Source organism: Myxococcus qinghaiensis, from assembly GCF_024198215.1.
In the GTDB taxonomy this organism is placed as follows: domain Bacteria; phylum Myxococcota; class Myxococcia; order Myxococcales; family Myxococcaceae; genus Myxococcus; species Myxococcus qinghaiensis.
Genome location: NZ_JAKCFA010000010.1, coordinates 285,074 through 341,650, shown reverse-complemented (window position 1 = coordinate 341,650; position 56,577 = coordinate 285,074). Strand labels below are relative to the sequence as shown.

Here is a 56,577-nt window from a genome sequence, read left to right as displayed (position 1 = left end):
GTCAGCCCGACGGCGTTCCGCCACTACACGCCGGCGATGGTGGACCCGGGGCACGGGGTGATGGAGGTGGTCTTCTATCTGCACGGCCAGGGGCCCGGCAGCGAGTGGGCCTCCGGGCTGAAGCCGGGAGACACCGCGGACATCCTCGGGCCCGGAGGGCGGCTGAGCGTGGACGAGGAGGCGGCCGCGCACCTGTTCCTGGGGGACGAGACGTGTCTGGGATTGTTCCAGGCGATGATTCGCTCGCTGCCTTCACCGCTGCGCATGCTGGGCGCCATCGAGGTGGAGTCGGGCGCGGAGGACTGGCTTACGCGCGTGGGCGTGCCCCTGACGGCCGTCCCGCGCGAGCCTGGAAAGCCGCGGGGCGAGGCGCTGCGCGCGTGGCTTTCGCGCAACGTGCTCGCGGGCGCGACATGCTACCTGGCCGGGCACGCGGGCTCCATCGTGATGCTCCGACAGGAGTTGCTGGAGCGGCACGGGTTCACGAAGCGCGCCCTGCGCAGCAAGGCCTACTGGGCGGACGGCAAGCGCGGGCTGTGAGGCCTCACTCGAAGCGGTAGCCCTTGGGCACCACGACGATGCCGCCTTCGGTGACGGTGAAGCCGCGCGCCTTGTCCGCCTCCAGGTCGAAGCCCACCTTCGTGTTGGGGGGCACGCGCACGCCCTTGTCGATGATGGCGTTCTTCACCTGCGCGTGGCGGCCGATGTCCACCTCGTCGAAGATGACCGAGCGCTGCACGCTGGCGTAGCTGTTCACGCGCGCGCGGCGGAAGAGGATGCTCTCGCGCACCACGCCGCCGGAGATGATGCAGCCGCCGGCCACCATGGAGTTGAGCGCGCGCCCCACCCTGTCACCAGACTCGTGGACGAACTTGGCGGGCGGGCTGTACTCGCTGGCGGTGCGCAGCGGCCACTCCGCGTTGAAGATGTCGAACTCCGGGTTGATGGACACCAGGTCCATGGACGCCTCGTGGTAGGCGTCCAGCGTCCCCACGTCGCGCCAATAGGTGTTGGGCCGCGTCTGCCCGGGGATGGGGTTCTTGGCGAAGTCGTACGTCTGGATGTGGTAGCCGTCGCGCAGCGCGCGCGGCAGCACGTCCTTGCCGAAGTCGTGCTGGGAGCCCTCCGTCTTGGCGTCCACCTCCAGCAGCTCCGCGAGCACCTTGCTGCGGAAGATGTAGTTGCCCATGCTGGCCAGCACGGTGTCGGGTCGGCCGGGGATGGGCTTGGGGTTCTTGGGCTTCTCCTGGAACTCCGTCACCCGGCCGCGCTCGTCCACCTGCATGACGCCGAAGCGGTGCGCGTCAGCGAGGGGCGTGGGGTACGCGGCGATGGTGATGTCCGCGCGCTGGTCCTCGTGCAGCTCCAGCATGTGCGCCACGTTCATCTTGTAGATGTGGTCGCCGGAGAAGATGGCCATGTGCTCGGGGCGGTGGTTCTCCACCAGATGCATGTTCTGGTAGATGGCGTCCGCGGTGCCCCGGTACCAGACGGGCCCCAGCTCCTCGTACAGGTACATCTGCGCGGGCACGAGGGTGATGAAGTAGTCCGACAGCAGCACCGAGCCGAAGCGCCAGCCGCGCTGGATGTGCTCCGTCAGCGACTGCGCCTTGAACTGCGTCAGGACGTAGATGGAGTAGATGCCGGAGTTGATGAAGTTGTTGAGCGCGAAGTCGATGATGCGGAACTTCGAGCCGAAGGGCACCGCTGGCTTCGAGCGCCGCTGCGTGAGCGGAGACAACCGAGTTCCCTGGCCTCCGGCCAGCACCATGCCGAGGATGCGCGTACCCATGCTGAGTTGTACCCCTCCGTGGCCCTCAGTATAGGGCGCAACGGAGGGATGTCCGTTTTCACGGCGCGCCCGACGCGAAGTCCTCGTGCGTCAACGCGTCGGGAATGAGGGCAGGTCCGACTCAGGTGGCTTCCCGCGAGCCAGGCGGGAGCGGCCGTTGAGCAGCGAGCCGCCCACCATGAGCGCGATGCCCCGGAGCAACAGCCAGCGCTCCGGGACGGGCTGCTCCCTCGCGCCCAGGATGACGGCGAAGCCCGCGAGGCTCAGTACGAAGGGGACAGGCCCCCTCTTCGGCACGCTCCGCAGCAGGAGCAGCAGGTGGAGCGCGGAGAGGGCCAGCAGCACCGGGAAGAGCCAGTCCAGGGCGGGCCCGCTCGCGAGCCCGACACCTCCGAGCAGGCTCGCCCAGGCGGCCCAGCACATGGCGCACTTGGGGAGGAAGGCCAGCAGGACACCCAGGAGCACGGCGAGGACCGGGTGGGGCTTCGCCTGGACACGCGGACTGGACATGGGCTCCCGGTTCGACAGGGATTGAACTCCCTGCCTAGCCTGCTCCTCTCACGGCGTGTGCCGAAGCCTGACGACGGACACGCTCCCACTCACGCGGAGCAAGATGATGCCGGGACGGTGGCTCAGACAGTGGTGCGGAGGGATGACCGTGATTGTCGGACTGGCGACGCAATCCCTCGCGAGTGCTCCTTCCCAGACACCCGCGCGGGTCGGCCCGGTGCTGGTCAACGTGGAGGCCCGCGCCGGGCAGGACTTGTCGGGTGCATGGCATTGGTCCGTGGACCCGTACCGGGATGGGCTCGCGGGCTTCCATGGCGCGGAGGCCGGGCCCGGGCACCGGCGCTACGACGACGTGGAGGTCGATGCCCTCACGCGCGCGAATCCCACGGCGCTCTACGAGTACGACATGCAGCGCTCGCCCGTGGTCCACCTGCCCGGCTCGTGGATGACCCACGACGAGACGATGCGCTACTACGACGGCCTTGTCTGGTATCAGCGGACGTTCACCGCGCCGAAGCTCGCCGGGCAGCGAGCGTTCCTGCGCTTCGGCGCCGCGGACTACGTGGCGCGCGTGTATTTGAATGGCAAGGCGGTGGGGACGCACGAGGGAGGCTTCACGCCCTTCGCGTTCGAGGTGACGTCGCTTTTGCGCGCGGGAGAGAACCAGGTGACGGTCGGCGTGGACTCCGTCCGCTCCGCCGACACCGTGCCGCCCACTGTCACGGACTGGGAGACCTATGGCGGCATCACCCGGCCCGTGCGGCTGGTGCTGACGCCCGCCACGTACATCGACGATGCGTGGGTGCGGCTGGGCGACGACGGCCGCCTGCGCGCGACGGTGCGACTCCAGGGCGCCAAGGCCAGTGGCTCCGAGGTGCGGGTGCACATTCCCGCGCTCGCGGTGACGCTGAAGGGACGCACGGGCGCGGAGGGGAGCTGGACGGGCGACGCGGTGGAGCCCTCGGTGCTGAAGCGCTGGAGTCCCGAGCAGCCCACGCGCTACGAGGTGGTGGTGGAGGCGGGCGAGGACCGGCTGGTGGACCGCATCGGCTTCCGGACGCTGGCCGTGAAGGGCCACGACATCCTGCTCAACGGCAAGCCCGTGTTCCTGCGCGGTATCAGTTTGCACGAGGAAGAGCTGGGCAAGCACCCCACGCGGGCCATGACTCCTGGCGCGGCGCGTGCGCTGCTTGGCGAGGTGAAGCACGGGCTCCACGGCAACTTCGTGCGGCTGGCCCACTATCCCCACGCGGAGGTGATGACGCGGATGGCGGATGAGATGGGGCTGCTTGTCTGGAGCGAGATTCCCGTCTACTGGCGCGTCAACTTCGCCCGGAGCGAGACGCTGGAGACGGCGCGGCGGATGCTCGCGGAGAACATCCTGAGGGACCGCAACCGCGCCTCCATCGCCTTCTGGAGCGTGGCCAACGAGACGCCCGTGAGCGACGCGCGCAATGCCTTCCTGGCACAGCTGGCGGCGGATGCCCGGGCGCTCGACGACACGCGGCTGGTGACGGCGGCGCTGCTCATCGACCGCGTCCAGGAGAAGGGGAAGTCGGTGATGGTGGTGAAGGACCCCCTGGTGAGCCACTTGGACGTCGCGGCGGTGAACACCTACAACGGCTGGTACTCCGATGACGCGCTGGCGGACCTGCCGGGCATCGGCTGGCGCAACGACACGGGCAAGCCGCTCATCTTCTCCGAGTTCGGCGCCGACGCGCAGGCGGGCTTCCACGAGCCCGGGCTGAAGCGGAAGTTCTCCGAGGAGTTCCAGGCCGAGTACCACCGGCAGACGCTCGCGATGAGCGAGAAGGTGCCCTCGCTGCGCGGCCTGTCGCCCTGGGTACTGAAGGATTTCCGCTCACCCCGGAGACAACATCCCGTCTACCAGCAGGGGTGGAATCGAAAGGGACTGCTCTCGGAGACGGGCCAGCGCAAGCAGGCCTTCGACGTCCTCGCGGAGCACTACCGCAAACTGGAGGCACGACAGGCACAGGCCGAACAGGCGCTCACCGCGCCCTGACGCTGAACCGGGATGTCTTGACCGAGGCCAGTGCCAATGAAATCAGGAAAAACAATGAAGACCATGCGTGGAGTCGTCGCGTTGCTCATCGTCGGCATCTCGACGCACATGCTATTGCTTGATGGGATGGATGGCTTGCTTTGGTCGCTGGTCTTTAGACCAAGCACACAGTTTGCACCTGGCTACTCAGCATTGGCCTTCAGGCGCGTCCACACGGGCATGGATCGAGATGAAGTCACAAAGCTTCTCGGAGAGCCCCTGGATAAGCAGGACTCGCCCACAAAAGGCTCCAAGTGGCGCTACTCAAAAAGCGCCACCGACTCTCACTACAACCTTCGAACAGTGGTGTTTTCGGCGAACGGCATCGTAACCAAGGTGCTTCACGAATATTATGTGGATTGATTCCCCACAAGAAAGGCGTCCAGTGGCTCCTAAGTATCCGCGCCTGTCTAATATGATTTGGGCACATCCGTGAGAACTGCTCAGGCGGACCTCTGGGGTTGATGGCCCTGCTGCAAAGCGAGCATGTGCCAATCTGATGGAGCAGCAGGGCTGGACCCTCTCACGCGACATCTACCTTGGCACTCACCGGGCCCCTGACCGCGCCTACGATGTCGCGGTCCGTGTGCAACACGCTGCACGCCTTGCACACGGGGCCGCATCGTCGCTCCTCGTGGCTTGATGGGGCACGAGGCTTGCTCTCCGCCCCACTCGTGGCCGGCCGGCGCCACGCGTGGGTACGGACTTCATGAACAGGCGTCTGGGTGGCTTCGTGGTGCTCGCTGCATTGTTCCTCACACCGGGTGTCGTCAGCGCGAAACCTCGTGCCTTCGACTTCTCCGGGGGCCAGCGCTCCGCGCGGCTGCGGGACACCCCGACCTCACAGCGCTTCTCCCTGCTGAAATCCCAGGGCGTCCGAGGACTCGACACCAGCACCAGCGACACCGTTAACTCGGACAACACCACCATCTCTCCCGTGGCCCTGGGCCTGGCCCTGGTCGTCACCGGAGGCGGACTCATCGGCGCCGCCTACCTATGCCTCGATGGCCATGACAACTGTGGGTACATGCTGCTCGTAGGCCCCTTGGCCGGGCTCGTGGTCCTTGCGACCTTTGGTTCCAGCGACACGCAGCCGACCTGCGACGAGTGGGACGAGGACTGCGCCGTCGAATCGGAATCGACCCGTCGGCCGCGCGCAGCCGCGAGGATGCCCAGGGGCCTCACGCTTCCCCTGGGCCTCGCGCCCACGCTGAACGTCGGCCAGGACAGGGCCTCCTTCGGACTCGGCGGTCACTTCTGACGCGAGGAGCCGCCGCGCGCTACTGGGGCCTCAGTCTCTGGATGGACTGCTTCGCGCTGAACGGCGTCGACGACGTATCGACGTCCACGTTGCCCGTGAGGGAGACCTCGCCCGTGGGGTGGTACGTCAGCTCCCACGCGGCGCCGTGGAAGGGCCCGAGCCCCGCGCCCCAGAGTCGACTTCCCGTCGGCGAGTAGAGCCCGAGGACGCCATCCGTGCCGCCGAACTGGACCTCGGGCGGCGGACACGTGGCGTCACACGCACCCAGCACCGCGACGCCCAGTGGCCCCGTGGAGACGTCCTTCAGCCAGCTCCCCACCAACGACATCCAGCGCTCCTCGCCAGTGAGCGAGTACACGGCGATGTTGCCGCGTCCCCAGATGCCGCCTTGGTAGTCCTGTCCCTTGAAGCGCATCGTCCCCGAGAAGCTGCCCACCGCGACGATGTCGTCACCGAGCGCGGCGACGGCGTAGAAGCCACCCGTGGCGCTGGGGTACTCGCGGAACCAGCGGTGCGGACCGTTCCGGGCGAACTTGGACACGAAGGCCACCCGGTCCTGCCCGCGGTTGAAGACATAGCGCCACCCCACGACGACGATGCCATCGTCCGAGGAGGTCTTCAGGTCCATGACCTCCACGCGGTCGCCCTTGCCACCAATCGCGCGGTCGAAGACGTAGTCACCATTCGCGTCGAACTTCGCGATGTAGCCCTGCCACCCTGGATTCTCCAGCAGCCACCGGACGCCACCGCCCACGTTGCAGTTCAGGCCCACCTGCCCTCCGAGCCACACCGCGCCCTGCGAGTCGACCGCGACAGCACGGATGCCCAGCTCGTCACACAGCGCGTGCCGCCAGAGCAGCGTCCCCGACGGAGAGAACTTCGCCACGAACGAGCGCTTGCCCAGCGCGCCATCGCCCAGGTCCATCGTCTCCGGCGCATGGCCCGCCATCAGGATGTTGTCGGCGGCATCCACCACCAGGTCCGGGAACGAATAGAAGTCCGACTCCGCCGGCTGGAGCTGCGCCACGGGCCACGCGAAGACCTTGCGCCAGAGTTCCTGCCCGGAGGGGCTCAGCTTGAGCAACTCCAGCGTGCGCTGGGAGTCGTTTCGCCAGTAGCTCGCCAGGGTGAGCACGTTGCCCGCACTGTCCCGTGCGATGCGCGAGGAGCGCGAGTTTCCGCGATAGATGAGGCCCGGGTCCAGCACCTGCCATGCGCGCACGCTCGGCGGTCCCACGGCCTCCTGGGAGGCCATGGGGCGACCCACGTCGTCTCCCCGCGTGTCGGGCATCACGCCGTCCTCGGGTTGCCCGCAGCCCGAGAGCACCACCCAGCCCAGCAGGACCGCGCCGAGCGCGACTGTCTTCGTTTGAAAACTCCGCATCAACTGACTCCTCTTCCATCCACGGGGGCACACGCCGGCGCTTGCTCAGCGAAGGCACACCACGGAGTTGTGAGGCACAAGCCGGGAAACAACCCCCGGGCCCGGGATTTACACGACGGGCTGTTCAATCCCAGGCGTCACCCGGCTCCACCCCGCCACCAGGCGAGCGGCCGTGCTGCCTATCAAGCGGACACCACGGGGCAGCTCGGGGTGGTATCCAGTGGGTTCGACCCGAGGAGGAGAGATGTCGGTGGACCCACACGAAGCCGAGCTCTTCGACCCGTGCACGATGGAGACCCCGAGATGACGCAGGTCTTGCTGGGCGCCCGCGTGTTCACCGGGGAGCGCATTCTCGACGGGCACGCGGTGGTGCTCGAAGGCGAGCGCATCGTCGCGGTGGTCCCTCGTCAGGATGCTCCCGTGGGCCTCACTCCGCGCACGCTGCCCTCGGACACCCTGCTCGTCCCGGGCTTCATCGACCTCCAGGTCAACGGCGCGGGCGGCGTCCTGTTCAACGAGTCTCCCACCGTCGACGCCGCGCTCTCCATCGCCGCGACGATGCGGCGCACGGGCACCACGGGCCTGCTCCCCACCTTCATCACCGATGCACCCGACCTCACCACCCGCGCCTGCGAGGCCGCATCCGAGGCCATGGCCCGTCCCGGTGGCGGGGTGCTCGGCATCCACCTGGAGGGCCCCTTCATCAGCCCCGAGCGCCCCGGCGTCCACGCGTCGCGCTACATCCGCCAGCCGGAGCCGAGCGACCTCGAGTCCCTCACCGCGCTCGCGGCACACCTGTCCCGCGCGGGCGGACGACTGTTGGTAACGCTGGCACCGGAGCGCGTGGAGGACTCTTTCCTGCGACGTCTCTGTGACGCCGGAGCCGTGCTGTTCGCGGGCCACACCACGGCGAGCTACGAGCGCGCCATGGAGTCCGTCGCGGCAGGCGTGCGCGGCTTCACGCACCTGTTCAACGCGATGCCCCCGGTGCTGGGCCGCCAACCCGGCCCCGTGCAGGCGGGCTTCAGCGCGGACGAAGCGTGGTGCAGCGTCATCGTCGACGGCCACCACGTCCACCCCGCGAACCTTCGCCAGCTCCTGAAGGCCAAGCCCCCCGGCAAAGTGCTTCTCGTCACGGACGCGATGCCACCCGTGGGAACCCACGAGTCCACCTTCACATTGTATGGCCTCACCATCCTGCGCCGGGACGGCCGGCTCGTGACGGAGGACGGAACGCTGGCGGGCGCGGACATCGACATGTCAGCGGCGGTGCGCAACTGCATCCACCTGCTGGGCCTTCCTCTGGAGGAAGCGCTGCGCATGGCGTCCCTCCATCCCGCCCAGGCGCTCGGATTGGAAGGGCGACTGGGCAGGCTCGCCACCGGCTGCCGAGCGGACCTCACCCTGCTGCGCGAGGACCTCACCGTGCAGGCCACGTGGGTCTGTGGAAACGAACAGTGGCACTGAGGCCATGACAGGCATCGCTTCCGGTGAGCGCGTGTTCTTCCATCCCCACCGTCCACCGCAAAGCCTCACACCGGGTGCTCCTTTAAATGCTGCGAGGCATTAACCCGGAAAATTGGGTCCAAGCCTCCTTCCTCGAAACGGGTTCCCGAGCCGACCACGCATGGACGACGCGCGGTGCGCCCTGGGCTCGAACCGAGGAGAGCAAGCATGCGTCGCAGCAAGTGGTTCATTGGACTGATGGTGACAGCTCTGTCCGCTGGCGGTTGCGGACAGGACGTTTCCTCCTCGCAGGGTGAGGGCCCTGGCAGCGTGATGAAGGCCCCGCTCGCCACGGAGTGGGCGGTGGGCGTCGCCTATTCGGTGGGCACGCAGGTCACCTACGGCGGTCGGCTCTACCAGTGCCGTCAGGCCCACACGTCGCAAGCGGACTGGACGCCTCCGGCCGTCGCGTCCCTGTGGCTGGACCTGGGGCCCGCGGGTGGCGGAGACACCACCGCCCCCGCCGTCACGCTCAATGCCAGCACCACGCGCATCACCGCGCCGGGCTCGCTCACGCTGACGGCCACGGCCACGGACAACGTGGGCGTATCCCGCGTGGAGCTCCTGGAGAACGGCGTCGTCGTCTCCACGGGCAACAGCTTCACGCGCAGCTTCTCCGGCTCCGCGCAGAACGGCACGTACAACTACATCTTCCGGGCCTTCGACGCGGCCGGCAATGTGGGGACCCGCGAGGTCCCCGTCACGGTGGCCATCACCATCCCCGGTGACACCACCGCGCCCACCGTCACGCTCACCGCCAGCGCCACGAACATCACCGCCGCGGGCTCCGTCACGCTGACGGCCACCGCCTCGGACAACGTGGGTGTGACGCGGGTGGAGCTCCTGGAGAACGGCACCGTCGTCTCCACGGGCAACAGCTTCACGCGCAGCTTCTCCAGCGCCGCGCAGAACGGCTCCTACAACTACATCTTCCGGGCCTTCGACGCGGCCGGCAACGTGGGGACTCGCGAGGTCCCCGTCACGGTGGCCATTCCCGGTGGCAACACGAGCAAGCGCATCGTGGGGTACTTCACCCAGTGGGGCATCTACGGCCGCAACTACCAGGTCTCCAATATCCCCGCCGCCAAGCTGACGCACATCAACTACGCGTTCTCCAACATCTCCGCGGATGGCAAGTGCGTCCTCGGTGACGTGTTCGCGGACATCGACAAGGGCGGCGGCTGGTCGGGCGAGTGGGACCCGGGACAGCTGCGCGGCAACTTCCGCGCCTTCAAGGAGCTGAAGCGGACGCAGACGCACCTCAAGGTCCTCATCTCCGTCGGTGGCTGGACGTGGTCGAAGTACTTCTCGCAGGTGGCGTCCACGGCCGCGTCCCGCACGGCGTTCGTGAAGTCCTGCGTCGACATGTTCATCAAGGGCCAGTACCCCGGCGTGGACGCGGCGAATGGCGTCGGCGTCTTCGACGGCATCGACATCGACTGGGAGTACCCGGTGGGCGGCGGCCTGCCCGGCAACACCAACAACCCGGCGGACAAGCAGAACTACACGGCGCTGATGGCGGAGTTCCGCAGCCAGCTCAACGCGGTGACGGCGCAGACGGGCAAGCCGTACCTGCTCACCATCGCCACGGGCGCGTCGCCCGCCCTGCTCGCGAACCAGCAGGAGACGAAGAACCTGTCCAACATCCTCGATTGGATCAACGTGATGAGCTACGACTATCACGGCTCCTTCGAGAGCACGGTCAACTTCCACTCGGCGCTCAACCGCGTGACGAATGACCCGGGCGCGAGCGCGGGCTTCTACACGGATGGCTCGGTGGCGAAGATGCTCGAGCTGGGCGTCGCGCCGAACAAGATTGTCGTCGGCGTTCCGTTCTACGGCCGTGGCTGGGGCGGCGTGCCGAACGTGAACAACGGCCTGTTCCAGAATGGCGTACCCACGCGCGGCACCTGGGATGATGGCCAGTCCGGACTGACGGGCGTGTTCGACTACAAGGACGTGAAGGCCAACTACGAGCGCGCGGGCTCCGGGTACTCCAAGTTCACCCACCCCGAGGCGAAGCAGGCCTACGTCTACAGCCCGTCCACCCAGGTGTGGATTGCGTATGACGACCCGCAGACGCTGCACGCGAAGTCGGACTACATCCTGAGCAAGAACCTGGGCGGCGCGATGTTCTGGGAGCTGAGCGGCGACGATGGCTCACTCCTCGACGTCCTCTACCAGCGTCTGCACTGAGCACGCCGGACTGAGGTGACTGCCCACTTCCAGGAAGCGAGATACCCCGTCGGTGTCTCGTCTCCCGGGGGTGGGCAGGTCGTGGATGGCGGGCCCGAGCCATGCGAGCACCTCGGCGGGCCTGCCGCGAACAGCCGAGCACTCACCGCTCACCGCAACCGACGACACGCGGCGGTCTTCACCGCCAGGTGCACGCGGACTCCTGGGGCCACCTTCAGCTCACGCACCGAGGCCTCGGTGAGTCGCACCACCCAGCGCACGCCTTCGACCTCTACCGTGGCCGCGGCCTCCCCTGCCCCCGCGCCCTCCACGCCCACCACGTTGCCCGCCAGCACGTTGCGTGCGGACACGCCCGACAGCGGTCCCATGGACAACAGGATGTCCTCGGCCGGCACCGCGTAGGCCGCGCGTGTGCCTGATGGCAGCTCCGGTGCGTCGGGGACCCAGAGCGACAGGCCCTCCGTCACGCGCAGCCGGGTGGCACCCTCGGACGGCCGCTCCAGCACGCCTTCGAGGATGTTCTCCTCACCTTCGGCTTCCGAGGCCAGCAGCCCGCGCGCGGAGGCACCCAGCACCTCGGACGCGGGCCCCGCCGCGCGCACGCGCCCGTCCTCCAGCAGCAGGGCTTCCTTCGCCAGCACCCGCGCCTCACCGAGTTGGTGCGTCACGTACAGCATCGGCACGCGCGCTTCGTCCCGCACGCGCAAGAGGTACGGCAGCACGCGCTCCTTCAGCGTCACGTCCAGCGCGGCCAGCGGCTCGTCGAGCAACAGCAGCGCCGGGTCCGTGGCCAGCGCTCGCGCCAATGCCACGCGCTGCTTCTCTCCTCCCGACAGCGTGGCCGGGTAGCGGTGCAGCATGGGCCCCAGTTCGAGCAGCGCCACCGCTTCGTCGACGCGCGACGCCCTGCCCAAGCGCGCGCCATAGCGCACGTTCTGTTCCGCCGTGAGGTGGGGAAAGAGCAGCGCGTCCTGCGGCACGTACCCCATGCGCCGAGCCTCCGGCGCCAGGTCCACGCGCGCCGAGCTGTCCAACAACACGCGGCCTCCCACCACGACTCGCCCGCGCGCGCCGCGTCGAAGCCCCGCGAGCACCTCCAGCAGCGACGTCTTCCCGGAGCCCGAACGGCCCATCACCGCCACCGACGCGCCCTCCAGCCGCACGTCCACCTCCAGCGCGAAGCGCGCCAGCGGCAAGCGCACGGACAACTCCAGGCTCAAGCGCGCACCCGCCATCCCCGCCAACGCGTCAGCCCCAAGCTCACGGACAGCTCCAGGCTCAAGCGCGCACCCGCCGTCCCCGCCAGCGCGTCAGTCCTTCCGTGGCGTACACCGCCACGAAGGCCAGCAGCGCCGCGATGCCCGCCAGTTGGAGCGCTCGCGCGTCCTGTCCCAGCTGCGTGTGCTGGAAGATGGCGAGCGACAGCGTTTGCGTGCGCCCCGGGATGTTCCCCGCCACGAGCACCGTCGCGCCGAACTCGCCCAGGGCGCGGGAGAACGCGAGCAGCGCGCCCACCGCCACTCCGCGCCACGCCAGGGGCAGCGTCACCCGGAAGAACGCTCGCGCTCGCGAGTCCCCCAGCGTGCGCGCCACCGCCACCAGCCTCGGGTCCACCTCCTCGAAGCCCGAGCGCGCGGAGCGCACCAACAAGGGAAAGGCCATCACCGCGCTGGCCAGCACCACCGCTCCGGGCGTGAAGACCACCTCCACGCCCACCGCATCCAGCATCCGCCCCAGCGGACCATTGCGGCCGAGCAGCTCCAGCAGCACCAGGCCCACCGCCGTCGGCGGCAGCACCAGCGGCAGCGCGAGCACCGTGTCCACGAAGCCCCGTCCCGGGCCCCGCCAGCGCGCCAGCGCGTACGCCGCCGCGACACCGGGCGGAAGGATGAGGAGCGTGGCCACCACCGCCACCTTCACCGTGAACAGCACCAGCCCCGTCGTGTCGTCGGTCACTTCGCGGACTTTCCACCATCCGGCGCGAGCACGACGAAGCCATGTCGCCGGAAGGCCGCGCGCGCGGGCTCCGTCTGCAGGAAGCGCACGAAGGCCTTCCCCACCTCGGGTGCCTTGCCCTTCGTCAGCGCCGCCACCGGGTAGACGATGTGGGGCGCGTCCGCCTGGGGCACCTCGAAGGCCACCTTCACCTTCTTCGACTGCGCCGCGTCTGTCGCATACACCACACCCGCGTCCACGCGGCCCGCCTCCACCGCCGACAGCGCGGCCCGCACATCCAGTGCTGGCACGACGTGGGACTCCACGTCCTTCCACAGCCCCACCTTCTCCAACCACGCCTTCGCGTACACCCCCGCGGGGACGATGGCCGGGTCCGCCAACACCAACCGCTTCAGTCCCTTCAGCGACTCGGGCCCGGCGAGCTTCCGCTTCGAGTCCACCGGCACCACCACCACCAACCGGTTGGACAGCAGGTCGGCGCGAGTCCCGGGTTGCACCAGACCCGCTTGCTGGACGGCCTCCATCCGCGCCACGTCCGCCGAGAGGAAGGCATCCGCGGGAGCCCCCGCAATCGCCTGACGCGCCAGGTCTCCGGACGACCCCAGCGCCACCACCACCGAATGGCCGGTGGCCGCCGTGAAGGCCGGACGCAATTCCTGCAGCACGTCCGTGGTGCTGGCGGCGGCGAAGACGAGCCCTTCTTCCGCGCTCGCGAGCCCCGCCACGAGCATCAGGGACAGCACGCACAGCCTGGACATGGTACGCACTCCTGGACGCTCCTCTTGCTCCCCCCAACGGGGAGCGCATTGTCCGCACGGCTGCCCACGCCGTGACAACGGGTTGACCCGTGGGGCCCTGCCCGCTAAGCCATACTCCGTGTCACGGAATATCCACCCTAAAGAGGATGAGGACATCTCGGCGGACGTGCTGAAGCTCCAGCAGCTTCTGCTCGCGCTGGGCCGGCGCCGTTCGCTCCGTGACCCCATCGCCAGCACCTGCGAGCAGCTCCAGTTCACGGCCCCGCAGGTGCATGCGCTGCTCTGGCTTGGCCAGGATGGCTCGCTCACGATGGGCGAGCTTGCTCGCCGACTGGGCGTCACCGAGAAGACCGTCACCGGGCTCGTCGACCGGCTGGAGCGCGAGGGCCACCTGCAGCGCGAGCGCAGCGCGGCCGACCGTCGCGTGGTCCGCTGTCGCCTCACGCCCGAGGGAATGCAGACCTACCAGCGGCTCGAGCGCTTCATGACCCAGGGCATGGGCCAGCTGCTCTCCATCCTCGACGGCGTGGACCGCAAGGCGCTCTTCCGCATCCTGGAGAAGCTGCTGCGCCGCATCGACACGCTGGGGCCTCCGAGCGCCGCGACGACGGCCCGCGAGCGCTCGGCCTGAAGCCCGTGGAGCGGGCGAGCAAGGCCCGCTTCCTCGTGCCTTCTCTCCCGAGGCGCCCCACCTCAAGTGACACGCGGCGTCCTTCCGTGCCCGGCGAGGCCCGGCGCATCCGATGGACGACTTTCCGCACCATGGCAACGCGGCGTTGATGCGAGGGGAGGAACGCGATGAAGGCAAGCAGACGCGCGGTGGCCGTGGGCCTGGTCCTGACGCTCTCGGGCTGCCGCCGCGGGCAGGATGAAGCACAGCCCGCCCCCTCCGCCCAGCAGGAGCCCGCCGCCGCGCCTTCGCCCGAGGTGGCCCCGGACAGCGCGGCCCCCGCGAAGCAGCCGATGCCGCCGGACATGCGCGGGGCGCTCGCGTCCATCGCGCCGCTGGTGGAGTCGGTGAAGTCCGCCGTCGTCAACGTGGAGGTGCGCGAGGCCGCCCCCGCGCGTCGCTCGCGTTCGGGCTCTCCGTGGAATGGAGATGGGCGGCGCTCTCCGTTCGGCGGAGGCATGCCAGGCATGCCCTTTGGTTCTCCCTTCGAGGATCCGCGTGAGGAGGGCCCGCGCCAGGGCCTGGGCTCCGGCTTCGTCATCGACGCCCGGGGGTTGGTGCTCACCAACAACCACGTGGTGGCGGATGCCACGGAGATACGCGTTCAGTTCCCCGACGGGCGAGAGCTGGACGCGAAGGTGCTGGGGACGGACCCGCTCACGGACGTGGCGGTGCTCCAGTTGCAGGGCAACTTGAAGGGGCTTCCGGTGGTGAAGCTGGGAGACTCGGACGCGCTGCGCGTGGGCGACTGGGTGGTGGCCATCGGCAATCCCTTCGGGCTCGCCTCCAGCGTCAGCCTGGGCATCCTCTCCGCCAAGGCTCGCGACATCCAGGTGGGGCCGTTCGACGACTTCCTCCAGACGGACGCCGCCATCAACCCGGGCAACTCCGGCGGGCCGCTGTTCAACCTCCACGGTGAGGTGGTGGGCATCAACACCGCCATCATCGGCCAGGGCTCCGGCATCGGCTTCGCCGTGCCCAGCTCGCTCGTGAAGGAGCTCTTGCCGCAGTTGGAGAAGGCGGGCGCCGTCACGCGGGGCTGGCTGGGCGTCGCCGTGCAGGACTTGACGCCGGACCTGGGCGGCGCGCTGGGCGTGGCCAATGGCGAGGGCGCCATCGTCACCGAGGTGAACGAGGGCACGCCGGCCGCCGAGGCGGGCCTGAAGCCGGATGACATCATCGTCGCGGCGGGAGGGCGCCCCATCGCCTCGGGTCGCGCGCTCACGCGCACGGTGGCGCTCAAGGCGCCGGGCTCCGAGCTGCCGCTCACCGTCTATCGCGAGGGGAAGAAGACGGAGCTGAAGGCGAAGCTGGGCACGCGGCCGGACCTGGAGGGCGTGGCCGCTCGCAAGCCGCCGGAGGAGCACGCGGAGCCGCCGCATCAGCGCGTGGGCCTGAGCCTGTCGGACATGGACCCGAGGCTCTCACGGGCGCAGGAGCTGCCCCGCGCGGGCGCGCTGGTGACGGACGTGGTGCCGGGCTCCAGCGCCGAGCGCTCCGGGCTGGTGCCGGGCATGGTGGTGGTGGAGGCGGGCGGGCAGCCGGTGCGCCGCGCGACGGACCTGGCGCGCGTGCTGAAGGAGTCCCCGCCGGGCGAACCCGTGCTGCTGCGCGTGGCCGTGCCCGGAGGTCGGCGCGAGCTGCGCGCGCTCACTGCTCCAGAGTCGTGACGACGTCCACGTGGCGCGACCAAGGGACGCGGCCCGCGCTCAGGGGGACGGAGCCGCTCCGTCAGGCCCCGCGTCCCCAGGCGCGCGGGCCCACAACACACGCGGATTCAGCAACAGCGCGATGGCCTCGCGCACCGTCCAGTAGCAACGGTCCACCCAGTGCAGGTTGCGCTCGGTCTCCAGCGCGGGGCTGGTGCTCACCTCGAAGCCATTGAGCCGGAAGTACTGTCGCGCGCGCAGCAGGTGATACGGGTCGGAGACCACCACCACGCGCCTCGCGCCCAAGTCACGCAGCAGCTTCGCCGTCAGTCGCGCGTTGTCCTCCGTCGAGTGGCTCTCCTCCTCCAGCACGCACGCCTCCTCGGGGACGCCCAACCGCATCGCGAGCGCGAGCATCGCCCGCGCCTCCGAGGGTGGATGCACGCCCACGCCTCCCGAGAAGACGAGCCTGGGCGCCACGCCCCGTCGGTACAGCTCCACCGCCTTCTCCGTGCGCGCCCGCAACGCGCCGGATGGGACACCTCCCGCCAGCACGCGCGCGCCCAGCACCACCACGGCGTCGGAGGGCTCCACGCGCTCGCGCTGCCCGAAGCGGTCCACCGCCCACGCCAGGCCGAACACGCCGCACGTCACCACGCCCACGGACACCACGAGGAGTCGACGCGCGCGTCCGGGCCGCGCCCTCAGCGAAGTTGGAGGCACGTGCCCCACGTTACCCGCGAGCCGCCCCCTTCGCCGATTTTCCTCAAGGCTCGAAGCCTCCGAGGAACAGCTCCTGCCCACCACCCTCGGGCTCGCTCAGCCGCCCCGTCCCGAAATCCATCGCGGAGAGCCGCGCGCCCAGGAGCGCACTCGCGCCCTTCCTCGACGACGAGACGAAGAGGCGCTCCACGGAGGACCCTCCGTCCCCCGACTGCGCCATCGGAAAGCCCCGAGCCCAGCGCAACGCGCCTTCCACACGGTCCAGCTTCACCAGGAAGAGGTTGAGCGCGCCGCCCGGCGCGCCGACCACGGGCCCCGTGCCCAAATCGTCACCGTGCGCATAGCGGCCCACGACGGTGACGCCGTCGTCCTCGTCCGTCGCGAGGTCCAGGCCCTCGAAGCCGAAGGTCCGCAGCCAGCGCGGAGTGCCCTCCCGGTCGAACGCGGCCACGAAGGCCTTGCTGCCCCCGGGCTCCACTACGTGCGTCTGCTCTCCGAAGGTGAGCGACGCGGAGAACGCACCCGTCATCACCACTCGGTTGCCATGCACCGCCACCCCGGCGGCCCCACCGGCTCCCGTGTCGAGCCGCTGCTCCCACTGCAACCGCCCGCGAGCGTCCAGCTTGACGAGGAACGGCTGCGAGTCGAGCGTCACCGGCGAGCGCGGCGGGTGCAGCAACCCCGTGACGTAGAGGTGGCCCTCCGGGTCCGCCGCCACGCCCGAGGCTTCTCCAGGCTCCTCGTGCGCATACGTCCACAGGTAGCCGCCCTTCGCGTCCACCTTCACCAGCGCGGGGACTCCGCCGACCTTCGCGTCGGGCAGCGTGCCCGCCAGCACCACGTTGCCCAGCAGGTCCGCCTCCACGCGCCGAAGGACGAAGTCGGGCGAGACGCCGAGCGCCCCCAGACTCCGCGCCCAGAGGAAGTCTCCATCCCGCCCCAGCTTGAGCAGGAAGCGCCCCGCCGGCAGTGGCCCTGCGCCCAGGTCCGCGCCCTCCGGATTGCGACCCGCGACGAAGACGTGCCCACGCGAGCTGACGGTGACGGCCTCCGCGGAGCCCGGCAGGGAGCTGGACCACATCCGCTCGCCGCCCGTGCCGTACTTCGCCACCCCGAACCGCTGGGACACGGGAGTCCCGGAGCCCGGCACCAGCAGCGGCCCGAAGAGGTCCGCCACCGCGTCCTCCGAGTTCAGCGCCAGCACCACGTTGCCGTGCGAGTCATGCGCGAGCCCCGCGGCGCGCTCCCGCCCCGCGCCGGCCAGCGAGCGCAGCCAGCGCGTCCTCCCCGTCAGCGGCTTCTTCTCCTTCAAGGGGCTCGCGGCGGCGGGCGGCGCCTCCACGGTGGGACTCGGAGTCACCACCTCCGGCCGCTCGCAGGCCACGGCCAGCCACATCAACGCCCAGCAGGCTCCCCAACCCCGTGCCCCATGAGACATCGCGTCGTGCCCCCACCGCCCCATGGAATCTCGAGGAAGCGACGGCAGGGTGGGGATGCGACAGGGCGAGCGCGAGGTGCCCTCGAGTCCGAGAAGATGGCACGCCGCTGGACGGCGAGCCCATGCGTGGGCTCCAATCCGCCGGGTGATGACCCAGGACGAAGTGACGAAGGTGCTGGCCGACGTGGAGTTGGTGCCGTGCGCGGAGATGGCGCTGGCGGACGCTCGGCGGCTGGTGGAGGCCTGTCTGGAGGCGGACGTCCCCGCGCTGGTACACCGCGAGGCGTGCGCGAAGCCCGGGTGCAGCCCGAAGTTCCAGGTGCTGGTACGTCCCGAGGACGGCGTGCGCGTGGCGACGCTGCTCCAGCAACGTTGGATGGACAGCATCCAGCGCGAAGGCGTGCTGGCGGACGGCGCCTCGCCCTTCGTGCTGCCCTCGACGGAGGACGGTGAGCCGCCCTGCCCCGCCTGCGGCACCGTGGCGCCCCTGGTCGCGGGCGCCTGCGCCGACTGCGGCCTTCAGCTCGAATAGCAGGCAGGCGTCGTCTGCACCCGACGCTGTCGCACCCTATCCTTCCCGGGGAAGCCGGGACGGAATCCCCCGAGCGCGGCCCCGCGCGGGGTCTGGCAGTGGAGGACACGGATGGAAGTCAAAGGCGTGGCGTTCCTGGCTCGGCAACAGATGACGGTGCAGTCCCACGGTGAGCAGGCGTGGAAGGACTTCATCGCGGACATCAAGAAGCGCGAGCCCGTCTTCACCCTGCCCATCCTCCCCGTCACGCGAATCCCGGTGGACGCGTTCCTGAGGTTCAACGAGGAGCTGCTCCAGCGCTTCTACTCGGGAGACCCCAACGCGTGGTGGCAGTTCGGAATCAAGTCCGCCGAGTACGCGCTGGGCCAGGGTCAGCTCAAGGCGATGTTCAGCCCCGGTGACTTCCGCCGCTTCCTCTTCTTCACGCCCGGCATCTGGAAGGGCTACTTCACCGCGGGCGAGCTGGAGGTGCTGCCGGGCCAGGGCCACACGGACCTGCACATCATCAAGGTGCCCAAGCCGCACGTGTACTTCGAGCTGTCGGTGATGGGCTTCGCGTGGGGCGGCCTGACGGTGCTCGGCGCGAAGGACCTCAAGCACGAGGTCCTCAAGGGCTACACCCGGGGAGACCCGGACGTGCTCTATCGCTTCAACGTGAGCTGACCTTCCGCGTCGGCGGCAGGAAGCACGTCCAGCCGCAGGTCCGCGACGACGGGGTAGTGGTCCGACGCGGAGACCTTCAGCACGCGGCTGGCCACGGGCGTGAAGGCCCCGCAGGCCAGCACGTAGTCGATGCGCAGCGTGGGCAGGAACAGGGGCATCGGGTAGGTGCCCCTGGCGCCACCGGTGGCGGCGACGACGTCGCGCATGTCCCGGCGGAGCAGGCGCACCGAGTGCGAGTCCGGGTCATCGTTGAGGTCCCCCAGGAGCAGGCGCGGCCGGGAGTCCTGGGCGAGCAGTCGGGCCACATACGCGCTCTGGCGCAGGCGCGTGGCGTTGTTGAAGGGGCGGCGGATGAGGTGCGTGAGGTAGACGCTCACCTCGCGACCATCCACGGACACCACCGCGTGCGCGAGCGTGCGCGGCTCCGCGCCCGAGGGCACGGGCAGCGAGTACTGCGCGAGGGACTCCAGCGGGAAGCGCGAGAGGATGGCGAGGCCGTAGGCGCCGCCGTGCAGGTCCGTGGTGCGGAAGTGGGCGCGGTGGGGCAGGCCGGTGAGTCGCGAGAGGGCCTCCACCTGGTCGATGCCGCCGGCGCGTGTGGAGCCGACGTCGACCTCCTGGAGCGCGACGAGGTCCGGCACGGAGGCGCGGATGACGCGGGCCACGCCGTCCAGGCCTCGGGCACCGGACTGGATGTTGAAGGTCATCACCCGCAGCATCCCTGGCTCGCGGTGCACGGCGGCGAGCGGGACTTCCGGGGGGAGGAGACCGGGGCCTGTCGCACACGCGAGCGGCCCCAGCACGAGCAGCAGGGAGAGGAGGCGGAGGTGCATGGAGAGCGAGGGCGGGATGCTACGCCGCACAGTCGCCCCCTGTCTCCCCGCCCCCTCGGTGCCTGATTGAGGAGCAGCCAGCCGCTTACGCGTCGCGGCGGCGCAGACGCGCGCCGAGCAGCATCAGCACGGCGCCCAGCAGAGGCGCGCCACCGGCCGCGGCGCAGCCACCGCCGTCGTCCTCACCGCCGCCATCGCCTCCGCCGTCACCGACCTTCACCTTGAAGCTGGTGGTGGCGGACGCGTCACCGGTGTCCTCGCCGTTGCCGTTGGTCGAGTTGCCCGCGCCGAACAGGGTGAGCGTGGTGCCGGTGGACGGAGCGACGAGGGTGAAGTCGAAGCGCACTTCGCCGCTGGTGAAGGGCTTGGGCTGGGTGTGGGTGATTTCGCCGGAGACCTTCTTGGAGCCGGTGCCGGCGTTGAGGGAGGCGGTGCCGCCCTCCACGGCCACGTCGAAGCCGCCGCGAATCGCGGGGCCGCCGGTGATGACGAAGGAGTAGTTGCCCGTCTGGCCGGGCTCGAGGGACGCGGGGCCCTCGAACTTCACGGTCGGCACGGTGCCGCCCGTCGAATGGCACATCGAGCTCGCGCACGTCAGCGTGCTGTCCTTGCCGCTGTAGCCCGTCTGGCCAGTGGCGTAGGCGAAGGCAGAGCCGGAGACGAGGCACGCCGTCAGCGCACCAGCCACTCCGAGAGACGGAAGAAACGACCGCATGAAGCCTCCAGGGGAAACACCCAAGGAAAATGGAGAGCACTTCATAGCGCGACGCGCCAACGCTTCCCAGCATCCGCCAGGGTGTGACACGCGCGTTGCATCCCCGCGAGAGGACTCCAGAATCCCGGTAGCAAAGGGTCCACGGCGACCCGCGAAGCCTGGCTGCTCACGGGTGATACGGATACCGCTCCACGCGTCCTTCGGGAGAGACCGCGTACAGCTCGAACCAGTCGGTCTCGAGTTGGACGCCAGGGCCGAATCCCGGGCACTGGTCCACGCGTCGGTTGACGCGAACGAAGTGCCATCCGTCCTTGCGTGCGACGAGCACTTCCAAGGCGCGGGGAGAGAACGCACACGAGCGGCCGGCCTCCTTGGGAAAGCGCTTCAGCACCTGAGTCAGCACGGAATGCGCGGCGAGGACCGCGGTCCCATCCAGGGCGGCCACCGGCTGAAGCTCTTCCTCGGGCCAGGGGATGGCTGACCTGGCATCAGCCGTACCCGCATCGGCCCGTCCGGGTCCTGGCGCGACGAAGCCGACTCCCGCGTCCAGCCCCACGGCATCCCCGCGCGGAGGAAGCGCGCCGCCATCCGCCAGCAGCGAGACGAACAGGATGACGAGCTGCGGGTTGGGCATGGCGCACCTTCTACGAACGCGGCGATGTAGTTCCCAAGCGCCCCGCTCAACTACGGGTCGTCCAGCGCGTCCAGGTGCGTCTGGGCGATTGCACGATAGTGGGGCACAACCTCAACAGCGAGCACATCCAAGAACGGCTGGCGTGCGCCATCCGTGTCTCCAGCGTCCTGGCGGTTGGCCGAGTCGACGATGGCGCGCGACAAGCGCCGCGACCCAACACGGATGCGACTGGCAACCTCGTCCAACAACGCAGCGGCGCTCTGCTCCTGTTGGAGTGCCCTCTCAGCTTCATCCGGTGGAATGGCGACCTGAGGAGCGGTGCGCCGGAGGATTGCCCGCGTCTCATCGGTGAGCGTGAACGGCTGTCCTTCGGAAGTACGGCGCGCGAGGTTCCGAACGTCATCCCATTTCAAGTCTTCCGGCACTCGTGCCTTCTACCCGGCACACGGGCCACCTCACACCCGAGGCCCGCCCCGAGCAGGAGCAGGTAGGCTTACCTGCCACCCCGCTTCACCCGACTTGTGCTCGGAGAATGGAAACGGGCCAGGCCCTCAGCCCGCGAGCCGCTGGAACGACTCGCGCAGTGCCTCGCGCGCCCTGCTCCTGCACGTCTCCGTGAGATACCACCACCTGCTTCGTGTCCCATACGAGCGTCCCGGGGCGACCCGAGGGACGTCCCGGGACGACGGGAGCGTTGATTTCCGGGTGGCCCCAGCGTAGGCAACCGTCCTCTTTCAACGACTTTGAAAAGGTGCTCAGCACATGGCCGATAAGCTCACGCCCCGCGAGAAGGGCTTCTCCGAGTGGTACGTCGACCTGGTCCAGAAGGCGAAGCTCGCCGACTACTCGGACGTGAAGGGCTGCATGGTCATCCGTCCCAACGGCTACGCGCTGTGGGAGAACATGCAGCGCGTCCTGGACAAGATGTTCAAGGATTTGGGCCACAAGAACGCCTACTTCCCGCTGCTCATCCCCGAGAGCTACCTCAAGAAGGAAGCCGAGCACGTCGAGGGCTTCAACCCCCAGCTCGCCGTCGTCACCCACGCGGGCGGCGCCAAGCTCGAGGAGCCCTACGTCATCCGACCCACGTCGGAGACCATCATCAACCGCAGCTTCGCCAAGTGGGTGCAGAGCTATAGAGACCTGCCCCTGCTCATCAACCAGTGGGCGAACGTGATGCGCTGGGAGATGCGCACCCGCCTGTTCCTGCGCACCACCGAGTTCCTCTGGCAGGAAGGCCACACCTGTCACGAGACGGAAGAGGACGCGGAGAAGGAGACGCTCCAGATGCTGGAGGTCTACCGCACGTTCTCCGAGGACTACATGGCCATGCCCGTGATGACGGGCCGCAAGTCGGAGTCGGAGCGGTTCGCCGGCGCCCTGCGCACCTACAGCATCGAAGCCATGATGCAGGACAAGAAGGCCCTGCAGGCCGGCACCAGCCACAACCTGGGCCAGAACTTCGCCAAGGCCTTCGACACCAAGTTCCAGGGTCGCGACGGCCGCGAGCACTTCGTCTGGCAGACGTCCTGGGGCGTGTCCACGCGCCTCATCGGCGGCCTCATCATGACCCACTCGGATGACTCGGGCCTCATCGTCCCGCCGAAGCTCGCCGCCACGCACGTGGTCATCATCCCCATCTTCGGCAAGGCGAGCGACACGGAGAAGGCCCAGGTCCTGGAGAAGAGCCACGCGCTCGCCGCCGACCTGCGCAAGTCCGGCCTGGGCGTGGTGGTGGACGACGACGACAGCAAGGGCCCCGGCTTCAAGTACTTCGAGCACGAGCTGGTGGGCACCTGCGTGCGCATCGAGATTGGCCCCAAGGACCTGGCCAAGGGCACCTGCGTCATGGTGCGCCGCGACTTGAAGGTGAAGGAGTTCATCCCGCTGGGCGAGGCCGCCGACAAGGCCCGGTCCATGCTGGACCAGATGCAGAAGGACCTCTTCCAGAAGGCGAAGACGTTCCGCGACGAGCACACCTTCGAGGTCAACTCCTACGAGGAGATGAAGGAGAAGGCGGACGCGGGCTTCCTGCTCGCCCACTGGAACCTGGACCCCAAGGTGGAGGCGCGCATCAAGGAAGAGACGGGCCTCACCACGCGCAACCGCCCCTTCGCGCTCAAGCAGGAGCCGGGCAAGTGCGTCGTCACCGGCGAGGACTCGCCGGGCCGCATCGTGTTCTCCAAGGCGTACTGAGCGCCACCCAGAGCACTGCTTCATGACGGAGGGCCGTGGGTGGACTCATTCGAGTTCCCCTCGGCCCTCTCGTCGTTTCAGCGCACAGCGCCCTCACACCGCGAAGGGTGTCTCCCGCTCGAACTCGCGGCTGGGGATGCCGACGATTGAGTAGTTGGGCGACTGGAGCGGCGGCATGCGCCGGACGATGCGGCGGTGGAACGTGCGGTGGCTGCCCCGGAACTTCCCGCTGTTGTAGACGCGCAGCAGGTTCGCGGTGAACAGCCCGTTGAAGGCTCCGTCACTGGAGAGCTGGTTGTCCTGGCACCCGGAGATGAGCAGCACCGTCGCCTTCGTCTTGGCAATCGGGTCGTCCTTCGGCAGCGCGGCCATGATGTCGTCGTAGAAGGCCTTGTTGTCCCGGTACGTGCGCAGCGCAATCGCCGTGGGCAGGTCCTTGAAGCGCCGCGCCTCCGGTGACGGGTCATGCAGGGTGTCCGACAGCATCTCCAGGCTGCCCGTCCCTCGCAGCGCCGCGTACGCCGCCTTGCTCACCGTGCCGCTGTGACAACTGTCGGAGAACATCAGCACGCGCACGCCCTGCTTCAGCTTGGACAGCGCGAGGTGGATTTCGTCGTCGATGATTTCTCCATCGAAGAGCACCCACGTCTCGTCCTGCGCGTCCGATTCGTCGCTGTTGCGGTCCGGGAGCTGCCCGCCGTGTCCCGAGTACGTCAGCAGGAACAAGTCCCCGGGTTGGAGCACGCGGGACGCCTCGTCCAGCTCCTTCAGGACGCGGCCCCGCGTCGCGTCGCGGGTGAGCACCTTGCGCACCGTGGAGAACTTCCGCTCCTTCGCGATGGACTCCATGTCCTCCGCGTCCGCCTCACAAGCGGTGAGCGCTCCGTCCCAGCCCGCGTAGTGCGCCGGGTCCACCGAGTTCAAGCCGATGTTCAACGAATATCCCTGAGCCATGAGTGACACTCCTCCTGTCACCGGAGGGAGCGCGGGACATCCAGGTGTGAGCACTCCGGCCCCGGGCAGTCCTGCCTCCCCGCTCGGCCCGCGTCCGCTCAGCCCACCTCGCGCAGCGCCTGCTTGCCGGGGACGAAGGTGGCCACGGGCTCGGCCTTGCCCGCGACGGGCAGGAGCTCCGCGGGCTCGAAGCGCAGGGACGCGTCGTCCTGGCAGAAGCGGCGCGTGGCCTCCGACACCAGCATGGGCACGCCCACCTTCTTCGTGAGCCCTTCAATCCGGCTGGCCAGGTTCACCGCGTCGCCAATCACCGTGTACTCGCGCCGCTGCGAGCTGCCCACGTCGCCCACCACCACGCGCCCCGTGTGGATGCCGATGCCGATGCGCAAGGGCTCCTCACCCCGCGCCACGCGCTCCGCGTTGAGTGTCTCCAGCGCCTCCAGCATCGCCAGCCCACACGCCACCGCGGCCTTCGGGTGCCCCGGCAAGTCCAACGGCGCGCCGAAGTACGCGAGGATGCCGTCGCCGATGAACTTGTCGAGCGTGCCTCCGTGGCGGAACACCACGTCCACCATGCGCGACAGGTACTCGTTGAGCAGCGCCACGACTTGAGGGCTGTCCAGGCGCTCGGACATGGAGGTGAAGCCTCGGATGTCGGAGAACAACAGCGTCACCTCGCGGTGTTCGCCGCGTCCGGCCTCGGTGCCGTGCTGGGCAATCTGGCGGGCGACCTCCGGAGAGAAGTAGCGACCCAGCCGCTCCAGCCGCACCTCCTCTCGCGCCACCTGCGTCACCAGCCCCAGCACCTGCCGGCTGATGAAGGCCGCCGCGAGCGCCCCCAAGGACAGCACCAGCACCATGCCCGGCAGGAACGACTGCCACTCCACCTGGGCCTGGAACACCAGCATCTTCTCCAGGACGATGGCCACCACCGTGGCGAGCACGACGATGACTCGCGACAGCGTCACCAGCGACACCAGCACCACGAGCACGATGTACACGCCCAGCGTCAAGAGCGCGGTGGGCACCGCGTTGTCGTTGCCCGCCGTGCCGATGGCCAATGACTGGAGGGCGAACACGGCGGGCATGTCCAGGAAGACGAGCCCGAGCGCAGGACGCCGTGCCAGGCGGGGAAAGCGCCGCGCGCCGGCCCACAGCAGCACCGCCAGCGCCAGGTACGCGGCGAGCACTCCGAGCGGCGTGCGCCAGTCGAGCAGCCACGACATCATCCACCAGCTCGCCGTGCCCGCCGCGCGCACCCGGTTGAGCCACTCGCCCACCTGCGCGCGCCAGCCCTCCAGGCGCCGCCGGAGCGTCTCCTCGACATGGGAAAGCATCCGCATGAGCCCGCTACGCTAACCCACCCCACCACCACCCTCCAGGGCGGCACCGTCGAGCGAACTCCAAGACCCACGTGCGGTATCTTCGACCCCAGGACATTCATGGCGAGCATCGGTCACGTGGCGGTGGGCATGGCCCTGGGGCGGTACGAGGCGAACGGCGGGTCGACCCGTCGACTGCTCGCCTCCATGGCCCTCTTTTCAATGCTGGCCCTGCTCCCGGACGCGGACGTGGTGGCCTTCGTGTTCCGCATTCCCTATGCGGCGCCGTGGGGACACCGGGGCGCGTCACACTCGTTCGTCTTCGCTGCGGCGGTGGCGCTCGGGGTGGCCGCGGTGGCGAAGTGGGCGAAAGCGCCCGCGGGACGCTGGGGTGGGCTCGCGTTCCTCGCGGTGGCGAGCCACGGGCTGCTGGACTCGCTGACGGATGGTGGACTGGGCGCGGCGCTGCTGTGGCCCTTCTCGAACGCGCGGCTGTTCGCCCCCGTGCGTCCCTTGCCGGTGTCACCCATCGGCGCGGGCATGCTGTCACCGCGCGGGCTGTATGTCGTCGGCGCGGAGCTGCTCGCCTTCATCCCCTTCTGGGCCTACGCGCTCTGGCCGCGCGGGTCCGCGAGAAAGTCCTGAGTCATGCGCCTGTTCACCGCCGTCACGCTGGGGTCCACCATCGAGGCCCGGGTCGCCGCCGAGATGAAGCGGCTGCGTCAGCTCGCCAACCACGCCCGCTTCGTTCGAGTCGAAGGCGTGCACCTCACGCTCGTGTTCCTGGGCGAAGTGGAGTCCTCGCGACTGCCCGCCATCCGTGACGCGCTGGCCTCGGTGGGTCCCCGGCATGCGCCGTTCACGCTGTCGGTGGGCGGAGGCGGCACCTTCGGGACGCCCACGCATCCGCGTGTGCTCTGGGCGGACGTGCGGGGAGAGACCGACGCGCTCAAGGCGCTCCAGGCCGACACGGCGGAGCGGTTGCTGCCGCTCGACTTCGAGTCCGAGTATCGCGACTACGCGCCACACCTGACGCTGGCCCGGAGCTCCGCGTCCGCTGGAGACCCGGCGCTGCTCCAGTGTGTGGAGGCGCTCACTGGCACCGACCTTGGTGAGGGACGCGTGGACCGGCTCGTCCTCTTCGAGAGCCGTGGCCCGGAGTACCACCGCGTGGCCGAAGTGCCGCTGACGCGCACCGCCTGACCGGCGCGCCGTGCTCCGGGGAACACCGTCGGCGCCAGGGGCGTCACATGCCTCGCGGATGGGCGCGCGGGAGTGGCCCCTGGCATCAGGGCTGCACCGTGAGTCAGCAGGCGCGACAAGCGCTGGAAAGGACAGGGTCCATGCGGTGGCTCGTGCTGTGGGGAGTGTGGCTGTGGGGACTCGGCGCGGTCGCGGCGCCTCGGGAGGGACTGGAGGCCAACCTCATGACGGGGGACGTCGTCCTGCACACCTCGCGCTCGCGGCAGTCGAAGGCCATCCAGGCGGCCACGCACAGCCCGCTCTCCCACGTCGGGCTCGTGGAGGTGACGAAGCAAGGCATCTTCGTGGTGGAGGCCGTGCAGCCGGTGCAGCGCGTCCCGTTCGCGAAGTGGAAGGCGCGCGGCGTGAAGGGGCACATCCTCGTGCTGCGCCCCGAGGGCCTGACTGTCGAGCAGCGCCAGCGCGCGCTCGAAGCCGCGAAGGCCCACCTGGGCAAGCCGTATGACTGGCTCTTCGGCTGGGGCGACGAGGCGATGTACTGCTCGGAGCTGGTGCGCAAGGCGTACGCACAGGGCGCCGGCGTGGAGTACGGCACCCTGGAGAAGCTGGGCTCGCTCGACGTGGCGGGGCTGGAGCAGCAGATGCGCCAGCGCTACGGCACCCAGGTTCCGCTGGAGCAGGAACTGATAACGCCCGCCAGTCTCGCGCGTGATTCGCGATTGATGGTGCTTCACTCGGATTTCCCGAGCGAGCGCGACCCAGGGTCCTGAATATCCACGGGTGTATTCAACCCCGACGCGGAGAAGGTGAGCCCGGCCCGGAAGCACGGGTAGACTTCGGGCATGCGACGACTCCTGCTCGCCCTCCCCCTCATCCTTCTCGCCGGCTGCAAGAAGGAGGTCACCCAGGGCGCCGTGAAGGTCACGGTGAACTACGACCGCTTCCGTCCGGGATGCCTCCGAGTGGAAGCGTTCGACATGGCCAGCGACAAGATGCGCGTCAAGGACGTCGCGGGCGAGGAGGTGAAGGGGACTCGCGCCAGCGGTGGCAGCATGACGGTGGCGCTGGTGCCGCCGCTGGACTGGGGAGCGTCCGTGAAGGTACGGGCCACGGCCTTCGAGCAGTCCTGCGATGGGAAGACGGTGGTCTTCGACGAAGAGCTCGTAACGGTGGCGGTCGACACCGTGCCGTCCGTCACGCTGTCCCTTCAGGCCGAGGACAAGGACCAGGATGGCTACGTCTCGGTCAGCAGCGGCGGCACCGACTGTCAGGATGAGCTGCCCAACATCAACCCCGGTATGGCCGAGCTGTGCAACGAGCAGGACGACAACTGCGACGGCACCAGCGACATGGACCACTTCAAGCTGGGTCAGGCCTGCACGGTGTCGGCGGACTGCACGGGCGTGTTCCGCTGCAACCTGGCGGACCGCGTCCAGTACTGCGACACCCCGCTCAGCAGGAACGTGTACGTGGACGAAGACCAGGACGGCCACGGGAAGAAGGACTCCATGCCCCTCGCCGTCTGCGGCCTCACGCCCACCGGCTACACCAACGGCCCTCCGGATGACTGCAACGACGAGAACCCCAACATCCGTCCGGGGCTCACCGACCTCTGCGACACCGTGGACAACAACTGCGACGGGGAACTGAACGAGGGCTTCCCCACGCTCGCCATGTCGTGCACGGATTCGCTCCAGTGCCCTGGGACGAACCAGTGCAACGGCATCCAGTCGGCGGTGGAGTGCGTGACGTCAACGGTGGCCACGTTCTGGTCCCTGGACGAGGACGGTGACGGCTTCGGAAGCACCAGTGGCGTCGTGCAGTCGTGCGTGAAGCCCGCTGGCGCCTATGTCGCCGACAACACGGACTGCAACGACGGCAACCCGCGCACCTACCCCGGCGCGCCCGAGCTGTGCGACGACCTGGACAACGACTGCGACAACCAGAAGGAGCCCCAGAGCGCCTGCCCAGGTGGAGATCCCGCCTGGACCAGTAGGAACGTGACCAGCATGGGTGCGAGGAACTGGTACTCGGCATCGTCCTGGATCCGTGGAGGAGTCTGGGTCGGGGGTCAAGACAACCGTCGCGCGCGGTTGCTGCCTTCCGGCACGAACTTCGAGGTCATCACGAATGACGACTGCGGTGCCAACGACACTCACTGGTACAGCGTCTGGGCGGACCCCAGCAACGGCCGCGCGTGGCTTGGAGCCGAAGGAGGAAAGAAGGCGCATCAGGATACGACCGTCCCGAGATGCACTGACGTTCGGGACGACAACCTCTTCGTCCGCGGCCTCGTAGGACTGAGGACCGCCAACGTCCTCACCATCTACGGGGCCTCCGCGAGCTCGGCTGCCAACGAGGGCGCGGCTTTCCGATGGGACGGTGCCAGCACGGTGACCTACAACCCGCCCGGCAACACCCTCGGATTCGTCTACGACATCCACGGCACCAGCCCGAACCGCCTGCTGCTGGTCGGCGGGTCCTCGAACGGGGCGCGCGTCTACCGCTTCAACCCCAGCAACAACGAATGGGTCTCCGAGAACGCGGAGACCACCACGTCGGACACACGCACTCTCAAAGGCGTCTGGGTGGTGAACGACAAGGTCGCCTTCGCGGTGGGTGATTCAGGGACCGTCCTGAGGAAGCTCGGCGACAACGCCTGGGTCAAACAGGATTTCCCCAACACCCACAACCTGACCTCGGTCATCGCCTTCGGTGCCGGGTCCGCCTACGCCACCTGCTCCGCCGGCCACATCTACCGTGCCACTGGCACGACGTGGACGCAGATCCACTCGACCAATCCCAACACGCCGCTCAACGACATCACGGGCACCGGGCCCGACGACCTCTGGGTCGTGGGCAACAGCGGGCGCATCTACCGCTGGCCCGCCTGGCCGCAGTGAGCTGACAGCGGCCTCACCCGCCGCGCCGTGCCACTACGAAGCGGCGGGTGAACAGGAACGGAGTGCCCCGCGCATGAGCGGGGTACGCACCGCGCAAGCGCGGCCCCAGCTCCTCCAAGAACGCCTTCCCCTCGTCCGTGCCCAGCGCCGCCAGCACCGGCCGCAGCGTCGTCCCCAGGAGCCACTGCATCACCGCGTCCTCGCCCGGCAGCAGGTGCAGGTACGTGGTCTCCCACGCATCCACCGCCATCCCCTGCCCCGCCAGCAGCGACTCGTACGTCTCCAGCGTCTCCACGGGCCGCTTCTTCACAGGCGCGAGCGTCCCGGCGAAGCGCGGCAGCGCCTTCACCTCGTCGACGAGGCGGTGCGAGGGCGCATCGAAGTTGGCCGGCACCTGGAAGGCCAGCACCGCGCCCGGCGCCAGCTTCTCCACCAGTCGCCCCATCAGCGCCGCATGGTCCGGCACCCAGTGCAGCGCCGCGTTCGACACCAGCACGTCCAGCGGCACGGGAGGCATCCACCCCGCGAGCTCCCCCACCTCGAAGCGCACGGTGCCCGGCGCGGGACGGCGGCGCGCCTCCTCCACCATCTCCACCGACGAATCCACGCCATACACCGTCGCGCCGGGCCAGCGCTCGGCCAGCACGCGCGTCAAATCCCCCGTCCCGCACCCCAGGTCCGCGACGTGCGTCGGCGCGTCAACGTCCACTCGCGACAACAGCTCGAAGAAGGGCCGCTTCCGCTCATCCCGGAAGCGCGTGTACTGCGACGGGTCCCACATGCCAGCCTCCCGGCGGCGTGCTCGCGCCGCGCACCGGGAGGTCTAACCCACCCACCCGTTCAGCGCTTGATGCGCAGCACCTGGAAGCCCTTCGCCGCGCTTCCAAAGCCGCTCACGTTCTCCATCCGCACCACCAGCTCCCCGGAGGGCAGCACGCCCCACACGTCCGCGCGCGCCAGGTCGGCCCCGCTCACGCGCTCATGGCGCCGCGCCTCCTGCCACGTCTGCCCGTCCCCGCTGGTGAAGAGTCGCGCGGAGACATCACCCGGCGCCTGCACATCCCCCGCGCTGGACCAGGCCGTCCCCAGCACCCAGCCTCCACCCGGCGCGGCCACCAGCGAGTACGCGGGCCCCGGCAGCTCCCGCACCGTGCTCACCCGGCCATCCGCGTACAGGCGCAGCAGCTTCGGATGCTCGGGCTCGAACAACGTGGACTGCCCGAGCAGCAGCGAGCCATCCGCCATCGCCACGCCCGCCACCGCGTTCGCCCCATACCCCTGGAACACCGTCGTCCACGTCCGTCCCCCATCCGTGGAGCGCAGCACCGCCGCCTGCGTCTTGTTGCTGCCCATCATCGCCCACAGCGCTCCCGTCACCGGGTCCGCCACCAGCGCATAGCCATGCCGGTGCGCGGTGAGCGTGGAGCGCACGGACCAGGTGGCCCCGCCATTCGTGCTCGCCCACACCCGCACCGGCGCGGAGGCCGAGGTGAAGGTCTGGTACTCGAGGAAGAACCACGCACCGCCCAGCTCCGCGAAGCTGCGCGGCCCCATCGCCCGGTAGTTGCCCAGGCTCACCTCGTCCTTCCACGTGAGGCCACCATCCGTGGAGCGCTGGAGGTAGTACGCGCCGCTGTGGCTGGTCACCGCCACCAGCGTCCCGTTCGTCATCGCCGCCACCGTCCACAGATTCCCCCCGCCCGTTCCGCGCGCGGTCCAGTTCGCCCCGCCATCCGTGCTCGCCATCAACCGCGAGCGCTCGCCGCCCGCCGGGAGCCCATACAGCGTGCCCGCGCCATCCACCGCGAGCAGCTCGTGGCTGGAGCCGGAGCGCACCAGCTCCAGCGTGAAAGCGTCTTCAGAGGGTTCCTCCGGCGGCTCCTCGTCCAGCACCATCGCCACCCGCGACACGGTGCCTCGCGAGCTCGCGTCCACCGCGTCGCCATACAGACACGGCACCTCCGCGCTGCCCTCTGGCAGCACGTCCACCGCGTTGGGATAGCCCTTGAACGTCACGTTGCCGGCGAGCGTCACCGCGTCGCCCAGGCTGCCATCCGCCCCGAGGGTGCGCACGCGCAGCTCGGTGTGTTGATTGAGCACGCGCATGCGGTTGTAGAAGATGTACAGCGTGTCGCCGACGCGGGTGGTGGCCGCCTGGAGCGCCCAGTCACCCGTGCCCTCCACCAGCTTGCGCGGCCCGAAGGACGTCCCGTCGAAGCGCCGGTAGTACAGCCGCTCCGTCTCGTCCTTGTAGACCAGGTGCATGCCGCCCCTGCCGTCCGCCACCGCGCTCAGCGCCGCGCCATGGTAGATGCCATCGGAGAAGGCCTCGCGCACCGGTCCCCACGTGTCCACCGGGTCCGCGTCCGAGCGGATGCGCATGCGCGTGGGCACGAAGCCGTCATGCATGGCGTAGACGAAGACGAGCTTCGTCCCCACGCTCAGCAAGCGACCTCCACCGCGACGGTTGACCCTGTCCAGCACCTGCGGCGCGCCAAAGCCCTGCCCGCCGTTGGTGGACACCGCCACCACCGCGGTGGAGCCGCCGTCCACCTCCACCCGGAAGGCCTGCACCCAGAAGCGTCCCTTCGAGTCGCGCGTCAGCAGCGCCCGCGAGTAGCCCGTGCTGTCGTCCGCCGCGTCCAGCACGCGCACCGCCGGCTCCGGCTGCCACGTGTCCGCCGAGGACTGGTAGCGCCACCACTGGAACCAGACGTCGTGCCGCCGCGACGGCGCCAGCTGCGGGCCCTCGTACGAATAGACGAGCGCCACGTCCCGGCCCACCGCCACCAGCTCCGCCCGGTCCGTGTGCGTGGAGTCCGGCTGGATGTCCCCCACCCGCCGCACGGTGCGCAGCCCGTCCTCGGAGCGATAGAGGACCAGTCCCCTGCCCTCCGTGCCCCCGTGCTGGATGGCCACCAGGAAGCTGGGAGGACGACTTGCACCTGTGTCGACGCGAACGATGTGGCGCTGCGCCGGGAGCGTCAGGGCGTTGCCCCCGCTCACCGGAACCAGCGCCGAGCCGCCCGCCGCCAATACCGCGGCGAGCAAGGCCCCAGCCAGCCCTGTCATTCAATCCCCTCCCTGTAAACTCAGGAGGGACAATGTGGGCGACAGTGCGGCAAGGGAAGCCGCCCCGCACCCACGACGCCTCATTCCCATTCAAATGAACGGGGCACCTGTCAGCAGGTGCACGCTCACGCGAGCGCGGCGCGCACCCTGAAGCCCGCGACTACTTCGTGCGACGACGCTTCGCCGGAGCAGCCACGCCCGCGTCCACCGGGCCCGCGTCGGGAGCGGTCGCCTCGACCGCGGCGCCCTCCACGCCCGCGTCACCCGGGCCCGCATCGGCGCCCGCCGCGCCCGCGCGCGGAACCGCCGGAGGCGGGTTGATGAGCTGCAGCGAGCCGAGGAACCCGTCCGCCGCCGGAGCACCGATGCTCGGGTTGAAGAGCACCAGCATGGTGTAGAGGCGCGGGCCCACCAGGTAGTTGCGCGCGCGCACCTCGCCGTTGGGCGAGGACACCGTGTAGGACTTACCGGGGTAGCCGTCGAGCGTCAGCTCCTGCTCGTTGCTGACGGTGCCCTTGAGCTGGTTGGTGAGGCCGTCGCGGCCCTCGTTCAGGAACGCCTCGGGAGGACGGCTGGCGACGACCTTCTCCGGGTAGTCCGCGATGCTGACCGAGTAGATGACGCCCTCGGGCGTCTGCAGCGAGTAGGCCGCCGTGGACACCTCGCCCGCGGGGATGTTGACCTTCTGGCGCTGGACCTGGGGCTGGCCCGGCATCTTGACGTTGAAGCCCTCCTCGGCGCTCACGTCGGTGAGCTGCGGGCCCGCAGCGGCCGGCTGCTCGCCGCCCGTCTCTCCCCCCTCGTTGGGCAGCTCCTCAATCGTGGAGGACGCTTCGCCGGAGTTGTTGGTGCTGCTGTCGGTCTTCTGCGGCCCGACGCACGCGAGGGCAATCAGCGCGAGGGTGGCAATGGAGGCAAGGAGGCGGGACAACGAAGGCATGGGCGCGCTTCCTGAAATGAGTTTTGGGAGGGTTTGAACGCGGTGCGTCGGACGACGCTAGACGAACTGCTCGACTTCTGACTACCCGAGATTCGAGGGCCCGCCAGTTTCCAAGTGGCGCAAGGCCCCTGGAATCGTCGGCGGCAAGACGAAGGCGGTGCGCCCGGAGGCTGAAAATCGGCCTTCCGGGAGATTACTCGCCCAGGTAGGCGCGCCGCACCTCCGCGCTCTCCAGGAGCGCCTTGCCAGGGCCGGCCATCGCCACCTCGCCCGTCTCCAGCACGTAGCCGTAGTGGGCGGAGTTGAGGGCCAGGTGGGCGTTCTGCTCCACGAGGAGCACGCTGACGCCCGCCTTGTTCACGTCGCGCAGGGTGCGGAAGATGGTCTCCGTCACCTGCGGCGCCAGGCCCAGCGACGGCTCGTCCAGCAGCAGCAGCTGGGGCCGGCTGAGCAGCGCGCGGGCGATGGCGAGCATCTGCTGCTCTCCGCCCGACAGCGTCCCGGCCATCTGGTTGCGCCGCTCCTTGAGCACGGGGAAGAGCGTGAAGTTCTTCTCCATGTCCGCGCGGATGTCCGCGGTGTCCCGGCGCAGGTACGCGCCCAGCTCCAGGTTCTCCAGCACGGTGAGGTTGGGGAAGATGCCGCGCCCCTCCGGCGCGTGCGCCATGCCCCGGGGCACCAGCTGGTGCGCCTTGAGGGACGTGGTGTCCTGCCCGCTGAAGTGGATGCGGCCCGCGCTCGCCTTGAGCATGCCGCTCACCGCGCGCAGGGTGCTCGTCTTGCCCGCCCCGTTGGCGCCGATGAGGGCCACGACTTCACCCTTGCCCACCGTCAGCGACACGCCCCGGAGGGCCTGGATGGCGCCGTAGTGGACCTTGATGCCCTCCACCGCCAGCAAGGGGGGAAAGGCCTGGCGCTCGCCCAGCGTCTTCACCTGCGCGTCGCTCACGCCGCTCCTCCGTGGCTCTCCAGGTAGCTGTCACCCAGATACGCCTCGATGACCTTCCGGTCGCTTCGCACCTCGGCCGGGGCGCCGCGGGCAATCGTCTCGCCGTGGTCCAGCACCGTGATTTGCTCGCAGATGCCCATCACCAGCTTCATGTCGTGCTCAATCACCAGCACGCCCAGCTTGAAGTCGTCGCGCAGCTTGCGGATGAGGACCATCAGGTCCGCCTTCTCGCGCGTGTTCATGCCGGCGGCGGGCTCGTCCAGCAGCAGCACGCGGGGCTGGCTGCCCAGCGCGCGCGCGATTTCCAGCCGGCGCTGCTCGCCGTACGGGAGGTTGCGCGCCTCCTCGTCGCGGCGGTGCGACAGGCCCATGACCTCCAGGAGGTGCTCGGCCTGCGCCGTCAGCCGGCGTTCCTCGCGCTGGAAGGACGGGGTGAGCAGGAGCGCCTTCCACCAGTCCGCGTAGTTGTGGCCCGCGTTGACCAGCTTCGCGCCCAGCCCCAGCCGGGACTGGTGCAGCGCCGTCTGCGCGCGACAGGCCACCTTCACGTTGTCCAGCGCGGTGAGCGCGCGGAACAGGCGGATGTTCTGGAAGGTGCGCGCCACGCCCAGCAGGTTGATTTGATGCGGCTTGCGCCCGTTCACCTTCGTGTCCCGCACCAGCACCTGGCCCTGGGAGGGCTGGTACACGCCGGTCAGCACGTTGAACGCGGTGGACTTGCCCGCGCCGTTGGGGCCGATGAGCCCCAAGAGGTCGCCCTGCTGGATGGAGAGGTGGAAGTCCGTCAGCGCCTTGAGGCCGCCGAACTGGATGCTCACCCCGTCCGCCCGCAGGAGCGCGGGGGGAGCCTTCGTGTCCAGGGTGACGGGGGTCACCGGCTGTGCGTTCGCGCTCACGCCAGCCCCCTTCGCTTGCGAGGCAGCCACCGCGGCAGCACGTCCCAGAGTTCCTTCGTGCCGAACAGGCCCTGGGGACGCGACAGCATCAGCACGACGAGCAGCAAGCCATAGATGGGCATGCGAATCTGGTCCACCCGCTGCGCCAGGCTGCCCTCGGTGCCCAGCGCGCCGAACAGGGAGCGCATGCCTTCGGGCAGCAGCGTGAGGAAGATGGCCGCGACGACCGCGCCGGTGGTGGAGCCCAGGCCGCCCAGCACCACCATGACGACGATTTCCATCGAGCGCACGAAGGTGAAGGAGCCGGGGTTGATGATGGGCACGAAGTGGGCGAACAGCCCGCCGGCGATGCCCGCGAAGAACGACGAGAAGACGAAGGCGCGGACCTTGTAGCCGGTGGTGTCCACGCCCATGGCCTCGGCGGCCACCTCATCCTCGCGGATGGCCCACAGGCTGCGGCCGTGGCTGGAGCCGGCGAGCCGCCGCGCGGCCAGCACGACGAGGAACACCCAGAAGAACACCATGCCCGGGCTGGAGTACTGGGGGATGCCCGACAGGCCCAGCGCGCGCCCGAACGCGTCCGTGTTCTGCACGAAGACGCGGATGATTTCGCCGAAGCCCAGCGTGACGATGGCCAGGTAGTCGCCGCGGAGGCGCAGCGAGGGCAGGCCCACCAGGAAGCCACACAGCGCGGCGGCGACGCCCCCGACGAGCAGCGCCAGCATGAAGAGGACCTGGTCGCTGGCGGACACCGGCAGGAAGGACAGCGCCACCTCCTTGAGCTGCAGGGAGGTGTAGCCCGCGATGTACGCGCCCACGGCCATGAAGCCCGCGTGGCCGATGGAGAACTGGCCCGTCATCCCGTTCACGATGTTGAGGCTCACCGCGAGGATGATGTTCACCCCGACGACGGACAGCAGGTACGTGGCGAAGTCGGAGCCGGTGAGCGACCAGTGGAACAGCGCGAGCGTGGGAATCGCGATGAGCAGCGGGAGGATGCCGCGCAGCGCGGGGGGGACGAGGGACGGGGCCTCGGGGACGGGGAGCGCGGGGGATTGCATCGTCACACCTTCTCCGCGGCGACCCGGCCGAACAGGCCTCCCGGCTTCACCAGCAGCACCAGGATGAGGAAGCCGAAGGCCACCGCGTCACGCCAGGTGCTGGCCGCGTAGCCCACCACGAACTCCTCCACCAGCCCCAGCACCAGCGCGCCGACCACCGCGCCCGGCACGTGGCCGATGCCGCCAATCACCGCCGCGACGAAGGCCTTGAGGCCCACGTACAGGCCCATGAGCGGGCTCACCGACGTGTCCTTGATGGCGTAGAGCAGCCCCGCGCCCGCGGCCAGGCCGCTGCTGAGCATGAACGTCAGCGCAATCACGCGGTCGGTGGGGATGCCCATCAGCGCCGCCACCCGGTGGTCCCAGGACACCGCGCGCATCGCCCGGCCGAAGCGGGTGCCGAAGACGAGGTACTGCAGGCCCACCATCAGCCCTACGGCAATGAGGAAGCTGATGACCTGCCAGTTCCAGACGACGACGTCCCGGTCCCCGATGATGAGCCACTCGGTGGGCTCGATGATTTCAGGAAAGGCGCGGGGGCTGGCGCCCGGCAGGAAGCCGATGTCCAGTTGGAAGCCGTAGGAGAGCGCGAAGGAGATGCCAATGGCGGTGATGAGCGCCGTCAGCCGGGGCTTCTCGCGCAGGGGCCGGTAGGCGAAGCGTTCAATCAGGAAGCCGAACAGCGCGCACCCGAGCATGGCCACCGCGAAGACGGCGGCGATGCCCAGGAACGAGCCGCGCGCCTCGCGACCAATCGCGAAGGCGGTGGCGTAGCCCATGTAGACGCCGACCATCATGACGTCGCCGTGGGCGAAGTTGATGAGCTTGAGGACGCCGTAGACCATCGTGTAGCCGAGCGCGACGAGCGCGTAGATGGTTCCGGCGGCCAGACCGTTGATGAGGTGCTGGAGGAGCTGCGCCATTTAGGGAGAGATGGTCGTCACATACTGCGTCTTGCCATCCCCGACCTTGAGGACGACGGCGGACTTCACGGCATTGCGCTTGTCATCCAGGGTGACGGTGCCCGCCACGCCCGGGAAATCCTTCGTCTGGGCGATGGCATCCCGCACCGACGGGCCGCTCAGGTCCTTGGCGCGCTTGAGGGACTCCACCGCCACGCGGGCCGCGTCGTAGCCCAGCGCCGCCAGCGCGTCCGGCACCGCGCCGTACGCCGCCTTGTAGTCGGCGATGAACTTCTGCACGCGGGGGTCCGGGTTGTCCGGCGAGTAGTGGTTGGAGAAGTAGCTGCCTTCAATGGCGCTGCCGCCCAGTTCGAAGAGCTTCTCGGAGTCCCAGCCGTCGCCGCCCATCAGCGGCACCTTGAGGCCCACCTCGCGGGCCTGGCGCGCGATGACGCCGACCTCGCTGTAGTAGCCCGGCACGTAGATGCCGTCCGGCTGCGTCTTCTTGATGGCGGTGAGCTGCGCGCGGTAGTCGGTGTCGCCCTGGCTGTAGCTCTCCGTGGTGACGACCTTGCCGCCCATCTCCGTGAACTTGCGCGTGAAGACGCCCGACAGGTCGATGGAGTAGGCGCTCTTGTTGTCCTGGAGCACCGCCACCTTGGACAGCTTCAGGTCCTCGCGGGCGAACTTCGCCATCACGAAGCCCTGGAACGGGTCGATGAAGCACACGCGGAAGATGTAGTCGCCCTTCTCCGTCACCGTCGTGTTGGTGGACGAGGGCGTAATCATGGGCACGCCCGCCGCCTGCGCCTTCTCCGCCATGGCCAGCGAGTTGGACGAGGCCACGTCGCCCAGGATGAGCACCACCTTGTCCTGCGTAATCAGGCGGGTGGCGGCCTGCGCGGCCTCCTCCGGCTTGCTCTGATTGTCGTAGACGCGAATCGCCAGCTTCTTGCCATTCACGCCGCCCGCGGCGTTGGCCTCCTTGAGCGCCAGCTCGATGCCGTTGCGCGTGGAGATGCCGAAGGTCGCCTGGCCTCCGGTGAGCGCGCCCACCTGGCCCAGCAGGATGGTGTCGGAGCTCGCGGGGGGCGTACCGCTCGCCGCGCTCCCGGACTGACCCTGCGCGGCCTGCGTGCCAGCCTCACCGGAAGGAGTGGGCTGCGTCTTCTTCTCGCAAGCGGCCGCCATGACGGCGAGCGCGGCGAGCAGCATCGGGGCAAGGCGTCGCATGGGGAGCAATCCTCCTCAACGGGGGGTGCTGCGAGTCAAAGCCCCGGTTTTCTAGGGGAGCCCTCTCCATGGGTCAAGCGCGCTGCCAGTCAGGCCCTCCTCCCACGTACCCTCCGTGCGGCGCGTCACGAGGAAGAAGACCCCACGCCCGAGGGCGGGCGAGCGTCCGGAGCACCCGTCCCACACCGCGCATGACGCGCCTGCGGGGGCGCCACGGCCCTGAGCCCCGCGAGGAAGGCTTTTCGCGGCGGAGTCGCCGCCACACGCCGGGCGGGGGCAAGCAGCCCCGTTGGGGGCAACCACGGGACCAAGCCCCTCGTGCGCGTGTCGCCATGGCACTGTTCATCCCCGGACCTGTTCCCACCTTCCGGTTGATGGAGAGGTGGACCGCGCCCTCCATCCAGCCAGCAGGAGGAGAGCCAGCCATGTTCCAGCGCAAGGATGTCAGGGAAGGAATGGCCGTACGCAGCATCGACAACGAGAAGCTCGGCAAGGTCTTCGCCATCGGCGACGACGCATTCCACATCGAGAGGGGTCTGTTCTTCCCGAAGGACTACCGGGTCGCCTTCTCGGAGGTCAGCGAGATTCGCGACGGGGAGGTGATTCTGAATCGGGGCAAGGAGGCCCTCCAGCAGGTCTCCGACGCCGAGCGCACCAAGGGCGCCGCCGGCACGGGCGTGGCGGCCGGGGCCATGGGCATGGCCTCCGAGCGGACCACGACGACGACGAAGGAGACCCGGGTACGCAACGGGGGCCCGGACATCTCCCGGGGCTCCGTCACGCCGCTGCCGACCGCCAACCTGGGCACGGACACCAACTACACGGCCAACATGCGGGGGGACACCGACCTCAGGAGGACCGACGCCCGCCTGGAGACCGACAAGCGCCTGGACAAGGACATGCGGCGGGACACCGAGGACATCCTCATCCCCGTCCACCGGGAGAAGCTGTCCGTGGCGAAGCGCGACACCCAGGCGGGCGAGCTGCGCGTCCACAAGGACGTCGTCGAGGAGGAGGAGATGGTGAAGGTCCCCCTGCGCCACGAGCGGGTCACCGTGGAGCGTCGGGCAGTGACGTCGGACAGGCCCGTGACGGGCGCGACGTACAAGGACGAGACCATCGTCGTCCCGCTCCATGCGGAAGAGGTGGACATCACCAAGCGCACGGTGCTCGACGAGGAGGTCGTCATCCACAAGGACGTCGTCGAGGAGGAGCGCCGCATCACCGAGAAGGTGCGCCACGAGAACGTGGACATCCGCACCGAGGGCGAGGTCGACGCGCCTCGCACGCTCAACGCCACCCCCGATGACCCGTCGCTGCGCCGCTCCTGAGGCGACGCCCGGGTCCAGGCCGCCCGAGCCCCTGCTCCTTCCCGGAGCGAGGCCGGGCGTCCCCTTCTTTCAGCGCGCGGCCTTCTTCTGGGGCGCGGGGCGAGGCTCCGTGTCGATGTCCTCCTGCGGGGGCATCGCTCCGGAGGTCGCCGCCGCCACCAACGGCGGCCGCCCGCCCGCCTCCGTGCGGTCCAGCCGGTTCAGCTCCCGCAGTCGGTCCGGGAAGTGCCGGGCCATCAGCCGCGCCAGCTCCGTGTCCTTGGAGGGCGTGACGACGTCCAGCAGCCGCTCCGCCATCTCCTGCGCGCTCGCGAAGCGCGCCGCGGGAGACTTGGCCAGCGCCACCTCCAGCACCTCCCACAGCGGGCGGGAGATGGTGTCGGGCCGCGTCAGGCGCTCGTCGCAGATGGCCTGCATGGAGACCAGCTCGTCGCCCCGGTCGAACGCGCGCCGCCCGGTGAGCGCCTCGTAGAGGATGAGGCCCATGGCGAACAAGTCGCTGCGCGCATCCAGCCGCTGCCCCCGGGCCTGCTCCGGTGACATGTACAGCGGCTTGCCCTTGACGATGCCCGGCAGCGTCATCGTCCGCTGCGCGCGGACCTTCGCCACGCCGAAGTCCAGCACCTTCACCTGGCCGTCGAAGCCCACCATCAGGTTGTGCGGGGACAAGTCCCGGTGCACCAGGTGCAACGGCTTGCCGTCCTCGCCCTTGAGCAGGTGGGCCGCGTGCAACCCGTTCAGCGCCTGCGCCACCACGGCCGCCGCCTGCTCGGGCGTCAGCGCCCCCTTGTGCGCGCGCAACAGCCGGTCCAGGTCCACGCCGCGCACCAGCTCCATGGCGATGAAGTACGCGCCCTGGGCCTCGCCGAAGTCGTAGACGTGGACGAGGTTGGGATGCGACAGCCGCAGGCCGATGCGCGCCTCGTCCAGGAACTGCTGGACGATGGCCGGGTCCGCCGTCAGGTGCGGGAGGATGCGCTTGAGGGCCACCAGCCGCCCCAGCCCCTCCGGGCCCCGCGCCCGCGCCACCAGCACCTGGGCCATGCCGCCCGTGCCCAGCGGCGTCAGCACCTCGTACTTGCCAATGCGCCCGCGCGGCACCGGCGTGTCGTCCAGCGACAGCTCGTCCAGCCGCTCCAGGGGCCCCTGCCCGTCCGTCAGCGCCAGGAAGGCCAGCACGGCGGTGTCCAACTGCTCGCCGATGGCCTCCACCAGCTTCATCACCAGCCCGCCGCCGTCCTCGAAGGCGCCGTCCACCGCCAGCCCCAGGCCGCCCAGCTCCAGCTTGCCCAGCTTCAGCCGGGTGCAGAACAGCATCCGCCCGTTCTTCAGCCGGTGAGGCCCTCGCCAGTTGGCGGCCTCGAAGACGTCCGCGCCCAATTCGCCCAGCACCCGCGTCAGCACCGGCCCGCGCGTGCCTCGCAGGGACACGAAGCCCGCGGGCGCGTGCACCATGCGCGCGCACTGCGTGAGGAAGACATCCAGCCCCGCGTCCAGCGTCAGGCCGCGCTGGAGGCAGTCCTCGAGGATGTCGTCCGACATCCGATGAACCGCCACCAGGCCGCGCAGGAACGCGACCTCTGTCTCCAACGAAGGGAATTCCACGGGCCCATTACACACCCGCACGAGCTTCCCCGGGTAGTCTGGGGTTGCCGCTAGACGCGCTCGCGGTCCTTCAAGGACACGCTACTGGACACCCGTTCGGAGGTGGCGGAGGGCAGCGGCAGGGCGCGGCGGTCGTCGATGAGGCCGTGGATCTCCAGCATGTGCTCCAGGTGGGCCACGCGCGCCTTCAGCATCGCCGTGTCCGGGTGCTGGCCAAGCTGGGCCTCGCGCAGCCGGATGAAGGCCTCCATCACCGGCTTGAGCGAGAAGCGCAGCGTCAACCCGAGAAAGGGGATGCCGACCGTCATCGCCACCACCGACGTAATCACCACGGCTTCGACTGGATCCATGACTCACGACCTCGGAACGGACAGGGGGTGACTCACCTACGCGGGAGGCGCGGAGATGATTGCACGCCCCCCCGTCCGGAATCCGGGGGTGCCCGTTCAGCTCGCCTGGCCGGTGTAGATGGCGTCGGCGATGCGGTAGGCGCTGCCCTCCAGCCGCTGGAAGGCCTCCTTGAGGGCCACCGCGTCGGAGGTGTTGAGCATGCCCTTGAGGCGCTCCAGGTCCGTGCGAATCTCCTCGCGGTCCTTCTCCGACAGGAGGCTGGCGTACTCCTCCAGGCTCTTCTCCGTCGTGTAGATGAGGCCGTCGGCGTTGTTGCGCAGCTCCGCCAGCTCCTTCTTCTTCTTGTCGTCGGTCGCGTGCGCCTGCGCGTCGGAAATCATCCCCTGGATTTCCGCCTCCGACAGACCGGAGTTGCTCACCACGCGCACCTGCTGGACCTTGCCGGTGCCCAAATCCTTGGCGCTGACGTGGACGATGCCGTTCGCGTCGATGTCGAAGGACACCTCAATCTGCGGCACGCCGCGCGGCGCCGGGGGGATGCCCACCAGCTCGAAGCGCGCCAGCGTCTTGTTGTCCGCCGCCATCTCGCGCTCGCCCTGGAGGACGTGCACGCTCACCAGCGGCTGGTTGTCCACCGCGGTGGAGAACACCTGGCTCTTCTTGCAGGGGATGGTGGTGTTCTTGTCGATGATCTTGGTGAAGACGCCGCCCGCCGTCTCCACGCCCAGCGACAGCGGCGTGACGTCCAGCAGGAGGACATCCTTCACCTCGCCCTTGAGCACGCCACCCTGGATGGCCGCGCCCACGGCGACGACTTCATCCGGGTTGATGCCCTTGTGCGGCTCCTTGCCGAAGAACTCCCGCACCTTCTGCTGCACGCGGGGCATGCGCGTCATGCCGCCGACCAGGAGCACCTGGTTGACGTGCTGCGCGCTCAGGCCCGCGTCCTTCAAGGCAATCTTGCAGGGCTCAATCGTGCGGTCGATGAGGTCCGCGACGAGCGCCTCGAACGTGGAGCGGTCCACCGTCTCCGTCAGGTGCTTGGGACCGGACGCATCCGCGGTGATGAACGGCAGGTTCACCTCCGTCTCCGGCGCGCTGGACAGCTCGTGCTTGGCGCGCTCGGCGGCCTCCTTGAGCCGCTGCAGCGCCATGCGGTCCTTGCGCAAGTCGAGCCCGTTGTTCTGCTCGGCGAAGCGCTTGGCCAGGTAGTCGATGAGCCGCTGGTCGAAGTCCTCGCCGCCCAGGAACGTGTCGCCGTTGGTGCTCTTCACCTCGAAGACGCCGGCGGTCAGCTCCAGGATGGAGATATCGAACGTGCCGCCGCCCAGGTCATAGACGGCGACGCGCTCGGTGCCGCCGTCCTTCACCTTGTCCAGGCCGTAGGCGAGCGCCGCCGCGGTGGGCTCGTTGATGATGCGCAGGACGTTGAGGCCGGCGATGCGGCCGGCGTCCTTGGTGGCCTGACGCTGGCTGTCGTTGAAGTAGGCGGGGACGGTGATGACCGCCTCGGTGACGGGCTCGCCGAGGTAGTCCTCCGCCGTCTGCTTCATCTTCATCAGGATGATGGCGGAGACCTCCGGCGGGCTGTGGCCCTTGCCGCGAATCTCCACCCACGCGTCGCCGTTGGGGCTGGTGGCCACCCGGAACGAGCTGACGCTGATGGCCTTCTTCGCCTCCGGCGAGTCGAACTTGCGGCCGATGAGCCGCTTCACCGCGAAGACGGTGTTCTCCGGATTGGTGATGGCCTGCCGCTTGGCAATCTGGCCCACCAGCCGCTCACCGGAGTCCGTGAAGCCCACCATCGAAGGCGTGGTGCGGCTGCCCTCGCTGTTGGGGATGACCACCGGCTCGCCGCCTTCCATGACGGCGACGCACGAGTTGGTCGTCCCGAGGTCGATTCCAATCACCTTGCCCATGATGCTTACTGACTCCCCCCGGAAGTGCTGTCCGACTGCGGCACGTGTGCCTCGGCGCGCGGCTCACCGTCCTGCGAGGACGGCGCCTCCACGGACTCGGGCGGCGTGGTTGATGGAGTCTCCACCGCGGACGCGGCTTCGACGACGGGCGCGGCCTCGGGGGCGCGCGCGACGACGACGAGGGCCGGACGCACCAGCCGCTCGTTGAGGAAGAAGCCGCGCACCACCTCGAAGGCCACGTGGCCTACGGGCACGTCCGCCGTCTCCACCTGCTGGATGGCCTCGTGCATGCGCGGGTCGAACGGCTGCCCCTTGGCGCTGAAGGACTTCACGCCGTGGCGCCCGAGCGCGTCCTCGAAGGACTTGCGCGTCATGGCCACGCCCTTCTGGAAGCTGTCGATGTCGGTGGATTTGGCCGCCGCCTCGAGCGCGCGGTCCAGGTTGTCCATCACCGGGAGCAGGTCCTTGAGCAGCTTCTCCGAGCCGAAGCGCTGGACCTCCTCCTTCTCCTTCTGCGCGCGCTTGCGGTAGTTCTCCAGGTCCGCGGCGGCGCGGACCATGCGGTCCTGCGCCTCCTTCGCGCGCTCGTGCGCCTCGCGCAGCCGGTCCATCGTTTCGCGGCCCTTGGCCTGGCTGAACTCGACTTGCGCCTTGAGCGATTCCACCTCCGCGCGCAGGGCGGCGAGCTCTTCGGCGGTCGCCGGAGTCGCCACGGGGTCGTCGGAAGTCACGGAAAGCTCGGGGGAAGCGGCGAGGTCCTCGTCAGAGGCGGCGGCCTGGGGGGCCTCCACCTCGATGACGGTCACCTCGTCATCCTCCATGCGACGCTCGACGCTGCGGACCGCCGCGTCGATGACGTCCTGCCCGATTTCCGCCTGGATGCTGTCCTTTTCGCTGGAGCCGGCCACGGCGCGCACTATCTCACGCGCCGCACACCGTTCCAACTGGCGGGAACGACTCACGGAATCCAGGCCTGCTGTTTGTGCGGGCCCGCTTCAGGCGGAGTGGAACTTCACGCTCAGGCGGTGGGCTTCTTGGCGCGGCCCATCGTCTTCTTGGAAGCTGGAGCAGCCTTCTTCGCCGCCCGCCCGCCCGCCTTCTTGGCGCGGCCAATGGACTTGGTGCCCGCGGCCTTCTTCGCGGCGCGGGGCTCTGCCTTCGGAGCCGGGGCCTCGGCGGCAGCGGCCTCCGCGGTGCTCGCGCGGGAGGAGGCCCCCTTGGCCTTCTTGCTGGCGGGGGGGCTGGCCGTCGCCTCGTCCTCCTGGTGGAAGGCGCGCTCCACGGCCCCTTCGACCTGGCGCACGGCGGTCTCAATCTTCTCCGCCGCCACCTTGGTGGTGCTGGCCGCCCAGGTGCGCAGCTGCTCCAGGCCTTCCTTCACCTTGGCCTGCTTGTCCGGGTCCTTCACCTCCTTGAGGAGGCGCTGCGCCTCGCCGCGAAGGTCTTCAGTCGTGCGCTTGAGCTCGTCACCGGTGCGCTTGAGGAACTCCATCAGCTGCTTGTCCCACTTCTCGGCCATTGAGCGTGTCCTCTCGTCGGGCGGCGGAAGAGCCCCCCATGGTTCCCGCGACTCGTGAATATGTCACGGACGACGCGGACGGCCATTGCCGTTCCAACGCGGCGCGCCTTCCGCCAGCTTTGTCCGTGTTGGGGGGTGTCATCGTCGCGCAACAGGGATTTGGCTAGAGTGTCTCGTTTCAAATGCGGGGCCCGGCCGAGGGCCTGACCTGTTGGAGCCACACCCATGTCTTTCGTCCGCGCCGCCGGGGCACTCGTCGTCCTGGCCTTCTTGAGCGCCTGTTCGGGAAGCAATCACAATGATCCCGCCGGGGGGCCCAAGTTCCCCACCACCGAGCTGGCCGACACCACGGTGGGCGCCACCTACGAGGTGCGCCTGACGGCGACGGGCGGCACCGCGCCGCTGAGCTACACACTGGAGACGGAGCCGCCCCCGGGCTTCTCCTTCTATTCGGCCGACGCGAGGCTGACCGGCCCCGCCAGCGCCTCCGGGGAGTTCTCCCTCCGGGTGAGCGTGCGGGACGTGGAGAAGAGCCAGGATTCCCACACGTACAGCCTGAAGGTGTGGCCCGCGCCGCTGCTCTCCAACACCGCGCCGCTCCCCGCGTTCACCGGCAACGGCTACACGCACACCTTCGGGGTGACGGGCGGGCGGCTCCCGCTGAAGTTCTCGGTGGTGGAGGGCTCACTGCCCTCGGGCCTGTCGCTGACGCAGGACGGCGAGGTGACGGGCGTGGCGGAGCTGACGGGCACGCAGACCTTCACCCTGCGGGTGGAGGACGCCAGCGGCGTGAGGGTGGAGGGCCGCTTCTCCCTGGAGGTGAAGACGGGCACGGGGGACCCGGACGGAGGACCGCCGACGAGCTTCCCCCTGTCGGTGGGCAACTGGAACATCGAGTGGTTCGGCTCGCCCACGGAGGACCCGGCGGACGACGCGCTCCAGATGGCCAACGTGACGACCGTGCTCACGGATACGAAGGTGGACGTGTGGGGCCTGGGGGAGATGGTCAGCACGGCGGAGTTCAACAGGCTGAAGTCCAACCTGGGCAACTACTCGGGCTTCCTGGCCAACGACCCCTCCGTGACGTCCGGCTCCAACTACTACTCGTTCAACGAGCAGAAGGTGGGCCTGCTCTACAGGACGGGGCTGGTGGAGGTGCGCCAGGCGCAAATCATCCTGGGCGAGTACGACTACGACTTCGCCAGCCGGCCGCCGCTGCGCGTGGACGTGCGCGTCACCCGGGGCAGCTCCAGCGTGGACCTGACGCTGCTGGTGCTGCACATGAAGGCCATGGCCACCGCGGACGACTACGCGCGGCGGCTCGCGGCGGGCCAGCACCTCAAGGAGTACCTGGACTTCAACCTGCCCACGCAGCGGGTGATGGTGGTGGGCGACTGGAACGACGACGTGGACGAGTCCACCACCACGAACCCCGGCACGGGGGGCCAGAAGTTCGACACGCCCTACCGCAACTTCGTGAACGACACGGAGCGCTACACCTTCGTCACCCAGGCCATGTCACTCGACGGAGTCGCCTCCACGGTGAGCTTCAGGACGTTCATCGACCACCAGCTCGTCAGCAACGAGATGCTGACGAACTACGTCCCCAACTCGGCGGCGGTGATTCGGCCGGCCATCTCCAGCTATGGCTCCACCACGTCGGACCACTACCCCATCGTCAGCCGCTACAACTTCGGGCAGGTGGTGGCGCGCACGCTGAAGCTCACCGCGCCCAACGGCGGCGAGTCGCTCAGCGCGGGCGACACGTTCAACATCACCTGGACGGCGGCCGGGGTGAACTCGGTGCGGCTGCAGTACTCATTGGATGACGGGCTCACGTGGACTGAAATCGCCGCGTCCGTGCCCGCGACGCCCGCCACGTACGCCTGGACGGTGCCCGCGATGGAGTCCTCCACGGCGCGGGTGCGCGTCAGCGATGCGCAGGACGCCACCGTCCTTGACGTGAGCGACGGCGTGTTCCTACTGAACCGGCAGGTGCCCACGCTGTTCATCAACGAGTACCTGCCCCATCCGAACAACGTCTCGGGGGGCACCACGGTGGACTTCGACAAGATGTTCGTGGAGGTCCGCAACACCGGCGCCACGGCCGTGGACCTGGGCGGCTACTCCATCCACGACGAGGAGTCGCGGCGAGGCGACAGGCCCGCGCGGCACGTCTTCCCCTCGGGGACGATGCTCCAGCCGGGCAAGGTCTACACCGTCTACTCCGGCGCGACGGCGGTGCCCTCGGGCGTGCCCGACGTGGCGTACGCCAACGGCGGCGACGGGCTGCGCTTCAACCGGGGCATCAACACGGGCAGCTCCGGCGACACCGCCTTCCTCGTCCGCCCGGACGGCTCCGAACAGGACAAGCACCGGTACGACAACGCCACCCAGGGCCTCTCCTACAACCGGAGCCCGGACGGAGCGGCCGACGGGAGCTGGGTGTTGCACAACACGCTGTCCTCCTCGGGCGCGTCTCCCGGCAAGCGCGTGGACGGCTCGGCGTTCTGAGCCGTCGGCGGTGAAGTCCGCTCGGCGCCACGCCGACCGTCCCTCACTCCTGAAGGAGACACGCCATGATGGAGACGCTCACGCTGTATCGCCCGGTGGGTCTCAAGGAGGCCCAGCTCGTCCTCGCCCGCGACTGTCGCGGCTTCCCGCCCCGGCTGCCGGACCAGCCCATCTTCTACCCGGTGATGAACGTGGACTACGCGCGCCAGATTGCTCGGGACTGGAACGCACCGGACCCGGGCTCGGGCCACGTGGGCTTCGTCACCGCCTTCGACGTGGAGGCCGCCTGGCTCGCTCGCTACCCCGTCAAGACGGTGGGCGCCCGGCAGCACCAGGAGCTGTGGGTGCCCGCCGAGGAGCTGGAGGCCTTCAACGCCCACCTCGTCGGCCCCATCCGCTTCATCGAGAGCTGGTACGGCCCGGACTACCAGGGGCCCTCTTCACCCCTGGGCTCCCTGGAGCCTCCTCCGGGCAAACCGGGCGGGCTTCCGGGGGGCTCCGGCCCCGCGTCCAAGGTGGGGCCGTAGGAAATAGTTCGGAGGCATAAGAGCGCGTCCCGACAACTATTTCCGGGACGCGCCGCAAGGAATCCGGTGCCTCTTCGTTGAGGTGGACAACCCATTTCGCGAGCAAGCTCCGTATCCCATTCAAGGGTGACGGCTGGCCGGGCATTGGGCCCGGGTCGGCTCGCGTGGGGTCGGAGAGACCGTGCTGCCAGGCAATGACCGTTCCGTCCTGGAGTCCTTCCGCCGTGGGGACTCATCCGTCCTCACGCAGGTGTACCGCGTCTATTCGCCGGAGGTGCTGCGCTACCTCTCGCGGCGCTTCTCCGTGGGCGCGGACGGAGGGGCCACGCGCACCGTGTCCCTGTCCGCGCTGGACTTGGACGCGGCCCATCAGGAGACCTTCGTGCGCGCGTTTCGCCCCAACATGCGGCAGGCCTATGACGGCGTGAGGCCGTACCTGGGGTTCCTGCTGACGGTGGCGCGCTCGACGGCCATCGACCTGATGCGCGCGTCGGGGCGGGTGTCGCGGGAGGCCGTGTCGCTGGACGAAGCACCGGAGCTGAGCCAGCTGCCCAACGAGGGGCGCAGCCCGGAGGAAGAGGCGCTCGGCACCGAGGTCCGGACGCTGGTGCGCCGCTTCCTGGAGACGCAGTCCGAGGAAGGTCGTGCCCTGGCGCAGCTCCGGTTCGTGGAGGGGCTGTCCCAGGAAGCCGCCGCCGAGAAGCTCCGACTCACCCGAGGCGAGGTCCGCGTGCGCGAGCGACGACTGCGCACGCAGTTCACCGAACACCTGAAGTCCTCGGGCTGGCTGGACACGGCGGCCGAGCCTGGGCGCATGGAGCTGGGCGTCATCCTGGCCACCCTGGCCCTGTGCGCAATAGGGAGCATCCCATCATGAGGTGGTACGAGCGACACATCGACGCCAGCCTGCCGCGCTGGGCCCAGGGAGAGCTGCCCCCGCCCCAGGCCGCCCGCCTGCTGCGCCACGCCCACGTCTGCCACCGGTGCGGCCCGCTCTACGAACGCTGGGCCCAGGCCCATCGCGCCTTGGAAGACGCGCTGGACGCGCCCTCCTCCATGGAGCGGCTCGCGCTGACGGAAGGTGGACTGGAAGCGGCGCTCGCGGCGGCGGAGCCCGTGGCCACGCCCTCGCGGTGGCCGTCGATGGTGGCGCTCGCGGGCGCGCTGACGGCGGTCGTCGCCGCCATGGTGCTGTCGCCCGCCCTGACCGATGAGTTCCGCGCCCGGGGCCTGGGCACCCCACCTCCTGGCGTGGCGCTGCGCATCTTCTGCGCCACTCCGGGCCAGCCGCTCAGGGAGCTGCACTCGGGTGAGGCCTGTCCGGCCGGCGCCATGCTGGCCTTCGCGGCGGGCGGGCAGGCGCCGTACACGCATATCGCCGTCCAGGTGAGGGGCACGCAGCGCGCCCAGCTCACCGCGGGTCCCTTCGCGTTGTCCGGCGCGCCAGGCAAGGAGGCGCCCCTGGAGCTGACGGTGCCGCTTCCGGAGACGGTGGGTGAGGCGGAGGTGACCGCGGCGTTCGCCGACAGCCCGTCCGCGGCCCTGGCGGCCTTGCGTGGGGAGGAGACCGGGGGGGCAGTGGTGCTCAAGCAGGCGCTGAGGGTAGAGGAAGGGCCATGAACAAACTGGGAGTGCTCCTCGGGGTCGCCGCGCTTTTCGCCGCTCGCGACGCCTCGGCGGAAGCCCTGGTCCGCCGAGCGCTTGTGATTGCCCACAACGGCAGCGACGACCCGTCGCTGCCCGCGCTGCGTTTCGCGGACGATGACGGCGTGCTGTGGGCGGAGACCCTCCAGCGGCTGGGCGTGGAGACGACGCTGCTGGTGGACCCGGACGCCGCCACGCTCGCGGGAGGACGGCCGGTGCTCGCGGGCGCGCGCCCGCCCACGCCCGACGAGGTGAAGCGCGAGGTGGCCCGCCTGCGCGCCGCGAGCCTCGCCGACGACGAAGCCGGCCGCGAGACGGACGTGCTCGTGGTGTACGTGGGCCACGGCAACACGGATGAAGCCGGCCGCGCCTACTTCACCCTGGCGGGAGGCCGGCTGGACAAGTCGAGCCTCTACGCGGACGTGGTGGACCCGATGGGCGCCGACTACGTGCACCTCATCGTCGACGCCTGCCGCGCCTCCGGCGTCGTGGGGAGCCGGGGCGGGCAGACGGACTCCGCGGTGCTGGCGGAGCTGCGCGGCATGCTCGCGCGCGAGCAGCTGGCCACCCGGCCCTCCGTGGGCGCCGTCTTCGCGGAGAGCGACGACGGGGAGACGCACGAGTGGTCCCGCATCCGCGCGGGCGTCTTCAGCCACGTGGCGCGCTCGGGGCTCCTGGGCGCCGCGGACATCAACGGCGACGGCCAGGTGGAGTACAGCGAGCTGGGCGCGTTCGTCTCCGCGTCGCTGCAGGGCGTGAAGGGCCTGCCCGCGCGGCTGAGCATCCACGCCTTCGCGCCCACCGGCGCGCCCCGCCGGCCGCTCGTCGGACAGGCCCCCAGCGGTCCCAGCATCGCGCTGTCCACCGGCTTCGGGCACTCGCGCCTCTCCGTGGAGGACGCGGACGGACGGCGCCTGGCGGACGTGCGGCGCTCCGAGGACCAGTACGTGATGCTGCGGCTGCCGGAGCGCGAGGTGTACTGGCTGCGCACGCCCACCAGCGAGGCCCGCGTCACGCTGGCGGAGCTGTCCCAGGATTTGCTGCCGGAGCTCAAGCCGCGCGAGCTGCAGGAGCGCGGTCCCGCCGAGGAGGCCCTGCGCCGCGGCCTGTTCGCCATGCCGCTCGACAAGGACTTCTATGACCAGTACGTGGCCGCCGCGGGGCTGGTGCCGGTGGACTTCTCCCGCGCCTTTCCTCCGGCCGCGGGCGGCGACTTCGTGTCCCGGCGGTTCGCGAGGTCCAGCCCCTCCCCCTTGTCGTCGTGGGAGGTGGGCCTGCTGGGGCACCAGGCTCCGCTGGGGCTGAGCGCGTTCTCCACCGGCCCGAGCCTCTCCTGGCGCAGCGACACCCAGCCGCACCTGTACTACGGCGCGCGCGCGTCCTACTCCCTGATGCCGGTGGCGTTCGAGGGCATCCGCACGCACCGCGCCACGGTGCAGGGGCTCCTGGGCCTGAGGGATGGAGTGCGCACGCCGCTGTTCCTGGAGGCGGGGCTCGGCTGGGGCGTGCTGGGCGTGACGTCGCCGACCAAGCGCATGGGGGACCCGACCCTGCTGACGACGCACGCGGCGGCGGGCGTGGCGGGGCGGCTCCTCGGGCTGAAGCTGAGACTGGCGGCCACGGTCGCCGCGGACCGCGTCACGTTGGACGGTGACGACCAGTGGGACCGGATGTTCGGCCTGGAGCTGGCGCTGAGGCGCTGACGGCGTCCGGACCAGGGGAAGAGCGCTCGTGATGCGATGTCTCTGGATGACGCTGCTGGTGCTGGCCTCGGGCTGTGATGCAATCGACCTGGGCATCTTCCAACACAAGCCCCTGTCCCGCTTCGAGGCCGAGCCCCCCGGTGACAACTGCGAGCACGGCGGACGGCGCACGCTCACGGGCCTGGACACGAACAGCGACGGCGTCCTGGACGACACCGAGGTGCACACCACCGACTACGACTGCACCCCGGCGCCCCGGGCTCTGGTGGTGACGCAGACGCTCTCTCCGGGGACGCCGTGTCCGCTGGGCGGTCAGCGCTTTCGCGCGGGCCTGGACCTGGATGACAACGGGCTGCTGGAGGACTCGGAGGTCACCCAGGAGGTCGTCACCTGTCGGGATGCCACGGCGGTGGTGTACCGCGTGAGCGACGTGGACGCTTATCCCCTCGCGTGCGACGAGGGGACCTCCCTCGTGGAGGCGGGGCTGGACCTGGATGGCGATGGAGCGCTGGGCGACGCGGAGCGCCGCGCGCAGGCCGCTGTCTGCGCTCACGCGTCGACGGTCCGCGTGCGCCTGCAAACCGAGCCCCCTGGAGCCCGCTGCGCCTCAGGCGGCACGCGCCTCAACGTGGGCACCGACGCGGACGGCAACGGGACGCTCGAGGACTCGGAGGTGGCCGCGCGCACGTACGTGTGCCACTCGACGAACACGTTCACCGGCAACTACTTCCTGCGCAACACGGTGGACCTGGAGGTGCTGCGCTCGTTCTCCCGCATCGAAGGCTCGCTGAGCATCCAGGACACCCCGCTGCCCGAAATCCTCCTGCCCTCGCTGGTCGCGGTGGAGGGCCCGCTGTACGTGGGCGGCAACACGGCCCTGAAGCGCCTGGAGTTGAACGGACTGAGCTTCGTGGGGGGCGGCGTTGACGTCTACTTCAACCCGGAGCTGGAGACGCTGAAGCTCGGAGACTCGACGGAGCAGGGCGTCGTGTGGGTGGAGGGGGGGCTCTCCCTGCAGCAGAACTCCAAGCTCGCGAGCCTGGATGGAATGAAGACCGTGCGGCCCCGGGGCAACCTGTCCTTGTTCGACAACGACGCGCTCACCGCCTCGTCCTCGTGGCACCTCACGGAGCTTCCCGGCTCGCTCGACATCATCGGCAACGAGCAGCTGACCCGGCTGCCCTTCCGGGAGCTGCTGCGCGTGGGCGGCTCCGTCGCCATCAGCGAGAACCCGGCGCTGACCGAGCTGGACCTCGCTCGACTGGAGACGGTGGGCAACACCCTCACGCTCTACCTCAACAACTCGCTGACCGACCTGTCGGGCATGCCCGTGCTCCGGACGATTCAGGAGGGCATGTTCGTGATGAACAACGACGCGCTGGCCTCCACGTCGGGCATGGGAGAGCTGCGCAGCGTGGGCTGGATGTACCTCACCGACAACGACGTCCTGACGGCGTGCGACTTCCCACGGCTGACGTCCGTCCACGAGCGGCTGGAGCTGGCGCTCAACAAGGCGATGACTCGCGTGGGGAACTTCCCGGCCCTGTCCTCCCTCCCGCGCCTGATGCTCGCGGAGAACGCCTTGCTGAACGACGTGTCGGGGCTGGGCAACCTCGGGAGCATCGGAGAGCTCTGGGTGACGCAGAACGCGGCGCTCAGGCACCTGGACGGGCTGACCCACCTCAAGTCCCTGACGAAGCTCAGGGTGGAGTCCAACCCCGCGCTCCAGCGGCTCGGATTGGACGGCCTCCAGGAAGTCCGCCTCACGCTGGACATCGTCGGGAACACGGCGCTGCCCACGTGTCTGGCCAACGCCTTCGCGGACCGGGTGTTCACCGGGACGGAGAAGAACATCCAGGGCAACGACGACACGGCCCCCTGCGCGCCTCCGGTGCTTCCTCGATGACACCTGCCATGAGAGGGGTCTGGCTGCTGGCCCTGCTTCCCTGGGTGACGGGCTGCGAAGCCCTCCGCTTGAAGGAGCTGCTCAAGCAATTCCCCCCGCTGTCGCGCACCGTCACGGAGCCTCCCGGTGAGCGCTGTCCGCTGGGGGGACAGGTGGTGTTCGTGGGCATGGACACCAACACGAACGACGTGCTCGACGACGACGAGGTGACGAGCACCCAGGTCCACTGCCACACCTCCACCCGGCCCACGGTGCTGGTCATCGTGGAGCCGGTGCCCTTCGGGACGCGCTGCCTGGGAGGCGGTCAGGTCACCCGAGCCGGGCGAGACTCGAACGGCAACGGCACCCTGGAAGCGGAGGAGGTCGACCGCGAGGTGTACTCCTGCTGGAGCGTCACCGACGCGCCCGTCCTCTCACGAGTGCGCGTCCCCTCGCCTCCCCTCGTCGCCTGTCCCGAGCCCACCACGCACATCCTCGTCGACGCGGGACCCGACGAGAACGGAGACAAGAACCTCGACGATGGCGAGGTGAGGACCACCCTCAACCTCTGCGCCCAGGAGCCGCTGCTGCTGGTGGAGCTGGACTGGGAGCCTCCCGGTGAGCGCTGCGCGGCGGGAGGCACGCGCCTCCTCGCGGGCATGGACCGGAACGCCGACAGGCAACTGGACGCACCGGAGGTCCTCGCCTCCAACGCCCTCTGCAGGGGCGGGTACACCTTCGAGGGCGACATCCTGGTCCAGAGCGACACGGACCTCGCCGTGCTCCAGGGCATCGGCCGCATCCGAGGCGCCCTCATCTTCCTCAACGGAAGTCCGTCCCTGACGCAGGCGAAGCTGCCCTCGCTGGAGGTCGTCGACGGCGCCTTCATCATCGAGAGCAATCCCTTCCTCACGCGGCTGGAGATTCCCGCGCTGCGCTTCGTCGGCGAGGGGATGACGATTCACGGCAACGCCGCACTGGAGACGCTGACGGTCGGCGGAGCCGGAGCCGGATGGCTGTGGGTGTCCCGGGACCTGACCGTCGAGAACAACCCCCGGCTGACGAGCCTGGAGGGACTGCGGTCCGTCGTGCCTCGTCGCAGTGTCCAGGTGAAGGGGAACACCGCGCTCACCCATGCGCTCAATGACCAGGGCCTCCACTCCATCGCGTTCCTCGAAGGGTCGCTGAGCATCTCCTCCAATGGCGCGCTGGCGAGGCTGCCCCTGAGCAACCTGGTGCGGGTGAACGGAGACGTGGTCATCGAGGGCAACGCCAGCCTGGCGACGCTCGGGGGGACGCGGCTGGAATCCATTGGCGGAGACCTGCTGGTGAAGGGCAACCCCCTGCTGCCGAGCCTCGCGGGCCTGTCGTTGCTCCAGGTCGTCTCCGGCGAGCTGCAGGTGAGGGAGAACGCGGGGATGCTCACCTCCGACGGCCTGTCTTCGCTCTGGCATGCCGGGAGCCTCTTCTTCGTCCGCAACGACGCGATGAGGGTGTGGGGGAACATGACCAGCCTCCGGAGCGTGGAGACGGGCATCTCGGTGGACGCCAACGCGAAGCTGGAGACCATCGGCTCCATGATTTCGCTCGTGAACGGGCCCTGGCTCGCGCTCTCCGGCAACCCCAAGCTGACCGCGCTGCATGGGCTGGGGAACCTGGAGCAGTTGCGCGGCTTCTCGGTCAACGACTGCGACTCGCTCACCACGTTGAACGAGCTGACGAAGCTGCGCACCATCGACACGCTGATGGTGGAGGACAACGCCCACCTGACCCAACTGGGCCTGGATTCGGTGCGGCAGGTGTCCAGCTATCTGGCCGCCCGGCGCAACCCGAGGCTTCCCACCTGCCAGGTCCAGGCGTTCGCCGGACGGGTCTACACGGGCCGCCCCGACCTGCTCTACGTGGAAGGCAACGACGACCAGGCTCCCTGTCCATGAGTCCGCACGACGGGAGCAGCACGCGCGCTGGGAAGCGACGTGGGGGACGCAAGATGCGATGGACCTGGGCCGTGGCGCTGCTCCTGCTGGGCGGCTGCGATGTGATTCGCTTCGACGACTTCGTCAAACAGCATGCAATCATCACCCGCACGGAGCCGGAGCCTCCCGGTGACACCTGCGCGCATGGCGGGCACGCGGTGCTCGTGGGCGAAGACAAGAATGACGATGGCCAGTTGTCCGAGGACGAGGTGACGGCGACCGAGTACGTCTGCGCCACGACCTTCCCGGGAGTGCTGGTGCGCACGCGGTCCGTGGCTCCGGGCAAGACGTGTCCCGCCGGAGGACATGTCACCCAGGCGGGAGTCGACGTCAATGGGAACGGCATCCTGGAGGAGGGCGAAATCACCCGGGAGGCGACCGGCTGCCTGGAGCCCGCGCCCGTGCTGTCCGCGGTCGTCCTGCTGGGAGTTCGCGAAGAGAGCGAGTGCGGCAGCCGGGCTGTCTACGCGGTGGAGTCCGGGGCGGACCTGAACGCGAACGGAGCGCTCGACGACGACGAGGTCCGGGCCTCGAGCCGGTTCTGCGAATCGACGGCGCGCATCCTGATGCGTCAGGTGGAAGAGTCTCCTGGTGTGAACTGCCTGTCCGGAGGGACCGCCGTCATCTCCGGCGAAGATTCGAACCAGGACAACGTGCTGCAGGAGGGCGAGGTCTTCGGCACCGCGTACG

Annotated in this window: 51 protein-coding genes (2 of these 51 only partly in view); 24 read left to right on the top strand and 27 right to left on the bottom strand. The window is 69.3% G+C overall.

All coding sequences use genetic code 11. From position 1 onward, the window contains the following. Nucleotides 1-540: the 3' portion of a siderophore-interacting protein gene (locus LZ199_RS21300; protein ID WP_253995564.1), read on the top strand. 168 nt of this gene lie to the left of the window's left edge; only the last 540 of its 708 coding nucleotides appear in the window; its start codon lies beyond the left edge, outside the window; its stop codon occupies nt 538-540. A gap of 4 nt (nt 541-544) precedes the next feature. Here LZ199_RS21300 and glgC read toward each other — a convergent pair whose 3' ends face one another. Both glgC and LZ199_RS21290 read right to left on the bottom strand, forming a co-directional pair. Further along, on the bottom strand, nt 545-1,792 hold the full coding sequence (gene glgC / locus LZ199_RS21295; RefSeq protein ID WP_163864037.1) for a glucose-1-phosphate adenylyltransferase: 1,248 nt from the start codon (nt 1,790-1,792) through the stop codon (nt 545-547). Nucleotides 1,793-1,882: 90 nt separating this feature from the next. Next, complete coding sequence (locus LZ199_RS21290; protein WP_253995563.1) at nt 1,883-2,302, bottom strand: hypothetical protein; 420 nt, start codon at nt 2,300-2,302, stop codon at nt 1,883-1,885. Nucleotides 2,303-2,450: 148 nt separating this feature from the next. On the opposite strand from LZ199_RS21290, the gene LZ199_RS21285 reads away from it, so the two are divergent. The 3 genes from LZ199_RS21285 (at nt 2,451) to LZ199_RS21275 (ending at nt 5,625) form a co-directional block, all read left to right on the top strand. Beyond that, on the top strand, nt 2,451-4,325 hold the full coding sequence (locus tag LZ199_RS21285; RefSeq protein ID WP_253995562.1) for a glycoside hydrolase family 2 protein: 1,875 nt from the start codon (nt 2,451-2,453) through the stop codon (nt 4,323-4,325). A gap of 54 nt (nt 4,326-4,379) precedes the next feature. Beyond that, a complete protein-coding gene (gene bamE / locus LZ199_RS21280) occupies nt 4,380-4,727 on the top strand; it encodes an outer membrane protein assembly factor BamE domain-containing protein (RefSeq protein WP_253995561.1) in 348 nt (115 codons plus the stop codon). 346 nt (nt 4,728-5,073) lie between these two features. Beyond that, nucleotides 5,074-5,625 (top strand): hypothetical protein, encoded by a 552-nt coding sequence (locus LZ199_RS21275; protein WP_253995560.1) that lies wholly within the window; start codon nt 5,074-5,076, stop codon nt 5,623-5,625. 19 nt (nt 5,626-5,644) lie between these two features. Here LZ199_RS21275 and LZ199_RS21270 read toward each other — a convergent pair whose 3' ends face one another. Further along, a complete protein-coding gene (locus LZ199_RS21270; RefSeq protein WP_253995559.1) occupies nt 5,645-7,009 on the bottom strand; it encodes a hypothetical protein in 1,365 nt (454 codons plus the stop codon). A gap of 303 nt (nt 7,010-7,312) precedes the next feature. Here LZ199_RS21270 and nagA point away from each other — a divergent pair, with 303 nt between their 5' ends. Beyond that, the gene (gene nagA / locus LZ199_RS21265; RefSeq protein WP_253995558.1) at nt 7,313-8,476 is read left to right on the top strand and encodes an N-acetylglucosamine-6-phosphate deacetylase; all 1,164 of its coding nucleotides are present in this window, start codon (nt 7,313-7,315) and stop codon (nt 8,474-8,476) included. Between the two features lie 207 nt (nt 8,477-8,683). Further along, a complete protein-coding gene (locus LZ199_RS21260) occupies nt 8,684-10,711 on the top strand; it encodes a glycosyl hydrolase family 18 protein (RefSeq protein ID WP_253995557.1) in 2,028 nt (675 codons plus the stop codon). Between the two features lie 149 nt (nt 10,712-10,860). On the opposite strand, the gene modC is transcribed toward LZ199_RS21260, so the two are convergent. The 3 genes from modC to modA form a co-directional block, all read right to left on the bottom strand. After that, the gene (gene modC, locus LZ199_RS21255) at nt 10,861-11,913 is read right to left on the bottom strand and encodes a molybdenum ABC transporter ATP-binding protein (protein ID WP_253995556.1); all 1,053 of its coding nucleotides are present in this window, start codon (nt 11,911-11,913) and stop codon (nt 10,861-10,863) included. Between the two features lie 76 nt (nt 11,914-11,989). Beyond that, entirely contained in the window at nt 11,990-12,667 is a 678-nt protein-coding gene (gene modB / locus LZ199_RS21250) for a molybdate ABC transporter permease subunit (RefSeq protein WP_253995555.1), read from the bottom strand. Further along, a complete protein-coding gene (modA, locus tag LZ199_RS21245) occupies nt 12,664-13,425 on the bottom strand; it encodes a molybdate ABC transporter substrate-binding protein (protein ID WP_253995554.1) in 762 nt (253 codons plus the stop codon). The genes modB and modA overlap by 4 nt, the downstream gene beginning before the upstream one ends. 118 nt (nt 13,426-13,543) lie before the next feature. Between modA and LZ199_RS21240 the strand changes: the two genes are divergently transcribed. Both LZ199_RS21240 and LZ199_RS21235 read left to right on the top strand, forming a co-directional pair. Further along, nucleotides 13,544-14,056 carry a MarR family winged helix-turn-helix transcriptional regulator gene (locus LZ199_RS21240; protein ID WP_163864047.1) on the top strand — a complete coding sequence of 171 codons (513 nt, stop codon included), beginning with the start codon at nt 13,544-13,546 and terminating at the stop codon, nt 14,054-14,056. Between the two features lie 167 nt (nt 14,057-14,223). Next, the gene (locus LZ199_RS21235; protein WP_253995553.1) at nt 14,224-15,765 is read left to right on the top strand and encodes a Do family serine endopeptidase; all 1,542 of its coding nucleotides are present in this window, start codon (nt 14,224-14,226) and stop codon (nt 15,763-15,765) included. Nucleotides 15,766-15,804: 39 nt separating this feature from the next. On the opposite strand, the gene LZ199_RS21230 is transcribed toward LZ199_RS21235, so the two are convergent. Then, the gene (locus tag LZ199_RS21230; RefSeq protein WP_253995552.1) at nt 15,805-16,467 is read right to left on the bottom strand and encodes a YdcF family protein; all 663 of its coding nucleotides are present in this window, start codon (nt 16,465-16,467) and stop codon (nt 15,805-15,807) included. Nucleotides 16,468-16,510: 43 nt separating this feature from the next. Then, nucleotides 16,511-17,863, bottom strand: coding sequence for an outer membrane protein assembly factor BamB family protein (locus tag LZ199_RS21225; protein WP_253995551.1), 1,353 nt, complete (start codon nt 17,861-17,863; stop codon nt 16,511-16,513). Nucleotides 17,864-18,053: 190 nt separating this feature from the next. On the opposite strand from LZ199_RS21225, the gene LZ199_RS21220 reads away from it, so the two are divergent. Then, nucleotides 18,054-18,437 carry a hypothetical protein gene (locus LZ199_RS21220; protein WP_253995550.1) on the top strand — a complete coding sequence of 128 codons (384 nt, stop codon included), beginning with the start codon at nt 18,054-18,056 and terminating at the stop codon, nt 18,435-18,437. 111 nt (nt 18,438-18,548) lie between these two features. Then, the gene (locus tag LZ199_RS21215) at nt 18,549-19,100 is read left to right on the top strand and encodes a hypothetical protein (protein ID WP_253995549.1); all 552 of its coding nucleotides are present in this window, start codon (nt 18,549-18,551) and stop codon (nt 19,098-19,100) included. Here the strand turns inward: LZ199_RS21215 and LZ199_RS21210 are convergent. The 4 genes from LZ199_RS21210 to LZ199_RS21195 all read right to left on the bottom strand — a co-directional run bounded on the left by LZ199_RS21210 (nt 19,079) and on the right by LZ199_RS21195 (nt 21,707). Then, nucleotides 19,079-19,963 (bottom strand): endonuclease/exonuclease/phosphatase family protein, encoded by an 885-nt coding sequence (locus LZ199_RS21210; RefSeq protein WP_253995548.1) that lies wholly within the window; start codon nt 19,961-19,963, stop codon nt 19,079-19,081. The genes LZ199_RS21215 and LZ199_RS21210 overlap by 22 nt on opposite strands. A gap of 55 nt (nt 19,964-20,018) precedes the next feature. Further along, the gene (locus LZ199_RS21205) at nt 20,019-20,648 is read right to left on the bottom strand and encodes an MXAN_6652 family MXYO-CTERM-anchored protein (protein ID WP_253995547.1); all 630 of its coding nucleotides are present in this window, start codon (nt 20,646-20,648) and stop codon (nt 20,019-20,021) included. A gap of 166 nt (nt 20,649-20,814) precedes the next feature. Next, nucleotides 20,815-21,282 (bottom strand): hypothetical protein, encoded by a 468-nt coding sequence (locus tag LZ199_RS21200; RefSeq protein WP_253995546.1) that lies wholly within the window; start codon nt 21,280-21,282, stop codon nt 20,815-20,817. Between the two features lie 50 nt (nt 21,283-21,332). After that, nucleotides 21,333-21,707, bottom strand: a complete 375-nt coding sequence (locus LZ199_RS21195) for a DUSAM domain-containing protein (RefSeq protein WP_253995545.1) — start codon at nt 21,705-21,707, stop codon at nt 21,333-21,335. 337 nt (nt 21,708-22,044) lie between these two features. Between LZ199_RS21195 and proS the strand changes: the two genes are divergently transcribed. Then, a complete protein-coding gene (gene proS, locus LZ199_RS21190) occupies nt 22,045-23,478 on the top strand; it encodes a proline--tRNA ligase (RefSeq protein WP_253995544.1) in 1,434 nt (477 codons plus the stop codon). A 93-nt stretch (nt 23,479-23,571) separates the two neighbouring features. On the opposite strand, the gene LZ199_RS21185 is transcribed toward proS, so the two are convergent. Together LZ199_RS21185 and LZ199_RS21180 are read right to left on the bottom strand one after the other, a co-directional pair. After that, entirely contained in the window at nt 23,572-24,432 is an 861-nt protein-coding gene (locus LZ199_RS21185) for a caspase family protein (RefSeq protein ID WP_253995543.1), read from the bottom strand. A 98-nt stretch (nt 24,433-24,530) separates the two neighbouring features. Beyond that, a complete protein-coding gene (locus LZ199_RS21180) occupies nt 24,531-25,775 on the bottom strand; it encodes an adenylate/guanylate cyclase domain-containing protein (protein WP_253995542.1) in 1,245 nt (414 codons plus the stop codon). A gap of 99 nt (nt 25,776-25,874) precedes the next feature. Between LZ199_RS21180 and LZ199_RS21175 the strand changes: the two genes are divergently transcribed. The 4 genes from LZ199_RS21175 (at nt 25,875) to LZ199_RS21160 (ending at nt 29,860) form a co-directional block, all read left to right on the top strand. After that, nucleotides 25,875-26,399: a metal-dependent hydrolase gene (locus LZ199_RS21175; protein WP_253995541.1), complete on the top strand. Its 525-nt coding sequence runs from the start codon at nt 25,875-25,877 to the stop codon at nt 26,397-26,399. Between the two features lie 3 nt (nt 26,400-26,402). Beyond that, entirely contained in the window at nt 26,403-26,957 is a 555-nt protein-coding gene (gene thpR / locus LZ199_RS21170) for an RNA 2',3'-cyclic phosphodiesterase (protein WP_253995540.1), read from the top strand. A gap of 140 nt (nt 26,958-27,097) precedes the next feature. Beyond that, complete coding sequence (locus LZ199_RS21165) at nt 27,098-27,727, top strand: YiiX family permuted papain-like enzyme (protein ID WP_253995539.1); 630 nt, start codon at nt 27,098-27,100, stop codon at nt 27,725-27,727. A gap of 72 nt (nt 27,728-27,799) precedes the next feature. Continuing rightward, the gene (locus LZ199_RS21160; RefSeq protein ID WP_253995538.1) at nt 27,800-29,860 is read left to right on the top strand and encodes a MopE-related protein; all 2,061 of its coding nucleotides are present in this window, start codon (nt 27,800-27,802) and stop codon (nt 29,858-29,860) included. Between the two features lie 13 nt (nt 29,861-29,873). On the opposite strand, the gene LZ199_RS21155 is transcribed toward LZ199_RS21160, so the two are convergent. The 8 genes from LZ199_RS21155 to LZ199_RS21120 all read right to left on the bottom strand — a co-directional run bounded on the left by LZ199_RS21155 (nt 29,874) and on the right by LZ199_RS21120 (nt 38,913). Continuing rightward, nucleotides 29,874-30,641 carry a methyltransferase domain-containing protein gene (locus tag LZ199_RS21155; protein ID WP_253995537.1) on the bottom strand — a complete coding sequence of 256 codons (768 nt, stop codon included), beginning with the start codon at nt 30,639-30,641 and terminating at the stop codon, nt 29,874-29,876. A 59-nt stretch (nt 30,642-30,700) separates the two neighbouring features. Continuing rightward, the gene (locus LZ199_RS21150) at nt 30,701-32,932 is read right to left on the bottom strand and encodes a sialidase/neuraminidase family protein (protein ID WP_253995536.1); all 2,232 of its coding nucleotides are present in this window, start codon (nt 32,930-32,932) and stop codon (nt 30,701-30,703) included. Nucleotides 32,933-33,092: 160 nt separating this feature from the next. Then, nucleotides 33,093-33,872: a hypothetical protein gene (locus LZ199_RS21145; RefSeq protein ID WP_253995535.1), complete on the bottom strand. Its 780-nt coding sequence runs from the start codon at nt 33,870-33,872 to the stop codon at nt 33,093-33,095. A gap of 193 nt (nt 33,873-34,065) precedes the next feature. Further along, nucleotides 34,066-34,821, bottom strand: a complete 756-nt coding sequence (locus LZ199_RS21140; RefSeq protein WP_253995534.1) for an ATP-binding cassette domain-containing protein — start codon at nt 34,819-34,821, stop codon at nt 34,066-34,068. Further along, nucleotides 34,818-35,696 (bottom strand): ABC transporter ATP-binding protein, encoded by an 879-nt coding sequence (locus tag LZ199_RS21135; protein ID WP_407667226.1) that lies wholly within the window; start codon nt 35,694-35,696, stop codon nt 34,818-34,820. The genes LZ199_RS21140 and LZ199_RS21135 overlap by 4 nt, the downstream gene beginning before the upstream one ends. Before the next feature lie 17 nt (nt 35,697-35,713). Continuing rightward, nucleotides 35,714-36,778 carry a branched-chain amino acid ABC transporter permease gene (locus LZ199_RS21130; RefSeq protein WP_253995608.1) on the bottom strand — a complete coding sequence of 355 codons (1,065 nt, stop codon included), beginning with the start codon at nt 36,776-36,778 and terminating at the stop codon, nt 35,714-35,716. Between the two features lie 2 nt (nt 36,779-36,780). Continuing rightward, complete coding sequence (locus LZ199_RS21125) at nt 36,781-37,701, bottom strand: branched-chain amino acid ABC transporter permease (protein WP_253995532.1); 921 nt, start codon at nt 37,699-37,701, stop codon at nt 36,781-36,783. Further along, nucleotides 37,702-38,913 carry an ABC transporter substrate-binding protein gene (locus LZ199_RS21120; protein ID WP_253995531.1) on the bottom strand — a complete coding sequence of 404 codons (1,212 nt, stop codon included), beginning with the start codon at nt 38,911-38,913 and terminating at the stop codon, nt 37,702-37,704. A gap of 425 nt (nt 38,914-39,338) precedes the next feature. Between LZ199_RS21120 and LZ199_RS21115 the strand changes: the two genes are divergently transcribed. Next, nucleotides 39,339-40,244, top strand: coding sequence for a YsnF/AvaK domain-containing protein (locus tag LZ199_RS21115; RefSeq protein ID WP_253995530.1), 906 nt, complete (start codon nt 39,339-39,341; stop codon nt 40,242-40,244). A gap of 69 nt (nt 40,245-40,313) precedes the next feature. On the opposite strand, the gene LZ199_RS21110 is transcribed toward LZ199_RS21115, so the two are convergent. The 5 genes from LZ199_RS21110 to LZ199_RS21090 form a co-directional block, all read right to left on the bottom strand. Further along, nucleotides 40,314-41,849, bottom strand: coding sequence for a serine/threonine-protein kinase (locus tag LZ199_RS21110; protein ID WP_253995529.1), 1,536 nt, complete (start codon nt 41,847-41,849; stop codon nt 40,314-40,316). A gap of 50 nt (nt 41,850-41,899) precedes the next feature. Continuing rightward, nucleotides 41,900-42,199, bottom strand: coding sequence for a hypothetical protein (locus tag LZ199_RS21105; RefSeq protein WP_253995528.1), 300 nt, complete (start codon nt 42,197-42,199; stop codon nt 41,900-41,902). Nucleotides 42,200-42,295: 96 nt separating this feature from the next. Beyond that, nucleotides 42,296-44,119, bottom strand: a complete 1,824-nt coding sequence (gene dnaK / locus LZ199_RS21100; RefSeq protein WP_253995527.1) for a molecular chaperone DnaK — start codon at nt 44,117-44,119, stop codon at nt 42,296-42,298. Nucleotides 44,120-44,124: 5 nt separating this feature from the next. Then, complete coding sequence (grpE, locus tag LZ199_RS21095; RefSeq protein ID WP_253995607.1) at nt 44,125-45,036, bottom strand: nucleotide exchange factor GrpE; 912 nt, start codon at nt 45,034-45,036, stop codon at nt 44,125-44,127. A gap of 101 nt (nt 45,037-45,137) precedes the next feature. Beyond that, nucleotides 45,138-45,638, bottom strand: coding sequence for a transcriptional regulator (locus tag LZ199_RS21090; protein ID WP_253995526.1), 501 nt, complete (start codon nt 45,636-45,638; stop codon nt 45,138-45,140). 225 nt (nt 45,639-45,863) lie between these two features. Here LZ199_RS21090 and LZ199_RS21085 point away from each other — a divergent pair, with 225 nt between their 5' ends. The 8 genes from LZ199_RS21085 to LZ199_RS21050 form a co-directional block, all read left to right on the top strand. Then, on the top strand, nt 45,864-48,152 hold the full coding sequence (locus tag LZ199_RS21085) for a lamin tail domain-containing protein (RefSeq protein ID WP_253995525.1): 2,289 nt from the start codon (nt 45,864-45,866) through the stop codon (nt 48,150-48,152). 65 nt (nt 48,153-48,217) lie between these two features. Continuing rightward, nucleotides 48,218-48,679 (top strand): ADP-ribosylation/crystallin J1, encoded by a 462-nt coding sequence (locus LZ199_RS21080; protein ID WP_253995524.1) that lies wholly within the window; start codon nt 48,218-48,220, stop codon nt 48,677-48,679. A 181-nt stretch (nt 48,680-48,860) separates the two neighbouring features. After that, nucleotides 48,861-49,556, top strand: a complete 696-nt coding sequence (locus LZ199_RS21075) for an RNA polymerase sigma factor (RefSeq protein ID WP_253995523.1) — start codon at nt 48,861-48,863, stop codon at nt 49,554-49,556. Continuing rightward, nucleotides 49,553-50,299 carry a hypothetical protein gene (locus LZ199_RS21070; protein ID WP_253995522.1) on the top strand — a complete coding sequence of 249 codons (747 nt, stop codon included), beginning with the start codon at nt 49,553-49,555 and terminating at the stop codon, nt 50,297-50,299. The genes LZ199_RS21075 and LZ199_RS21070 overlap by 4 nt, the downstream gene beginning before the upstream one ends. After that, nucleotides 50,296-52,026, top strand: coding sequence for a caspase family protein (locus tag LZ199_RS21065; protein WP_253995521.1), 1,731 nt, complete (start codon nt 50,296-50,298; stop codon nt 52,024-52,026). Before LZ199_RS21070 ends, LZ199_RS21065 begins: the two co-directional genes overlap by 4 nt. A 31-nt stretch (nt 52,027-52,057) precedes the next feature. Beyond that, a complete protein-coding gene (locus LZ199_RS21060; protein ID WP_456094064.1) occupies nt 52,058-53,932 on the top strand; it encodes a DUF7151 family protein in 1,875 nt (624 codons plus the stop codon). 8 nt (nt 53,933-53,940) lie between these two features. Further along, complete coding sequence (locus LZ199_RS21055; RefSeq protein WP_253995519.1) at nt 53,941-55,848, top strand: DUF7151 family protein; 1,908 nt, start codon at nt 53,941-53,943, stop codon at nt 55,846-55,848. Nucleotides 55,849-55,901: 53 nt separating this feature from the next. Next, a protein-coding gene (locus LZ199_RS21050; RefSeq protein WP_253995518.1) for a DUF7151 family protein crosses the window boundary here: on the top strand, nt 55,902-56,577 show its start. 1,226 nt of this gene lie beyond the right edge of the window; the window shows 676 of its 1,902 coding nt (coding positions 1-676); its start codon is at nt 55,902-55,904; the stop codon falls past the right edge of the window.

Bases quoted from the DNA above. Each gene is read 5' to 3' on its own strand.
- glgC (WP_163864037.1), bottom strand. From the start codon at position 1,792: ATGGGTACGCGCATCCTCGGCATGGTGCTGGCCGGAGGCCAGGGAACT.
- LZ199_RS21290 (WP_253995563.1), bottom strand. From the start codon at position 2,302: ATGTCCAGTCCGCGTGTCCAGGCGAAGCCCCACCCGGTCCTCGCCGTG.
- bamE (WP_253995561.1), top strand. From the start codon at position 4,380: ATGAAGACCATGCGTGGAGTCGTCGCGTTGCTCATCGTCGGCATCTCG.
- LZ199_RS21275 (WP_253995560.1), top strand. From the start codon at position 5,074: ATGAACAGGCGTCTGGGTGGCTTCGTGGTGCTCGCTGCATTGTTCCTC.
- LZ199_RS21270 (WP_253995559.1), bottom strand. From the start codon at position 7,009: ATGCGGAGTTTTCAAACGAAGACAGTCGCGCTCGGCGCGGTCCTGCTG.
- nagA (WP_253995558.1), top strand. From the start codon at position 7,313: ATGACGCAGGTCTTGCTGGGCGCCCGCGTGTTCACCGGGGAGCGCATT.
- LZ199_RS21260 (WP_253995557.1), top strand. From the start codon at position 8,684: ATGCGTCGCAGCAAGTGGTTCATTGGACTGATGGTGACAGCTCTGTCC.
- modA (WP_253995554.1), bottom strand. From the start codon at position 13,425: ATGTCCAGGCTGTGCGTGCTGTCCCTGATGCTCGTGGCGGGGCTCGCG.
- LZ199_RS21235 (WP_253995553.1), top strand. From the start codon at position 14,224: ATGAAGGCAAGCAGACGCGCGGTGGCCGTGGGCCTGGTCCTGACGCTC.
- LZ199_RS21225 (WP_253995551.1), bottom strand. From the start codon at position 17,863: ATGTGGCTGGCCGTGGCCTGCGAGCGGCCGGAGGTGGTGACTCCGAGT.
- LZ199_RS21220 (WP_253995550.1), top strand. From the start codon at position 18,054: ATGACCCAGGACGAAGTGACGAAGGTGCTGGCCGACGTGGAGTTGGTG.
- LZ199_RS21215 (WP_253995549.1), top strand. From the start codon at position 18,549: ATGGAAGTCAAAGGCGTGGCGTTCCTGGCTCGGCAACAGATGACGGTG.
- LZ199_RS21205 (WP_253995547.1), bottom strand. From the start codon at position 20,648: ATGCGGTCGTTTCTTCCGTCTCTCGGAGTGGCTGGTGCGCTGACGGCG.
- LZ199_RS21200 (WP_253995546.1), bottom strand. From the start codon at position 21,282: ATGCCCAACCCGCAGCTCGTCATCCTGTTCGTCTCGCTGCTGGCGGAT.
- proS (WP_253995544.1), top strand. From the start codon at position 22,045: ATGGCCGATAAGCTCACGCCCCGCGAGAAGGGCTTCTCCGAGTGGTAC.
- LZ199_RS21185 (WP_253995543.1), bottom strand. From the start codon at position 24,432: ATGGCTCAGGGATATTCGTTGAACATCGGCTTGAACTCGGTGGACCCG.
- LZ199_RS21180 (WP_253995542.1), bottom strand. From the start codon at position 25,775: ATGCGGATGCTTTCCCATGTCGAGGAGACGCTCCGGCGGCGCCTGGAG.
- LZ199_RS21175 (WP_253995541.1), top strand. From the start codon at position 25,875: ATGGCGAGCATCGGTCACGTGGCGGTGGGCATGGCCCTGGGGCGGTAC.
- thpR (WP_253995540.1), top strand. From the start codon at position 26,403: ATGCGCCTGTTCACCGCCGTCACGCTGGGGTCCACCATCGAGGCCCGG.
- LZ199_RS21165 (WP_253995539.1), top strand. From the start codon at position 27,098: ATGCGGTGGCTCGTGCTGTGGGGAGTGTGGCTGTGGGGACTCGGCGCG.
- LZ199_RS21160 (WP_253995538.1), top strand. From the start codon at position 27,800: ATGCGACGACTCCTGCTCGCCCTCCCCCTCATCCTTCTCGCCGGCTGC.
- LZ199_RS21155 (WP_253995537.1), bottom strand. From the start codon at position 30,641: ATGTGGGACCCGTCGCAGTACACGCGCTTCCGGGATGAGCGGAAGCGG.
- LZ199_RS21150 (WP_253995536.1), bottom strand. From the start codon at position 32,932: ATGACAGGGCTGGCTGGGGCCTTGCTCGCCGCGGTATTGGCGGCGGGC.
- LZ199_RS21145 (WP_253995535.1), bottom strand. From the start codon at position 33,872: ATGCCTTCGTTGTCCCGCCTCCTTGCCTCCATTGCCACCCTCGCGCTG.
- LZ199_RS21130 (WP_253995608.1), bottom strand. From the start codon at position 36,778: ATGCAATCCCCCGCGCTCCCCGTCCCCGAGGCCCCGTCCCTCGTCCCC.
- LZ199_RS21125 (WP_253995532.1), bottom strand. From the start codon at position 37,701: ATGGCGCAGCTCCTCCAGCACCTCATCAACGGTCTGGCCGCCGGAACC.
- LZ199_RS21120 (WP_253995531.1), bottom strand. From the start codon at position 38,913: ATGCGACGCCTTGCCCCGATGCTGCTCGCCGCGCTCGCCGTCATGGCG.
- LZ199_RS21115 (WP_253995530.1), top strand. From the start codon at position 39,339: ATGTTCCAGCGCAAGGATGTCAGGGAAGGAATGGCCGTACGCAGCATC.
- LZ199_RS21105 (WP_253995528.1), bottom strand. From the start codon at position 42,199: ATGGATCCAGTCGAAGCCGTGGTGATTACGTCGGTGGTGGCGATGACG.
- dnaK (WP_253995527.1), bottom strand. From the start codon at position 44,119: ATGGGCAAGGTGATTGGAATCGACCTCGGGACGACCAACTCGTGCGTC.
- LZ199_RS21090 (WP_253995526.1), bottom strand. From the start codon at position 45,638: ATGGCCGAGAAGTGGGACAAGCAGCTGATGGAGTTCCTCAAGCGCACC.
- LZ199_RS21085 (WP_253995525.1), top strand. From the start codon at position 45,864: ATGTCTTTCGTCCGCGCCGCCGGGGCACTCGTCGTCCTGGCCTTCTTG.
- LZ199_RS21080 (WP_253995524.1), top strand. From the start codon at position 48,218: ATGATGGAGACGCTCACGCTGTATCGCCCGGTGGGTCTCAAGGAGGCC.
- LZ199_RS21070 (WP_253995522.1), top strand. From the start codon at position 49,553: ATGAGGTGGTACGAGCGACACATCGACGCCAGCCTGCCGCGCTGGGCC.
- LZ199_RS21065 (WP_253995521.1), top strand. From the start codon at position 50,296: ATGAACAAACTGGGAGTGCTCCTCGGGGTCGCCGCGCTTTTCGCCGCT.
- LZ199_RS21060 (WP_456094064.1), top strand. From the start codon at position 52,058: ATGCGATGTCTCTGGATGACGCTGCTGGTGCTGGCCTCGGGCTGTGAT.
- LZ199_RS21055 (WP_253995519.1), top strand. From the start codon at position 53,941: ATGAGAGGGGTCTGGCTGCTGGCCCTGCTTCCCTGGGTGACGGGCTGC.